Raw genomic sequence first — 55,101 nt, 5'->3', positions numbered from 1 at the left:
ACATCGCCAGGGGAGACTACTACCTGAACTTCGACTCCGACGATATGCTCTCGGAGAGGTTCCTGGAAATCGGCGCGACCTACCTCGACGAGCACCCCGAAACGGACGTCGTCTACTTCCCCTACCAGAACTTCGAGGGCGACACCTCTTTCTTCATGCCGCCGGAATTCGACCCCGACATGCTGAAGTACTGGAATTTCGTGCTCAACCAGTCGTTGTACAGAAAGAAGATGTTCCATATCCTGGGAGGCTACCTGGTCGGAAAAACGGTATACGACGACTGGTACTTCTGGCTCAGGGCGGCGCGCCACGGCTTCTCCTTCAAGAGACTCACCGGCGCCTACATGCTCTACCGCAGGCACGTGGCAAGTATCACGGCGAGGGCGAGGTCCCATGGTGAGAACGCCGCTCCCGTGTGGTTCGCGAACCGCGAGTCCTACGACCCCTACGACCTGGAGTGGGCGAGGAAGGTGCTGGGCGAGGAGCAGCCGCGCCTCGCGGGGGTGGACGAGGTGCTCATCATAGCAGATGCCTTCTTCCCCGAGGAGGGGGAGGGGGCGCGCTTCCCGGCGCGGCTCTCGCAGGAGTTGGCCCTGCGCGGGTTCTTCGTGGAGGTGGCGGTCCCCTTCCGTTTCAGGGAATACGATTACTGGAACGGAGCCTACCTCCACGAGCTGGGGGGGCAGGTGGAGGGGGCCATTAAGCTCGCGGACTATGAGGAGAAGCTCGCAAGACTCATGTCGTTGTCCGATTACAGGGCCGTCCTGGTCTGCGGGAGGATCGGGGGATGGGCCCTGCGCGCCGCGGGCAGTCTTTCCCCGCAGAAGGCCGTCTTTCTCCCTTTCCTGGACGGGAAACAGTACCGTGCACTCTCCCGGAACGCTGTCCTGAAAAAGGAGGCCGAGACCTCCCTGGCATGCGCGGGCAAGGTGCTCTACATGCGTGGACGGCCTTACGCGAAGGAATTCCTCCGGGAGAGCGGGGTGCCCTTCCTGCCGCTTCCCCCGGGCGTGGATTACGTCCCCGCCGCCTGTGACCTGCGGCGGCGGCTCATGATCCCCTGGACCAGGACGCTCATCCTTTCCTTCTACGAACGGGAGGAGTACGAGCGGCTCGCGGATGCCGTGCGCGCCATCCTTTCCGTGCCCGGCGACTGGGCTCTCCTGGTCCTGGGGTGGGGGATGGACGGGAAGCACCGCGAGGAGCTCGTTTCCTTGTGCGGGGAAGAAGGGCGCATGCTGGTGCTGCCGTGGGCCGACGAGGCGGTGGAGAAAGCGGCCCTGGAGGCCGCGGACCTCCTCCTCGTCTACCAGGACCTGGAGCGGGCCTACGTGAGGATGGCCGAAGCTGCGGCGCACCGCCTGCCCTACCTCTACGCAGGGCCGGGAGCGGAGGACCTTCCTCCCGGCGGCGTAGGCGTGGAGTGGTCCGCCTCTGGCGATCTCTCTATATGTGCAGGAGAGGGGAGCAAGGCGCAGGGCCCGCATTTCCTCGCTCCCCTATGGAAGATCCTGGGCAAGCCCGGCGGAAGAGGCGTTTCCTGCCGTGAAATCCCCTCTGGAGAAGCCGCGCGGGAAAACGGCGAGGGATCCCCCCCTCACCGTGCCGGGAAAGACGGCCCCCTTGCCCGCGCGCTTGCCGCGCTCCTTGATGACGCTCCCCGCAGGCAGGCGCTGGGGGAGGAGGCATACCGCCACTGGCGGGACCGCCTCACGTGGGAGAAAGCTACGTCCGGGATCATGGAGGCGTGCGGCCTCCACCCCCGTTCGCCGGTCGAGATCTCGTACCGCAAGAACCGCACCCGGCCGCGCCCGGAATTCCTCCATTACCTCCGCTCGCGGGAGAAGGAACCGCTGGTGAGCGTGATCATCCCCACCAAGGACCGCCCTCACATGCTCGGGGAGGCCGTGCGGAGCGTGCTCGACCAGACATACGAAAACCTGGAGGTCATCGTGGTCAACGACGCGGGGGAAGACGTGGCCCGGGTCCTCGAGGGTTTCCGCGACTCCAGGATAACCCACCACCGCAACGAGGAGAACCGCGGCCTGGCGGGGGCGAGGAACGTGGGGCTCTCCCTGGCGCACGGAGATTACATCTGTTACCTGGATGATGACGACATCTTTTACCCCTGTCACGTCGAGGTGCTTGTCGATGCCCTGGAGGGAGAGGGGGCACCGGCGGGCTACACGGACAGCCACCTCGCGGTGATGGAGAGGAAGGGACGACAGTGGGTGCGCGCGCTCAAGAAAGTCCTCTTCGACTTCGATTTCCAGCGTGAACTCCTCCACGCCAACAACTTCATTCATGGAGTCACCTTCATGCATTCCCGCAAACTCCTGGAGGGCACGGAGGGCTTCGACGAGAGCCTTACCGTCCTCGAGGACTGGGAATTCTTTCTCCGCCTCTCCTCCGCCTGCGATTTCCTTCACGTGGAGAGGATAACCGCCGAGTTCCGCCACAGGAACGACCTGAGCAACATGCGTTCCTACCGCTGGGATGAGTTCCCGGCGGTGGTGGAGAGGATCGACCGCAAGCACGGGGGGCGGGTGGCGGAAGCCCGGAAATGTCTTACGGCGCAGCTTTACCGGGACGGGTTGCCTCCCCTGCGCGGCGAGGACACGGAGGACATAAAGCGCCAACTCGTGGAGGCCTGGGAAAGGCGGTTGGTTGAATCCTACGAGGCGCACTTGCGGGACGGGGACATCTACGGTCGGGCGCTGAGCCACCTCAGGCGCGGTATGCTCGGAAAACCGGTGAACGCGCCTCTCTATCATTACGCGGCCCGGGCGGCTGTTGAGGCCGGGGAGTTCATCATGGCCCTGGATTTCCTGGACGGAGCGCTGTTCGCCGATCCCTCGTATACCCCCGCCCTGCAGGACCTGTGCATCGTGGAGCGCCGCGTGCGGGGCGGCCTCAAGTGGGCGGAGACTCACATGGAAAGGCTCCGGGGAAAGGCGGGATAGATCCCGGGAAGCGGTCGTAATGTTAAGGCGGGATGGGCTGTCGGGAACGCGTAGCCCTGTCCGGTGCCGGGCATGAGTATGTTCGGTTGATGTCATCGTGTAATAGCCCCATGTCGGGTCAGTCGATCATTGCAGAAAGGCAGGTAGGAAGAGGGTGTGCGATTCTGCTGGCGCTCGCGCGACGGCGGGTGCCGGAGCGAGAAGAGGATTGGTCCGGAGAAGGCGGGCGATAAGCATACTCGTGGCCGTCTTCCTGCTCTTCACCTTCACCTTCACCGTCTTTTCCTACACCCTGGAGGCAAGGCGTCCCTGGTTCGGGAAGCTCTCCCCCGGACATCACCAGTGGCTCACCGGAAGCACCGTGAAGTTCGCGAAGAACTGGTGGCGCGAAGGCGCCCTGAAGCTGAAGTTCACCATGTTCGAGAACCCCGCGTCGGCCGAGTTCCCCACCCTGGAGAGCCGAGATGCCTATATCTCCTACCCGCCCGGGACCATCATCCCCATATACATAGCCGCCAAACTCGCCGGGAGGGAGCCCGGCCCATCACTGGTCATGTCCTACAACCTGCTGAACCATTTCCTCATAGCTCTTTTTCTCGGCCTTATAGTTCTTGTCGTCCTTCTCGACGCGGGATTCGGCGTTCCGTGCTCCTTCGTCTTCGCCCTCATTCCCATCACCCTGGAATTGTTGATGCCCGCACCCCTTTACTGGCACCAGAACGTCTTCTTTTCCGACCAGGCGGTCATACTGCCCATCGTGCTCTTCCTGTTCTGCGAGGCCTTGAGGGATTCTTCGCCCGGGGAAAAGGTGTTCTTGAAAGGTTGCGCAAGGCGTTCCGTCAACGCCTTGCAGGTCCTGGTTTTCTTCTACGGTGTCCTCACCGACTGGCTTTTCCTCTTCATCGCGGCTGCCGTTTTCATCAAGAGGGTATTTTGCGGGGAATACGGCAAAAGGGTAAAGGGCTTGCTTGCACGGACCGCGGTCTTCTGGTTGCCCGCGGCGGCGGCGATGTCCGTGTTCGCGCTGCAACTGAGCTTTTTCCACTACGATATAGTGGGCAAGTTTCTCTTCCGCTCCGGCATATCGACCGAGGGCTCTTCGTACGCCGCCGGTTTTTTCCGCACCTTCTGGAATGGACACGTGGCCGAAGGGTATGGACGCCCGGCGGTATACCTGCTCTGGTTCTCCTGCGGCGTTTGCGTACTCTTGTTGATGCGTTCCCTTTACGGGTATTTTTCGAAAAAGGGAGATGATGAGCGCAACAGGAAGATCATGTACATGGCGGCCGTCTTTACCCTGCCTTTCTTTGTCCAGGTCTATGCGTTCAGGAACCATGCGACGATTCACGATTTCTCCGCGCTGAAATTCTCCCTGACGCTGGCCGTGGTGCCCTTCGTCCTCCTGCCCTGCGCGCTGCTTTTATACCTGGAAAAGGTTATCCGCGCGAGGGGAAGGAAAAGCAAGGAAACGGGCGGCAGGAGAAGCGGTCGGTGGAGCGAAGAATCACCCGCGCAGCCCCTGCAGATCTTGGCCGCCGTCACCCTGCTGGTCGTCGTGGCGGTATACGCGGGGTTGGAGTTTCCGAGACACAGGGAGTTCTTTCCGGAACCGGGAGACTATGCGACGGAGATGTTCGTCGCCAAGAACACGGGCTATTACGACGTCGTTTTCTCGACGGAATTCGAGATCCCGGATAACCCGCCGCAGCAATTGTCCTACGCGATGAAAAGGGTGTACAGGGTGGCGTCGCTTTCCGAGATATACGAGAAGGTGAGCGGCATCGAGGGGGATTATCTCGTGGACGTCCTTTCCTTCGACGGGGCGCGGGAAGAAGAAGGCGGCATCGGGGGGCTTCTGGAACTCGCGACGACGGTTATCAGGGAGAACGGCCGCTTCCTGTACAGGGTGGACAAGCCCACCTTCCTCGAATACTGCACCAGGCGCGAGAAAGAGGACGCGGAGAGCGTTTTACGCCGGGAAAAGTCGCCCGCCGGCGCCCTCGGGGAAGAGGTATGGCCGGCGGCGCTTCAGCCGCCGGCGGCGTAGGGTATGACGTCCGCGAAGACCAGGGTCAGGGTGCCCACGAGGAGAACCCCCTGTGACAGGCGGTCCCATTTCCGCAGGCAGAGGAAGGGGAAGACCCAGAGCAGGTACCAGGAGAGGTAATAGGGCCGCGTCAGGAGGAACACCAGGGCCAGCAGGAACCAGGTGTCGGGCATGTCGGAGACGCGGCGGCACTTCAGGGAGCGGCGGGCGAGAAAGATGAGGAACCCTCCCGAAAGCACCAGGGAACACAGGGCGTTGCCCACGGTGGATGCCGCTCCGGATGGCAGGCGCAGGGCCGCGTGCAGGAACCAGATGACCCCCGCGAACAGCCACCCGGCGGGCAGGGTGACGTTCCTCAGTTTCAGGTTGTTCAGGAGCGGCGAGAAGGTGCTCATGCCGCTCCAGAAGGGAAGGTAGAAAGCGAAAAAGAGCACCAGGAAGATAAGCGCGAAGGCGAGCATGTCCCTGATCCACTCCCGCGTGCTCTCGCGGTTCACGTATAGGTAGATGGCGTAGGAGAGCATGAATATCACCGTCACGTACTTGACCAGGAAGGAGAGGGAGAGGAAGGCGAACCCCGAATACTTCCGCCCCTTCATCACGAGGGCCAGGGCCGCCAGGGCAAGCAGGGCCATGACGATGTCGTTGTGCGCGCCCCCGGCGGTATGTATTAGGACCAGGGGATTCCACGCATAGAGCATGGTGCCGAAGCGCTGCCGCCGCGGCGCGTACTGCCCCAGCAGGCGCCAGATGAGAAGGACGCAGGCCAGGTTGCAGAGGATGAGCACGAACTTGAAGAGGTAGATGTTCAAGGTGATGTTCTCCCCGGCCAGCCAGGTCAGCAGCATGGAGAGCAGGGTGAAGAAGGGGCCGTATACCGCAGGCGTGTTCTTCCAGAAGAGGCTGGTGAACGAGAAGAGGGGGTCCGAGAGGAACTTCTGGGGGGTCACCAGGTAGGGGTTGTTCTGGTAAACCACCGCGATCCTGCCGTAGTAGATGTAGGAGAACAGGTCACGGCTGAGGAGGGGCGGGGTGAAGAGCAGCAACAGGCTCAGGACGACCGTGATGGAGAGGATGGAGAAAAGGCCCTTGTCCCTGCGCCGGGAGAAGATGAGGATGGCCCACAGGTAACACAGCCAGGTGAGGACGATGATCAGGTAGAGCAGGATCCTCAGCTTCATGGGGCTCGCGGCGTAGAACCCGAAGCTTTCCAGCAGTTTCCTGAGAAACTGGTTGTTCTGCACCGAGAAATGGATGGTGCACATCTTCCCCACCACGCCGCTCGGCGCAAGGGAGATGAAGGCCAGCATGATGTAGAGGAAGAGGGTGGCGCTGAGCATCCCCAGGTAGGCGAGCTCGGAGGACATGGTTTCCCGCCAGGATCTCTCCGCCTTCTTTTGGGGACCCCCGCGGGATTTCATCGCCTTCCTCGCGCTCACGGGGTGGAAACGGGGATGAACGGCACGCCGTCCTCCGTTTTGTAAGCCCTGATCATGCCGTCCGGGGAGACGGCGAAGACCCGGCCGTCGTGGATGAGGGGTGCGCCCGCGAAAGGGAAGGGGGCGAGGAGAACCCCCCGTCGCTTTCCGCTCGACGGTTCGATCCAGTATATGACGCCTTTCGCGGAGAAGGCGAAAAGGGACCCTTTCGGCGGGGTCGTGGCGTCGACCAGCATCCCGGCATCGGGCAGGGTCCACCGCAGGTTGCCGTCTTCCAGGGCGAGCGCGGTGAGCTTGTCCTGGTAGGAATTGATGTACAGGCTGTCGCCTACTGCCAGGGGTGAAGTGGGGGTGAAAGCGGAGATGTTGCGCTGCCAGAGCGGCTCGCCCGTCGCCTCGTCCAGGGAATAAAGCCAACCGTTGGCCGTGGAAAAGAGCACGCCGGTGCCGTTGATGCACGGGGAGGAGAAGACCACGCTGTCCAGCTGGCGTGACCAGATGACTTTCCCGGTATATTTTTCCAGGGCCATGGCCTCCGACTTGGAGCCGCCGATGAAGACGGCGTTGCCGCCCACGGCGGGAGGCGAAGGGGTCCAGCTCTTGGTGTCGTAGGACCAGAGCAGCGTCCCGCCGCGCGCGTCCAGGGCGTAGAGGCGGTTGACGAGGTCGAACACCGAGTCGTTATCGGCGAAGAAAAAGACGACGCCCTCGCTCTCCACGGGCGTGGAGATTATCTCCCCCTGCGCCTGGAAGAACCAGAGCAGCGCCCCGGTCTGCGCGTCCAGGGCGTAGAGGAAACGGTTCGCCGACCCCACGTACACGACTCCCTTGCTCACCAGGGGGCGGGTCGAGATCCAGCTCCCCAGGTTGTAACTCCACCTGACCGACCCCGTTGTCGCGTCGATGCAGTAAAGCGAGCCCGAAGAGGAGGAAGCGTAGAGGGTGCCGTCGTCCGCCGCCAGGTAGACCTTGCCGGGGACGCCGAGTTCCCACACCTGCCTGAGGTGGCGCACGCTGAAACCATCCAGCTCCTTGAGGGCGTCCAGCCATGCTCGTTGGTTCACGCCGCCGGCATCACCGTTGCCTCCCCCGTTTTCCTCCGCCGTGACCGGCGGCTGCCGGAACCCGGATACGGTCATGACGGTGAAGAAGAGGGCGACGGCGAGGAAGAATAGAAAGACAAGGACCTTGAGCGGAACAACAAGCCGGTCGTTCATACTTCTACCTGCCGTTGATAGAATCCTGCGACCGCGCGAGATCTCGCGTAGTAATGCATGCATGTAAGGCCGACGGTGACGGCTCGCCTGTCCATAGCAAGCCCGCCGCCGCATCCCAGATAAATGTAATCGTTGTGTCGGCGAGGTTCAACCGCAAGCTATCCGCTGCCCGGTAAGCGGTCTTACCCTTGAGGCCCGTCAGCCCGGTATATGATCACTTCCACGTCGGCAAGGGTGACCAGGCCGTCACTCACCATCTCCTCGATGAGGGGAAGAACGGATCTGATCCTCTCCTCGCTGTCCACCACGTTGATGACCACGGGGAGGTCCTCTGAGAGGCGGAGAATGGAGGCGGTATGGATGCGGCTCGCCTTCCCGAAGCCCTCGATGCCGCGGAGAGCGGTGGCCCCGGCGAGGCCCCTTTCCCTTAACGTCTCCACCAGCACCTGGTACAGCGGCCGGTGGTGGTAGTGGTCGCTTTCCCCGACGTAGATGGTCAGGGATTTCGCCTTACCCTGGATTTTCATTGCCCAGCCTCCCATCATCGCTAGCGGGCGTTCCTTTAGCCGAAGACCGCCCTGGCCGTCGCGACACCGATCATCGCGGCGGCCAGGCACCCGAAGAGGTTGCCGGCCGCGTTGAGCGACGCCAACAACCAGGAACCCTCCTGCATGAGCATCACCGTCTCATAACTGAAGGTGGAAAACGTCGTATAGGCGCCCAGAAAACCCACGGCTAGGAAAAGGCGCGGCGAAGGGCCCCAGGCCATTTTCTCCAGGGCAAGGGAGAGAAAGAAACCGAGGGCGAAAGAGCCACTGACGTTTATCGCGAGAGTGGCGTAGGGGAAACGACCCGACGTCAGGTTGGAGATCCATCCCCCGACGAGATAGCGCGTGATCGCCCCTATCATCCCTCCCGCTCCCACCAGGACGAGGTTTTTCATCTCCTGTAGCCTCCTTGCTGCGATCGATCTGCATTTCCGTCCGCGGGCAACGTGGCAAGGGAGCACGCGCGGGCGCACCCTCCCTTTCCCGCCCGCCCCCGGGCGGATCTCGCCTTGTTGCCGCCATGATATCACCGCCCGCATGGTTCGCTGCACCGCCTTGCGGAACGGTCCCGCCAGGGCCGTGCCGCAAACTCACCACGTACCCGGGTGCCGTGGGCGGTCCCGGGTGCCGGTTAACCCCGGGCGGTGTTGCAGGCTTTTCACCGTCACGGCACGTCGCGGGCCAGCCGGCACGCTTCCGGGGCTTGCACGAGCGATCATGGTGCAAGCCGCTAGGATACACCGCCGGGAATCCTCGCGGCGAGGTTCTGCAGTTTTAAGTCGACCTCGCGCAGTCTTTCCAGGTAAAGGTCCAGGGCCTGCAGCTCAGGACGTATGTCCTCCTCGCCCTGCCGCCTTTTTTCCACGGCCCGCTCTATGCTGCCCTCCACGGCGCCGATGGTCTCCTCCACCATGTCGAAAACGCGCACGCGCAGCGCGTTGAAGCTCTTCTGCAGGCGCAGGAAGAAGTCGTACCTCACGCGCCCGCAGTGCCGGTCAAAGAGCTCGAGGAGCCTTTCGCGGTTCTGCCTGGCCAGGATATGGTGGGACAGCCTGCGGGGAAGGGTCCTGGTGATGGCGCCGAAAAACATCTCGATGTCCGTGGGGCGGTCCTCGAGCTTGAACCAGAACTCGCCTTCCTCCTCGAGGGCCAGGTCCGCCTCCATGGCGGACAGTTCTATCTCGAAGATGTCCCCGGCCTTTTCCAGGACGCGGCGGGCGATGGCGTTGGCCTTGTCGCGGTAGATGTCCTTCAGCTCGTTGAACCGCGAGGAGAGGGCCTCCTCCTCTTCCAGCCTCCATTCCGTGAAGGAATCGAGGATGAGGTCCTGCACGAAGTCTTTCAGCGCTTTCTGGAAGGAGGACCCGTCCAGGTGCGCGTTCCGCGCGCAGAAGTCGTTGTAGCGCTGCAGCAGTGCGGGGGCGACCTCCCTCTTGAACTCCTCCACGTGGAGGTCCAGCATGTCCTGCACCATGGCCTTGAAATCCCCGTCGACGAGGTACATCATCTCGTCCCTCTCCCTGCGCAGGAGCGCCATCTCGCCCTCGAAGGCGGCCAGGCGGGATTCCAAGTCCTCCCAAGGGCGGGTGAGAAGGCTCTTCTCCAGTTCCTGGCCGGAAACCTCGTCGTTCACCAGCTTGAGCAGGTTACGGAGGGCGGATTGCAGCAGGACGGCGCCTTTCTCCCGCAGCAGGAAATCTTCGAGTCGGCGCGTGAAGGCGGGCAGCCCGCTCTTCTCCAGGGAAGACGGGTCGTTCTCCAGGGCGGCCCTGAGGGCCGTCTTGGCCGAGAGGGGGAAGATCTCGACCCCCTTTCCTCCCAGGGCCTCCGAGATAACGGACGCGTTGAAGGCCAGGGACTCCTCCCTCTCCTCCGGGTCGAGGTAGTCGATCTTGTTCTGCACGAAGAAGACCTTGCCCACGAAAGCCCTTATATCGTGGAGGAAGTCGAGCTCGGAACGGCTGACGGGAGGGTCGGCCGAGATCATGAAGATGACCGCGTCGGCGTGTGCCAGGTAAGAGTAGGCCGTCTGGTCGTTGTGCAGGAAGGTGGACCCGACGCCGGGGGTATCCACGAAACACACGCCGTCCCTGAGGTAAGGGGAGGGAACGAGCACCTCGGCCGCCTTCACGCCCAGGCGGTTTTCAGGGTTCTCCTTCTCCGTGACGAAGGAGGCGATGTCCCGCACCTGGATGCGCTCGCTCCTGCCGTCGAGGTAGTGGATCTCCGCCATGGGCGCTTCGCCGTAACGCAGCAGGGTGTTGACGGAGGTGAGGGGTATCACTGAACTGGGAAGGATCTCCTCTCCCAGCAGGCTGTTGATGAAGGTGGTCTTCCCCCGCTTGAACTGGCCCATTACCACTATGTGGAAGTGGTCCGCGCGCAGCTTCCTCTCCAGGTCCTCCAGCCGGAGCACCATGGATTGCGATCCCCTCTCCCCGGCGCTGCGGGCGAGGAGGGCGATGCTTTCCAGTATCTCCTGCGTGATCTCCTTGAAGGTCTCCATCTTCATGTCCTTTCCGGGGCCTTCCCGGAAGACGGAAAAGTCCCCGCGACAAGGAAAAAGCTTCCACCGCGTTCACGGTAGAAGCTATCAGCCACTTCACGGCGCCTGGTGAGCTTCATCACCGAGTCGGCTTCGAAGCGCCTCCTCGCAGATGAGTATAACATACGGAGATTGTAAGGTGGACAACCGTCAATACCCTGGGGGTCGGTTCTCGTTTGTTGGCGGCAACACCCCGGGGTCATGCACCACTTGTTGCGTATGGCATGCGGGATTTCCGGTGGGCGACGACGTTGCCACAAGGACAAGCGCGCTTACCGGCTTGGACGTGCTATCATACGGTGAAGGGGGTGATGGCCGTGCCTTCGAGACACCGGGACTGGTTGCGGCAGGCGGAGCGGGATCTGGAGCATGCGCGTCACGCGTTGCGGGACGGCGAATACGAGTGGGCGTGTTTCGCTTCGCAGCAGGCCGCGGAAAAGGCGGTGAAGGCACTGTTCATGAAGCTGGGCGCGGACGCCTGGGGGCATTCGGTGAGTGCTTTGCTGTCGCAACTTCCCGGCGAGATGAAGGTATCCGAGGAGTTAATAGAAAGAGGCAAGGAACTGGACAAGCATTATATTCCCCCTCGCTATCCGAACTCTCATCCCCAGGGAGCGCCTCTCGACTATTACACGAGACCGGAGGCAGAAAGGGCGATTGAGAATGCGGGAAAGATCATCGGCTTCTGTGAGGATCACGTACCTGGATCGTGAAGGCGTGAAAAACGCCCTGAAGGAACACATCGCGTACCTCGCCCGGAGATTCCCTGAACTGGAAAAGGCGATACTCTTCGGCTCCTTCGTGAGAGGCGATGCCGTGCCGGGTAGCGACATCGACCTGCTTCTCGTGCTCGCGGGATCGGATAAACCCTTTCTCCATCGTATACAGGACTACCTGCCTTCCTCTTTCCCGGTAGCCATGGAGGTGTTCCCTTATACCTCCGAAGAGATAGGCAAGATGCTCGAAGACGGCAACCACTTCCTGGCCTCCGCGCTCAAAGAAGGCCTGGTGCTGTTCTCCAGGGAGGAGCAAGGCGCATGAGCGGGTTCCCCTCGCGGGTGCCCGCGAGCCTTGCCGCGCGACCGGTTCTCAACCTCGCGAGGGGATGTCAATGGGCCGTGCCCACGGGTAGGGTAACATGTAAGGCTGCCGGCATGTCACGGCAGGATGGGAGGGCCCGTTCGTCGGGAAAGCAGGGGGTTTGGGCGTGGGATCCCTTGTTGCACGACATCCGGCATCGAAAGAAGCCCCTCTGACGCGCTGAAGGATCGACGATCACGCGGTATCGGTGGGTTGACGCGTTTCCCCGTGGAGCTTATCCAGCTTGGGAGCGATGACCAGCCTGCAGTAGGGTTGCGACGGGTTCCTCTCGAAATAGCGGTGGTGATGATCCTCCGCGGGATAGAAACGCTCGAGCTTTTTCACCTCGGTGACGATAGGCTTTCGGTGACGTGGGGCGGCTTCCCGAAGGAGTTCTTTCACCTCCTGCCCCTGTTCCTCCGTGGTGTAAAGCACGATGGAGCGGTACTGGGTACCCACGTCGGCCCCCTGCCGGTTGAGGGAGGTGGGGTCGTGGCAGGACAGGAACACCTCCAGCAGGTCGCGCAGGGAGATCCGGTCGGGGTCGTAGGCGACCAGCACCACCTCGGCATGGCCGGTGGTCCCCTCGCATACGTCGCGGTAGGTGGGGTCGTGCACGTGGCCGCCTGCGTAACCGGGAGTCACGTCGACCACCCCGGGAACGCGCCGGAAGACCGCCTCCGTGCACCAGAAGCAGCCGCCCCCGAAGGCTATGGCCCCGGTTTTCACGGCTGAAACCCGCCCCGGTCGCCCTCTCCGTCATCCCCGGGGATGAAGGAGAGGGAGATGGAATTCACGCAGTGTCGGACGTTCCTGGGAGTGAAGCCCTCGCCGTGAAAGACGTGTCCCAGGTGGGCGCCGCAGGAGGCGCATACTATCTCCGTCCGCCTCCCGTCGGCGTCGGGCCTCCTCCTCACCGCCCCCTCGATCTCGTCGTCGAAGGAGGGCCAGCCGCAGCCGGAATGGAACTTGTCCCCGGAGCGGTAGAGGGGCGCCCCGCACCTGCGGCAAGCGTAGGTGCCGGGATCGAAATGGTCGGCGTATTCTCCGGTGAACGGCGGCTCCGTCCCCCCGTGGACGATCACCCTCTCTTCCTCAGGCGTTAGCTTTCTCCACTCCATCGAGTCAACACTCCCTTCCCCGCGAAAACGGGTCCCGCCCGGTCACGATCAAGGGCTAAGAGCCGGTGTTTTCGCGCCTCATGGACGTGTCCCGCTCTGCTACCCGGGTGGCGATCGTGCGTTAGGCGATGTACTGTTGCCGCCGGCATCACGAGGTCAGAGTATTGCTTTCCCGCGCATCGCGCCATGTCGGGGGTCAACCGCGCGCGGTACCCGAGGCTGTTGCCGTCATGATGATGTGGTAACGAGATTTGGGCATGTAGCGGCGGCGGTAAGCGAAAACCGCGAGGAAGCTCCGGGTTCCGACCGCCGGAAACGAGGTTCCGGAGAGACAGCGCGATTTTGCAAAATGGAAAGCCGTGCCGCAAAAAAAGATCCCGTAAAAACCACAGGCCTGTTGACGATGTCGGCGGTCGGTTGGTTGTTGGTGCCGGCTTACCGGGGAGAGCTTTTCATCGCCGAAGAAAGCCGCCTGCGACGGCACATGCTCGAGCTCTACGCCCGCTTCCATGAAGTTGTGGCGGGATCTGGGCGCTACCGTTAGAATTGAAAAGGCATTGCCTTTATATGCTCGAAACCCGGCATTCGTGCGGGTGGCGCAAGGTGAGGGAGCCGCAGTGAGGAGAAGCGCGCGGACGGCAGCAAGCAAGCGCGGGAGCATGGAACTTCCCGCGTCCGCACAGGTGGTTATCGTGGGAGGCGGGATCACCGGCTGCGCCATCGCGCGGGAAATCACCCGCTATACCCCCGACGTGGTGGTCCTGGAGAAGGAATCCGACGTGGCCTGCGGGGCGAGCAAGGCCAACAACGCGGAGGTCCATTCCGGAATCGGCGAGGACGCCGGCACCCTCAAGCAGAAGCTGAACGTGCGCGGCAACTACCTGTACGACGAGTTCGTGAGGGGCCTGGGGGTTGACTTCAAGAGGCAGGGACTGATCATAGTGGTCACCCCGCGCTCGGTGCCGGAGGAGGCGGCCAGGCAGCTGTCCGATGAGGAGCTGCGGGAGCTCCTCGAGAGGAAGATACCCGAGGGCATCGTCGCCTATGGGGAGAAAGCCGGTATCAAGGGGTTACGCGTTCTCTCCCGCTCGGAGGTCCTGCAGAGGGAGCCCAACGTGACCCCCGAGGCGGTTGCGGGGGTCTTCGATCCCAATTACGGCCTGGTATGTCCCTACAAGCTGACCATCGCCCTGGCGGAGAGCGCGGTGATAAACGGTGCAAGGGTTTTCACGAATACGGAGGTGACGGGGATACGGGTGGAGGACGGCCGGGTAAGGGGGGTGGTCACCGGACGCGGGGAGATCTCCACCGGCCTGGTGGTCAACGCGGCGGGTGTCTTCGCCGACGAGGTGGCCGAAATGGCCGGCGCCGGCGGCTTCAGGATCCATCCGCGCAAGGGGGCCACGCTCCTCTTCGACCGCGAGGTGACCTCCGAGTACGTGCGTTCCAGCGTGGCGCTCTTCAGGATGCCGGGCATGAAGAAGGAGCACTCCAAGGGCGGAGGCGCCATGCCCACCATCGAGGGGAACCTGCAGCTGGGGCCCACGGCGGTGGAGGTGGAGGACAAGTACGACACCTCCATCTCGGCGGAGGAGATCGAGGAGATCTTCGAGCGTTTCCATTACTTGCTGCCGGAATTTCCCAGGGAAGCGGTGATCTCCGCCTTCAGCGGCGTGCGCGCACCCACCCTGGAGGAGGACTTCGTCATAGAGGCCTCGGACAGGGTTCACGGTTTTATCAACGTGGCCGGGATCCAATCCCCAGGGCTGGCCTCGGCGCCGGCCATCGTGGAGATGGTCATGGGCTTCCTGCATGAAATGGGGATACCGCGCAATCCGCGGCCGGACTTCGACCCCGTGCGCCCGGCGGTGCCGCGTTTCGCAGAGTTGAGCGACGACGAGCGCGACCGCCTGATAAGGGAGGATCCGCGCTGGGGTCACATCGTGTGCCGCTGCGAGTACGTGAGCGAGGCGGAGGTGGTGAGGGCCATCCATTCCCTCATCCCCGCCCGTGACCTGGATGCCGTGAAGCGCCGCACGCGCGTGGGGATGGGGCGCTGCCAGGGTGGGTTCTGCACCCACCGCGTGGCCGCCATCCTGGCGCGCGAGCTGGGCATACCCGTGACAGAGGTGACCAAGAGCGGGGAGGGTTCGGCGGTTTTCATGGGTGAGACCAAGGATATCCTGGCGCGGGGCCGAGGCGAGGCAGACCGGAGCTGAGGCACGATGAAGGCCAGGAAACCGGATTGCGTGGTCATAGGGGCGGGCCCCGCGGGGCTGGGGGCGGCGCTGGCAGCGCACGAGGCCGGCCTCAAGGACGTCCTGCTCATCGAGCGCGACGTGGAGCTGGGAGGGATCCTGCCCCAGTGCATCCACGACGGCTTCGGTTCCATCATCTTCAAGGAAACCCTCACGGGTCCGCAGTACGCGCAGCGCTTCATCGACAGGGTGGAGAAGACGGACATCGAGGTGAAGCTGAACACCATGGTGCTCGACCTGAAACCCGACCGCACCATCACGGCCGTCAACGCCCGGGAGGGCATCATGGAGATAAGGCCCAGGTCGCTGGTCCTGGCCATGGGCTGCCGGGAGAGGACGCGGCACCAGATCCTCATCCCCGGCTACCGACCGGCGGGGGTCATCTGCGCGGGGGCGGCGCAGCGGGACATCAACATCGAGGGGCTCCTGCCCGGAAGGCGAGTGGTCATCCTGGGCTCGGGGGACATCGGCCTCATCATGGCGCGTCGCTTCACCCTGGAGGGGGCTGAGGTGGAGGGGGTCTACGAGATCATGGACCACCCCGGGGGACTCACGCGCAACGTGGTGCAATGCCTGCACGATTACGACATCCCCCTGCACCTTTCACACACGGTGACCTTCATCCACGGCAGGAAGAGGGTGGAGGCGGTCACCGTCTCGCGGGTGGGCGATGACCTGAAACCCCTGCCGGGCACGGAACGGCTGGTGCCCTGCGACACCCTTGTGCTGTCCGTGGGCCTCATCCCCGAGAACGAGCTCTCCAAGAAGGCGGGGGTGGTCCTTGATCCCGCCACGGGCGGGCCGCTGGTGGACGAGCGCATGGAGACCACGGTGGAGGGTATCTTCGCCTGCGGCAACGTGATGAACGTCTTCGACCTCGTGGATTACGTGACGCATACCGCGGAGGTTGCGGGCAGGGCGGCGGCGGAGTACGTGCTCGCAAAGGGGAGGAGAAGGAGGGAGGCCCCCCTGCGGGTGGAGCCCGGGCGCAACGTGAAGTTCGTGGTCCCGCAGCTGCTGCGGGGTTTCGAGCGCGAGGTCTCCTTCTATTTCCGGGTACAGCACCCGGAAAAAGCCGTGCGTTCGCGCCTGGTGGCGGGGGGAGAGGTCCTGGCGGGGCGCAGGGCGAAGATGGTGCGCCCTCCGGAGATGGTCAGGGTGAAGGCAGGTCCGGAGGAGCTCAAGTCCGTACGGGAGATGGGAGAGGTGAGGATAGAGGTCCTGCCCGAAGCCGGGGCCGGCGGCAACGGTGCCGGCGAGGAGACCGGAGACGATGTGGCATGAGGAAAACGCACAAGTTTACGTGCATCAACTGCCCCCTGAGCTGCTCCCTGGAGCTGGTCGAGGAGGACGGGGAGATCCTCGAGGTAAGGGGGAACGACTGCGAGATAGGGAGGCGTTACGCGGAGGAGGAGTTCCGCGACCCGCGCCGCATGGTGACCACCACGGTCAGGGTGCGTAACGGCATCCTACCCTTGCTCCCCGTGGTGTCGACGGGGCCTATCCCCAAGGCCCTGGTAAAGGAAGCGGTGAGGATACTTGCGGGAGTGACGGTGGAAGCGCCGGTCGAGGACGGCCAGTTGATACATGCAGATATCCTGGGTACTGGCGCGGATATAGTCGCCTCCCGCCGCCTCGACCGCGCATATTCCACGGGCAATGCCTGAAGCCGGTCGGAAGGCCGGCGCACACAAGAACAGCATCCTGTCCGGCAAGGGGCAGCCAACCTTTTTAACTATTTACAATTTACATATATATGTTAATATACATATAGTAAGTTCATTCGGTTTATGCGGGAGAGAGCCATGAAGGAAAAGGATGTCCCTGTCGCGGGACGGCAAGGCGGGGCAGATCTCCGCGACCACGAGCGGTTCGTGCGCGAGGGACCCCGGAAGGGTTTCGTGGAACCGCGCCTGCTCTATCTCATCAAGGGGCGGGAGAGCTACGGGTACCGGCTCAGCGAGGAGATAGGCCGCATACCCTTTCCCGGACCTTCTCCGGACGCGGCGGCCGTTTACCGCGCGCTGCGGGAGATGGAGAGGTCGCAACTGCTTCGCTCGCGGTGGGAGGAGGGGGAGGAGGGCCCCGCCAGGCGCATCTATTCCATCACGCCGCGGGGCGAGGAGCGCCTGGAAGCCTGGCTGGACGCGCTCAGGGAGAGAGTGGACATGCTCAGCGGCTTCATCTCTCTCTGCGATAGTGCTGGCGGTGGGCGCAAGGGAAGAAGGAAGGGAGGGTGACGGCCATGTCTCCGACGGCAATAGCCATAGACTCGCTGGTGGCAGCGTGTCTGCTGGCCTCGTTTCTGAAGGACAGGGGGAAAACGAAGCAGGCGCTCCTGATAGCCTGGAATGCCGTGAAGCGCATGGGTCCGAGCGTCCTGGCCATCATCGCGGCGATCGGCCTCATCGTGGGGTTTATCCCGCCCCGCTGGATCGCCTCCAGCATCGGCGGCGACAAGGGCTTGCTGGGCCTCGCCGTCGCCGCCCTCTTGGGCGCGGTGCTCTTCATCCCGGCCATCATCGCCTTTCCTCTGGCCAAGTCCCTCCTGGAGATGGGGGCCGGGGTTATGTCCATGGCTGCCTTCATCACCACCCTGACCATGATCGGGTTCGTTTTCCTTCCCCTGGAGATCAGGGAGCTGGACCGTCGGTTCGCCCTGCTGCGCAACGGATTGAGTTTCCTGGCGGCCTTGGTGATCGCCGTCCTCATGGGCCTGATCCTGAACTGAGCTACGCGACCCCGAGGGGAAGGAGATGATGAACATGATGTCGGGTAAAGGGAAACGCAAGGATGAGGCGGCCCCGAAGCCACCCCTGCGCAAACGGATCAAGTGGGACTTGTTCTTCCTCGTGTTGTCAGTCGCGGCCTTCGCAGCGCTGTCCCTCGCCTACCGGGACAAGGGATCGCGGGCCCTCCGCGTCTCCTGGGAGTATTTCCAGGAGATGGTGTTCATACTTCCCGCGGTGATGATCATGATGGGCCTCTTCGCCGTATGGGTCCGCCGCGAGTCGGTGGTGAGGTACCTCGGCCAGGGGTCGGGGTTGACCGGCCTGCTCCTGGCCATCCTCCTGGGCACCCTTCCCACGGGACCCCTGTACGTGGCCTTTCCCCTCGCGGCCATGCTTCTCGGGAAGGGGGCCAGGGTGGCCGTCGTCATGGTCTTTCTCTCCGCTTGGGCCTGCATAAAGCTTCCCTTGGAACTCGTGGAGCTGCAGTTCCTGGGCTGGAAGTTCACCCTGCTGCGGCTGGGGCTCACGGTGGCACTGGTGATACCGATGAGCTTGCTGGCGGAGGTCTTGTATAACCGAAAGGGCGAGGGGATGGCGCACGAGTCGCAGGAGCTGGCTTGAGTCACGGGCCGGGATACCGGAAACACGGCATTGAGGGCGAGGTTTTCCTGTTCGCCGGAAAGACGGATATCCGCCACGGGTCGGCAATCCTCGGCATTGGCGGAAGAACGGCGGCTTTATCAGCGCAGGTCTCAGGAACGGGATGACGGCTGACTTGCGAGCACCCGCACGGAGGGGATGAGCATGGTGGGGTTCTCACGCACCTCCGTTCGCTGCTTGCAGTCATCAGGCGGAGGAGGCGAGGAGGGCGGCGCCCAGCGTCCCCCCGTCCTCCCCCAGGGTGCTGGTGAGGATGCGAGCGTGTTTCCTGCTGATGGGGATGGCCATGCCGTCAACGGTCATGCGCATCTCATCTTCCATAAATTGGAAACATCCAAGCAGCCCCCCGCTCAGGGTCACGGCGTCCGGGTTAAAGATGTTGATGAGGGAGGCTATCCCCACCCCCAGGTGCTTTCCGGCGGCGCGCAGGATGGAGAGGGCGAACTCGTCGCCGTCGGAAGCGTGCCTCTCCACCGCCTCGGCCCGGAAGGCCAACGGGTCGGCGCGGAACTCGTCCAGCATGGGCGAGCGCTTCTTGGTCCAGGAGAGCTCCTCCACGCGCTTGTAGATGGCCACCCCGGAGACCAGCGCCTCCAGGCAGCCGCGCGCCCCGCAGTTGCAGATGGGGCCGTTCTCGTCGATGATCATGTGGCCCAGCTCGGCACCGGCGCCCTGCGCCCCCCTGTATACCTTTCCGTCCACGATGATGCCGCCGCCGATGCCCGTCCCCAGGGTGAGGTGGACGAGGTAACGACAGCCTTTCCCCGCGCCCAGGCGGGCTTCCGCCAGGGCGGCCACGTTGGCGTCGTTATCCACGATGGTCGGGAGGTGGAAGGCGTCCTGGAGCACGTCCCGCACCGGCGCGTCGTGCAGGGGGTGGTTGGGAGCGTCGGTGACCACCCCGCGCTCGAAGTCTATGAACCCGGCGATGCCCAGCCCTATGGATGATACTTCCAACCCCCGGGAGCTCGCCGCTTCCAGGAGGCGCGAACACGCCTCGACGATGCCCGCCATGACCGTCTCGGAGGAGGTGATGTCCGTGGTCGCCCGGTACCTCTCCACCACCTCTCCGGCGTGGTAGACGATACCGGCGGTCTTGGTGCCCCCCAGGTCTATGCCCACTACCGCCAAGGCCCGACCTTCCTTCCCTTGCTTGCTTTCGTGGCGCGCCGACGAGATCCTTTACGTTGAAGGGCGCTTACGCGGAACACCCTTTTTATATCATCACCACGGCGAGGGAAACAACTTCGCGGGGGCCTGGCGGGCGGGACGCACGGAAGGCGCCCCCGCGGAGGGGAGACCTTCCCGGAGCGGGGCAAACAGGATGGGCGACGGGAGCAGCATAGGTCCCGCGGCGCGAGGGATACCGGAGGTCGCCTGGCGGTTGCCTTCAAGGGATGCGCGAAGGTGACCGGTTGTCGTCGGGGGTCTAAAATGGCCCAGGAGGCTCGCCTTGAAAGGAGGTTGCGGAGATGGCGCACGGCGGCGGAACTGACATGGTGGAGGAGGCTTACCGCCTGGCCAGGGATTACGAGCGCACGTGTACGGGATGCGCGCAGTCCGTGGTGGCAGGGCTGCTGGATGCCCTGGGCGTGGAGGAGGAGGGCGTGTTCAGGGCGGCCAGCGGGCTGGCCGACGGCATCGGACTCACCACGGACGGGACCTGCGGCGCCCTGACGGGAGGCTGCATGGTGCTGGGGCTGCTCTTCGGTCGGGGGCGAGAGGACCACCGGGACATGATGAAGCCCATGAAGTCCTACCTCCTGTGCAAGGAACTGCACGGGGATTTCGTCGCGCGCTACGGGAGCTGCCGTTGCCACGATATCCAGGTGAAGCTCATGGGACGCACCTACGACATGTACGATCCCCAGCAGCTGCGGGAGGCCTTCGAGTCGGGCATGCTCGAGCACTGCTCGGAGCTGGTGGGGCAGGCCGCGCGCAGGACGGCGGAGATCATCGCCAGGGAGCGCGCGAAGGAGGGCTAGGGGAAGGGCCCTGCGCTGGCTTGACCTGGTCGGCCGGGGAAGATGCCGTCCATGAACATGAGCCTGGTGGTAAGCGGCGGACGACCCCTCTATAATATCTTTGCGCTCGCGAATATCCTTGCGCTCGCGAGTGGCGCCTGTTACGGAAGGGTGTCCGAGTCTGGCCTAAGGAGCACGACTGGAAATCGTGTGGGTGGGGAAACCCGCCTCGAGGGTTCGAATCCCTCCCCTTCCGCCACGATAGCCACCCCGGGGTCAACTCCCCGGGGCCACAAACGGGTCTGGGGATCAGGCCGTGTTCGTGTCCGGGTGACATGTGGATGGCCGACACAAGGGGTCGATCTTCGGACATCGCCTGAAACCACAGGACCGGGTTGATGGTACCGGCTCAACCCGGACGGGATCGCTCCGTCGCTCCCCTCCTCGCGATGACGTTGGGAGCAGCGACCCGGGGCCGGGTTTAAGAGCGCGCCCTCGACGGCACTGCGGTGATCGGCCCATTCGTCGGCCCCGTTTCCGCGGGCAGGGGCTTCACGGCGCGGTTCGTGTCCTGCCCCGGATGCGGAAGCGCAGGCGAAAAGGGGAAGCGGCGGAAAGGGCGCCACCCGTTCCAGCGGGGGGTGAAGGGAATGGCGAAGAAGACGTGGGCGCAGAAGATCGAGGACAGGGACGACTTTCCAAAGATCCAGAAACTCGAGAGAGGCCTTCCCTGCTATAACGCCGTGCGCAGGATGGGAGCCGGGGACGGCGATCCCATCGTCCTGGTGAACCCCTCCGAGATAATCCCCCACATGGCGGGGGTTCCCAGGGGGAAGCTGGTGACCATCCGCGAGATCTGCGGCCGCATCGCACGGGATCACAAGGTCAAGGGCTGCTGTTCCCTCACCACGGGGATATTCATCATGTCCATCGCGAATGCCGCGGAAGAAGCGAAATCGAGGGGTGAAAGAACCGCCATCGCGGAGGTGCCCTACTGGCGCACGCTGAAAGCGGACGGGTTCCTGAACGGGAAGTTCCCGGGAGGGCTCGAAGCCCACAGGGAGCTCCTCGAAAAAGAGGGTTTCAGGGTGATCCGGCGCGGCAGCAGATACCAGGTAGCCGATTTTGAGAGGTATCTGGCCAGGTTATAGCAAAAGGCGGCCGTCAGCCGCTCGCATGGATAGGCCGCTGCACCGCTGAGGTCAACACCTCGAGGTCGGGCCTTGAGACCTTTCCTGGTCAAAACGGCGGCACGCGGACCTCGTGTTGGTCCGGGCAACACGCAGGTGCCCGTTCTGAAAGCAGGGACGGCTTGGACCCGCGGCACCGCCGCACATCGACCTCTTTGGCAAGCGGCGTGACATTCTTCCGCGGGTGGCTGTTTCCACCCTCGGAGGACGCTGCCTCCGCTCGAGGTGGGTGAATGACCACGAAGGTCGCGGCTATTTCTTCGCCCTGATGATGGTGTAGCCGAAGAGCCCCATGCGGAAGAACTCGTCCAGGATCTCGCAGCCCGCGATGAAGGTTTCCACGTCCTCGCGGGGAAAGGCGCCTTCCCCTTCGTCGCGCACGCGGACGGCGTTCTCGCGCCAGCGCCTGGCGGTGGGAAGGACATGGGGCGTTATGTCCAGGATGTTGATATCGCGGAAGCCGGCGTGGACCATGGCGTCCGCGTAATTGCCCATGGTGGGCAACTGCCCGGGGCCGAAAGCCCGCAGGAGCCGGTAGTACTTCTTCATGTGGGTGAAGAAGAAGGCAAGGCCGCGGGGGAGCGAGAGCAGCTTGTGCTGTACCAGGTCGCACATGACCAGCGTCCCCTCGTCCTTCAGCACGCGGTGACATTCCCGGAAGAGCTTCTTCTTGTCCAGGATGAGGTGCGCGGCCTCCATGATCCACACCAGGTCGAAGGACCGGTCGGGGAAGCCGTTGTCCATGCCGTCTGCCACCCGGAAGCGCACGTCCTGGAAACCCTTCTGCTCCGCGCCCTCATTCGCGAGCTTGATGCCCCTTTCACTGGTTGAGATGCCCTCTATGGGGCATCCGTACTTCTCGTGCAGGTAGAAGGCGGGAGTGCCGATGCCGCATCCCACGTCCAGTATCCTGGTGTCCCTGCTTATGTCGCAAAGGCCGGCCATCTTCTCTATCATGATGTCGGTAGCCCGGGACAGCTCCGTGTCCTCGGTGGGGAAATAGCCGAAGTGGAAGTTGTCCCCCATGAATTCCTTCCAGGAATCGGTAACGTGGTCGTAGTGGCTTTTAGCGTCGACGCGCATGCTCGTCACTCCCTTTCTGGCCGTTTCTCGGTGGAAGCCCCCAGGTTCGGCGCCGTTTGCGATGTAAACGCCCCCAACACCATAATCGTTCATGTAAATCTACCACCTTCGTCGCCGCCGCTCAACCGGCATCCCACGGCACTATGTGGGTACCAGTCGCTTTCGCCTTACGATGGCGCGGGGCGGTTTAAGAGGAAGAAGGCTCCCGTGCCGCGGCGTGTTGACACCCCGGGGGACATAACGTGGATAATAAAGGCCGGGCAGGAAGGACACGATGTCGATGCGGGTGCCCGGCGCTTCACGGGCCGACGGCCGGCTTGGCGGAAAGGAGCTGCGCATGGGACATCCATATTCCTTCGAGGAGATCCCGGGGGTCACCTGGATACCGGTGCCCGAGCCCTTCATCTCCGTGGACGCTTCCAGGTGCACCGGGTGCGGCGACTGCGTCAGGGTATGTCTCGGCGACGTCTTCAGGTTGAGGAACGAGAAGGCGGAGGTCGCAAGCCTGGATCGCTGCATGGAGTGCGCCGCCTGCCTCTTCATCTGCGAGGCGGGGGCCATCCATTTTTCCTGGCCCGCGCGGGGCAGCGGCTACCGGAGCGAGTGGGGGTGAGATGATGGCCGGCGCGGAATACGACGTGATCGTGGTGGGGGCGGGCTTCGGGGGACCCGTCGCCGCCAGGGAATGCGCGCAGGCGGGCCTTTCCACGCTGTTGCTGGAAAGGGCTTCCACCCCGGGACAGAAGGTGATATCGAGCTGCACCATCCCCTTCTACGGCTTCCTCTTCGGGCCCGAGTGGATCAGGAACGGTGAACCACCGATCGAGAGGCCCATTTCCGGGATACGCAACATCTTCATAAGGGACGGGAAGACCTACAGGGTGGACAATTCGTTCAGGGTGCCCGCACCCCTGGGGCCCCGCATCGCCATCGGGTACACGGTGTACTGCCGCCCTTTCTGCACCTGGCTGGCGGAGAGGGCCGTGGAGGCAGGCGCCGAGCTCAGGACCTCGACGGCGGCGGTGGACGTCATCAAGGAAGGCGGCGCGGTTAGGGGCGTGATCACCGATGGCGGGGAGGAGCTGCGCTGCAGGATACTCATCGACGCGGAGGGCGTGCAGAACCTCGTGGCCACCAGGGCGGGGATCCGCAAGCCCTATCGCCCCGAGGTCATCGAGCTCTGCCTGCTCTACGATTTCGAGATGGGCAAGGAGGACATCGACCGGGTTTGCGGCTACAACCTGGAGTATTTCTGGGCCATGCCGGAAGAGGGCATGATAGCCCCCCTCGGCCGGGGATCGGCGGTGTACATCTTCCCTTACCGGGAGAGCATCCACATGACCATCGGGCAGTTCCTCAAGGCCGACGACGGGGAGGTGCTCAACGTGAAGCTCCTCGACCGGTACTACGAGAAATTCTTCCAGACGGATCGCTGGAGGGACCTTTACGAGCCGCGCGTCAAGCTGAGGGCCCGCATATGGGACACCTGTCCCATATATGCGGGGCTTTACCCGGACCAGAGGAACATGCCCACCTTCGGCGAGGGGATCCTGCTGCTGGGGGACGCGGCGGGCCTGGAGGCAGCGGCCATAGCGGACGGGGTGCCCACGGCGTGGTTCTCCGCCCAGATCGCCGCGCAGACCGCCATCGAATCCCTGAGGGCGGGCGACACCAGCGCGTCCTTCCTCAGCCGCTATGACAGGAGATTGCGCGAACACCCCCTCATCACCGCCCTCATAAGCGATCCGCACCGCAGGGACCTGGCGCAGGCGGCGAAGAGCGGTGACGAGGCTGAGATGCGACGCAGGGTGAACAGGGGTTGGGGAATACGCCTCATGGGACACCTGGCGCCCCCCGTGATGAGGGCGGTGTACCGGGAGATACGCAGGGACGCGAGGGTGGTGAAGAGCTGGCTCGACATGTTCAACCGTTACTGGCGCCTGTATGCATAGGTTTATGCATAGGGCATCCCGGGACGGCCGGCGGATCGGTTGGCCGGGCCGCGGGGCGCCTCTCCGCCGCCGGCGGGATGGGGCGGAGTGCCCGGCTTTGCCTCCAGAGGGGATCCCGGTGGCCACCTTACGCGACCTGGAGCCGGTGGACCGATCAGGCGGGAGAGGGGCGGGGAGATGGAGAAGTGGCGCAACCTTGACGGAAGGGCGAGGAAGGGACTGCTGGCGCTGGGGATATTCGTCCTGGCCGTGGGCCTTTCCCTCCTCTGGGAAGGGCCGCGTACCGTTTATTCCCATGCAGTGATCGTCTGCCTGGACTGCCTCGGGCTGGTCTGAGCGATGCGCAAGAGGATGATATCACAGTTCGTAGCCCTTCTGGCGCTGAATCCCTACTTCGCCTATTTCTCCTCTCGCGTGGTATACGACGGCGGCCTCAAGGGCGTCTGCATACCCGGCTTGAACTGCTATGCCTGCCCCCTCACCGTCTTCTCGTGCCCCATAGGAAGCCTGCAGCACTCCTTCGCGCTGCTCTCTCCCCGGGTGAAGGGGTTTATCGCGGAGGGCCTGGGTGCGCTGCTCTACGTGCTGGGCTCGGTGGGACTGGTGGGCGCGCTGGTGGGCAGGATGCCCTGCGGTTGGATCTGCCCTTTCGGCTTCCTGCAGGACCTGCTTTATAAGATCCCCGTCCCCAAGTTGCGCCTACCCCGAAGGATTAGGTGGGGCAGGTACGCTTTCCTCGGCCTCCTCGCCGTGCTGGTGCCCTTCCTCACCGCGAGGAGCTGGTTCTCGCGCCTCTGCCCCATGGGCGCCCTGGAGGGAGGCGTGTTCCTCAAGCTGGTACCTCCCCTTGATCCCCTGCCTCCGGGCGCATGGTTCTTCTGGCTGAAGATAGCGATTCTCGTCGGGTTCCTTTTCTGGTTCACCGTCTCCAAGCGGCCCTTCTGCCGGGCCGTCTGCCCGCTGGGCGCCATGCTGGGCCTCTGCAACCGCTTCAGCCTCTACCGCGTGACCGTGGACGATACGATGTGCACGGAATGCGGCGTGTGCCGTGAGGTATGCCCCGTGGACATCGACATATTCGAGGACCCGGACTCGCCGGACTGCATCCGCTGCCTGGAGTGCAAGCGGGCGTGCCCGCAGGGCGCCATCTACAGCGGGTTCCGGGAAAGGCGGGAGGTGATTCGCTTGACCGGCGGCGGTTGACGAGGGAGCCAGGTTGGCGCGGGAGCCGGGAGGAGTGGTTCAGGATGAACGGGAAAAACGGAGATGCCTGGTGCCGGGTGGAAGGGAAACAAGATGATGCCAGGCCAGGCGGAAAACCGGCCCGGCCCGTTAATTCTTCCTAAAGGAAAATTAACAATTGCTTAAAACCGTGCCGCTAAGCTTATGGTCAGAGACGGACGTTTCGCGGCATGACACGCGAAGAGCGGAAAAGATGGGGAGGTGTCGGCGCATGAGGAGAGCATGCATGGTCGCGGGCGCGCTGGTCCTGGTCCTTGTGTTCATGACCGGCGCCGCGTGGGCCCAGGAGGGGCAGACCAGCCAGGAGGAAGGTCCGCTGCAGCAGAGGCTGCAGCAGCGCTGGGAAACGGTCCGGAAGCGCATAGAGCTCATCATCACCCGCTTCGAGAACAATCATGAGAGGCATGAGGAGGCGTACAACAAGGCCAAGGAAAAGGTTCAGAAACTGGTCGAGGAGCTGGGCACCAAGGGTTACGACGTCTCCAAGCTCTCGCAGGACCTGGCCACCTGGGACGGGATGTTCCAGGAATTCGCGCGCGACTACGCCGCCTTCATCGAAAAGCTGGAGGAGATCTCCGGGCTCACGCCCGAGCAGGCACGGGGGCAGTTCATGTCGCTTATACGGGAAGCCCGGGAGCTGCTCAGGGCGGTGCGCCAGGACGCCCTGGACATCAGGCTCTTCTACCAGCAGACCATAAGGGCGAACATCCAGGAATTGAGGAGCCAGCTCCCCGAGGCGACCTGATCGACGGTGGCGGCACGGGCACCCACTGCGGCTTGCATGCCTGGGTGGACACTATCGCTCGCGGGGTCCCGTCGGCCGGGGAGGATGTCCGGGGTGGAGCGGAGGATTCCCGCGCAACGTGCAAGGCATGAGCGCCCTTCACGGTAAAGACGTCCGAGGAATTAAACGGAGAGAACGGGGGGAGAGCCTGATGAGCGGAAGATACGTCATGCGACGTGTGCTCGCATTACTCGCAGCGTGCGTACTCCTGGCCGGCGCCGCATCCCTTCTTGCCTCGTGCGGCAAGGGCGGCGGCGGTAGCGGCGGGAGTGGCGGAAGTAAAGAGGAGGTCAGGATCGAAGACCGGGGCGACGTCGACGCCCTGCTGAAGGACCTCGACGCCACCATGGACTCGGTGGACGCCGAAGATTTCTCCGCTGACCAGTTGAGCGACGGCGAGCTCGGCCTGTAGGACATGGCCGCGGCCCCACGGCACGGGGCATCGAGGAGCATGCCCGGGGCCGCATGTATTGCGGCGTTGCCCTGCCGCGCTACCGGCGCAGGAAGAATGCATGAAGCGTGATGCTGGACGCGTTAGGATCTGCGAGCGGCGCCGAATCCCCTTGCCGTTGCCGACGAAACCCGCTCGGCGGGTTGTGTTAAAATATCTTGTGTGCGCCCGTAGCTCAACTGGATAGAGCGACGGACTACGGATCCGTAGGTTGGGGGTTCGACTCCCTCCGGGCGTGCCAGCAGAAGACCGGGCCGGGGGACATCCCCCGCCCGGTTTTGCTTCACCTGCTGGGTGGGGAGCCAGGAACCCGCACGGGACCACGTTCTCCAGAAAGCGGGGCAGTCGATGAAGGGGAGGATACCCGCACACACCGGCGCGGCTTCCCTCCCGCATCGTCCCCTCGCCCAGGCTTGCCCGTTGATCCTCATCTTCACTGCGAAGTGAGGTCATCCGGGAAGTTGAACAGGGTAGAAAGTGCAAGGCTTGCTCGCCTTTGGCGCGGCGCTTTTCGCCGCCGGCGATGGATCCCGGTCCGATCCCACGCTTGCGAGGAACCCGCCAGGTGGTATGTTCTCCTACCCGGGCGCCTCAGCGCTTCCTCTTGCCGTCCGATTTGCCGTGCCCACGCCAGCGGTCCTTCTCGCCCTTCTTCCAGTCCGAGATGAGGCTCTCGAGGCGGGGATCCTTCTGGCGGCCGCCCCTCGCACCCCTGTATTCCGAGCCGGGCGGGTCCTGTTTTCTCGTCCGGCGTCCCTCGTCCCTTTCCTGTCCCGTTCCTTCTCTCATGGCGCCCTGCTTCAGTCCAGGACTTCCTCGATGGTGACGTTGAAGCGCAGGGTCTTCCCCGCCAGGGGATGGTTGAGGTCGATCTCCACCGTCTGTTCGTCCATGCCCGTCACCGTGAAGTTGACCACGTTGCCGGCTTCCGTCCTGCCCGTGTAGGACATCCCGACCTCGAGCTCGGCGCCGCCGGCGAAGACCCCCTTGGGGACCTGCTGAATGAGGTTGGGGTTCCTCGGTCCGTAACCGTCCTCCGGCTGCACCACGATCTCCTTCTCCTCGCCGGGCTCCATGCCCTCCAGCTCCCTTTCCAGGCCCGGGATGATGCTTCCCTCCCCGAAGACGAAACTGAAGGGGTGCCCCTCGCTCGAGGAATCGATGAGTTCCCCCGTCTCGTCGAAGAGCTGGTAGTGGAGGACCACCGTCTTGAAGGGTCCGACCTTCATGAGCAATCTCCTTTCTCCTGTACCGAAGCAACGAGGACCCAGGCCGAAGAGGCTTGGGTCCTCGAAGATGCTTCTCTACAAACCCGATTGACCTGTTATTCAATAATATATCCTTTTGGGGATGATGCCAAACAGAGCGGGTAAGAACGGGTGGGGACGGGTGTGAGCCGGAAGAGACGGGTAGGACAAACGGCGCTTGCAAAAATGTGACACGAGTGCTATTTTATAGTAACTTCCTTGCGAAGTGCCGGTTGGGGGAATGACACGAAAGGGGGAAACATGAAAGGGGCGCTCAAGATTCTCTTCACCCTGTCCTTCGCCGTGCTGCTCGTCTGCGCGGGATGCTACCGGCCAGGGGGCCCGGTGCCGGAAGACGCGCACCCCGGCGCAGCGCGGGCCTGGACGGAGGAGGACGTCGACGCCGCGGTGGTGGTGGAGGAGCAGACGGTGTACTCTCCCGCGCCGCGGGACAACGGCACGCCGCCGCCGGAATGCGACTACATACACTTCCTGCGCTTCCGCCCGGCGGACGGGTCCACGCTGCACCCGGACGATACGAGCAGGGTCGACCCCGAGAACACCGACGCCATGCTGGTCATGCTGCCGGGCATCCTGGAGGGGGCCAACGGCTTCGAGTACCTGGGCCGCCAGATGGTATATATTGCCAAGTCGCAGCGGAGCCTCAACCTGGAGGTCTGGGCGGTGGAGCGCAGGCCCAACACCCTGGAGGACCTCTCGGTGGCCAACTACCTGGAGGGAGAGGTCGACGCGGGCAGGATGACGGTGGAAGAAGGCGCCCGCAGGGCCATCGACTACTACTACCTGGGCAAGGAGGTCAACGGGCGCACCTTCCGGGGATGGCTCAAGGACCCCGACGTCCCCTTCCTCTCCGAGTTCGGGCTCAAGCTGGACACCGAGGACGTCTTCAAGGTCATCGAGACCATGGTGCCCGACCCCGTGGTGCGCAGGGAGAAGGTCTTCGTGGGCGGGCACTCCCTGGGCGGCGTCATGACCTCCATGTTCGCCGGCTGGGACCTGGACGGCGACCCGGCCACCCTGGAGGACGCCGGCTTCAACAACTGCGCCGGGCTCTTCGGGTTCGACACCACCGTCACCCCGGTAAGCGAGGTCGTGGATCCCATCCTGCGGCTGCTGCCGGAGAGCCTGTACAAGGTGGTCAAGGACATCGGCGCGGGCACCTACAAGACCCTGGTGGACTCGCTGCGCAGCGACCCGCATTCCAACCGCATCCTCCCCTTCCCCCTGATCGACGCCGAGGCCATGGCGCTGCTGGAGGCGGTGGGGATGATGGCCTATTACGATCCCGATGCCGAGTGCCGCGTGATGCGCGAGGTGCCCTACTCCGGGTCGGCGCAGATGCTCCTGCGCTTCCTGCACTCCCGGGACCTGCAGACCTTCATGGACGGCGTGCCCAAGATCACCGACTTCCGCTTCACCAACGAGGCCATGCTGGGGGTGGTCTTCGACGATTCCTTCGTCCCCCTGGGGATGATCCAGAACAGCATGGGCTTTCTCGCCGGGGGCACGGTGGTGCAGAAGCAGTTCCCGGTGTCGGACCTGATAACGGGCATACCCCTGGTCGGCGACCTGGTGGGATCCATGCTGGGCGAGGGCCCTTACTTCATCGCCAACGACGCCGGCCCCAACGCCCTGAAGCTGGGCAAGGGGCCCCTCTACCGCTGGGTGAACTTCGACGAGGTGGGTGACGAGGCCGACCCGCTCTTCCAGGACAAGGGAGGCAAGACGACCTACACCTACGCGGAGAACGAGGTCAGCGACATCCACGACGTGGCCCGGGTCATCTTCAAGGGCCCCCTCAACCTCACCGAGTGGTACTTCACCACGCGGCTCATCGCGGACATCGCCGCCGCCCTCTTCCCCTTCTCGCGGGATTACGGGATCAACTTCCTGCATGGCGACCGGGTGGAAGAACTTCCCAAGATCGAGTTCATCGCCGAGCAGGGGGTGCTTTCCAGCGGCACCTTCATGTTCTTCCCCCTCCCGGGCGAGCGGGAGCTCATCAAGGGGTACAACCACATGGACGTGCTCACCGCCTGCGCCAACGCGCCGGAGAGGCGCAGGAACGAGGTCATCGAGCCGCTCATCGACTTCGTGATGGAGAACGTTAACGGCGGGGACTGAGGCGAGCGCCACCAGGTCCAGCCACCAATGGTGATATCCGGGAAATCCCGTGCCGCGCCGCAGGAGGTCGTTGGCGTAGGTCAGGGGGGAGACGGCCGCCAGGCCCCGCGCCCAGGCGGGCATGTCCGCCAGGGGGACGAAGATGCCGCTCATGAAGAACAGCGGCAGGCGCACAACGGGAGGGCGTAGACCGCCACCCCGAAGGCGAAACCGGCCAGGGTCTTGCCGAAGACCATCCAGGTGAGGGAAACGGGGGCCGAGAGGTGGCGGTTGAAGGTCTTGGTCATCCTCTCGAAGGGCATGCCCGCGGGGGCGATGTTCGAGGAGGCGAAGAAGACGGAGATGCAGACCAGCCCGGGAATCCCTTCCTCGATGTGGCCCCTTTTCCCCACGAAGAAGGCCAGGAAGAGGAAGAAGGGGAACACCAGCCCGAAGAGGAGCACCGGCGGCTTCAGGCAGTAGATCCTCATGTCCTTTCCGGCTATCACCAGGGCACGGCGCAGCTCCTTGCCCAACCTCTCGCGGTGAGGATCATCCCGCTCCCTCCCGGGGGCGGGATACCCCCCTGCGAAATGGCGTCGCATGTCATCTTCGCCGTCATCTCGGGCAAGGTTGCGGTGGAGGTGAACGGCGAGGAGGCGTTGCTCGAGGAGGGATGGTGCCTTACCACCGGGCCCGCGGTCCTTTCCATGCGCAGCGAGTAAGGCGCGAGGGTCCTCGGTATCCAGGTGCCGTACGGGCAAAGCGAACCGGGGGAAGTGGTTCCCGACCGGGGCCGGATATGGCCGGGCCGGCATTACCGTGTTGGAGGTCGTAGGATGAACCCGCCTCACCGGTAGGGGGTAAAAGCCGGTCCGGTCGCCGAGGCCGCGATGAACCGGGTCAACATGGGGCGCCCAGCTGTCCCGGAGGCCCTCCCGCGTCGAAGGTCCTCCGCAGTCCGGAAGGCCATTCCGCTTCCCTTGTTCTGGGCTTCAGGACCTCGTCGTTCAAGAATCTCGACGCTTCCTCGCCATCCTGGTCGGTGATCACGCGCTTGAGCCATATCAATGCGTCATCGTCAAGGATCAGGGAGATCCTTTTCATGCCGCTTCCTCCTCGACCATCAGGCGCGAGTACTTGACCGTAATATCACGCGGGAGAGGGCGATCACGCGGGAAAGGGCGCGGAGGGGAACGGAGAACATCCACATTGCGACATGCCGAAGAGCCTTCCCCGGCGGGCAGGTCATCAGGAATGGGCTTGGTCATTGACATGGGGGTGAGGCGGGATAAAATACAAATAGTTATAAGTACAAACCATTGTTGGTGAAGGTGGAGGCCATGGTTGGAAGGGAAACCCTGAGGTGCGTGGCCGATCCGGAGATAATCGAGCTGGCGGAGGAGCTGAAGATCCTCTCCGACCCCAACCGGCTGCGCATCATGTGCCTGCTCCTGCGGGGAGAGAGATGCGTTTGCGAGGTGGAAAAGGAGCTGGGCATCTCCCAGCAGCTCGCGTCCCACCACCTGAACGTGCTCAGGGAGGACGGGTTGCTGCGGGTGCGCAAGGAGGGCACCTCCTCCTACTACGCGGTGGCGGAGGATAAGCTGGACCGGGTCGTGGAAGCGTTCCTGCGCTACCTCGGCCATCGCGGGAGGCGTGAAGGGGAGAATGGCGATGCGTGCTGTACACCGGCTCCGGCTGCTCTTTCGCGAGGGGCGAAGAGCGTTTCGGGCAAGGGAGGAGCGAGGAGATGAGAAGGATAGCCGTGTCCCTGGGGGAGGAGGAGCTCATCTGGATAAAGCGCATCCTGGCCGACGACGACCGGGACGAGGCCTTGAAGTTCATCCGCGAGGTGCTGGAAAAGAGGGTCAAGGAGGCCGATCTGCCTCACTGCGTGCCGGTTTTCGAGGAGTCCTACCATCCCAACCAGGGTGAGATGGTCACAGGGAAGAAAGGTGACGGGGAGTGACCGGTTGGTGCGCGGGGCGAATGCCCGTGACGGCGGGAGAAGCGGAGCGGGGACCCTGCTTTCCCGACTTGATATGGAGCCCATGGCGAGGGTAGACGGACTGTCCCCCGGTACGGTGCTGACGGACCTGCCGAGGACGGCGCGGGTCATGGGCGGGCGCGCATTTGAGCGGCGTATCAAGGCGGATAAAGACGAAGGAGCGAAAGGAAGCCGGAGATGCTGATAAGCGACTGGGAGCTGGAGATGTTCTCGCCGCCCTGCGACCCCGGGTCGCCGATCTGGGTGGCCAGGGTGAAGACGGATGCCGACCTGGGGCCGGTGATGCCCTACGTCAACGCGGAGGTGAGGAACGCCTTCTACGACCCCAAGGTGCCCACCATCGTGTGGCGGGAGGGCGCTCACAAGTACGCCCTGCGGGAGAACGTCGTCAGTATCAACAACCTCAAGGATCGCGCTCACGCCGAGAGGATCGCGAAGAAGGCCGTGGAGCGGCTCAACGACATATGGGAGCGAAGAGAGGGTATAGAGCCCGACCATACCACGCGGGTCCCTCCCAAGCTGCTGGACGTCCTACGCTGCCTGCCCCGCACCAACTGCGGAAAGTGCGGACTGCCCTCGTGCATGGCCTTCGCCGCCCGGTTGATCGAAGGGGAAAGGTGCGTGGAGGACTGCCCTCCCCTCCTGGAGGCGGGCATGGAGGAGAGACTGGACAAGCTGCGCGAACTCGGATTGTAGGAGAAGAAGGCACGGAGGGAAGGAGATCCCAAGGGAAGGAGATAAGGAGGCGGCGTCAACGAGCGGCGGGGGTTGACGTGATGATCGACCGCGGTAAACAGGCCGGTTATGCTGCCGGTTGATGGGAGCCGGCGACATGGAAGTCATCGGGGACCAAGAACGGAGATTACCTGCAGACGATGGAGGTGAAAGACATGGAGATCAAGGTACTGGGACCGGGATGCAAGAAGTGCAAGGCCACCAAGGAGGCCATCCGCGAGGTGGTGGAGGAGCTGGGCCTGGACGCCCGGGTGGACGAGGTCACGGAGATGAGCGAGATCATGAAGTACAACGTCCTCACCACGCCAGGGGTGGTCGTAGACGGCAAGGTGGTCTGCAAGGGAAAGGTACCCTCCAAGAAGGAGATCGAGGGCTGGCTCAAGGCCTGAGGGCCGCAGGCACTCCCACTCCTATTCCGTAAGCCCTGCGGTCCGCCGCCCAGGTTCTCCAGGGCGGGGGCATCTGGCGAAGGGCCCCGGGGAAAGCGAAGCGGGAGCCGAGCCCGGGACTCGGAATCCCCTAAAGACCTAAAGGGTCAGCGGCGGGGAAGGGGAGTTTTCGTCGCCGGATCCGGGAGGTCGCAGGGAGAGACGTGGGTGACCCGTGGCGGTCGAGGGGGCAGCCGGTGCGCCGGCGGGAAGGCCCGCGGGAAGGAGCGTGGAGGGATGCCGGAATCGGAAGGCGCGAGCCGGCAGCCCGGTACGAATACCATGGTTTTACATGGAAGTGCGTTAGGTGAGGAAGTAAGGAAGTGGTGGAATTGGCAGCGATAACCTTCGGCGGCTTGATGATGGAGGGCCTGCGGACGCTCGTCGAGTACGTGGCCGAGCACACCCTCTTCTGCCTTATCCCGGCTTTCTTCATCGCAGGGGCCATCATCGCCTTCCTGAATACCGCCGCGGTCATGCGTTACTTCGGCCCCAGGACGAACAAGTTCCTTTCCTACTCCGTGGCCTCGGTCTCCGGGGCCATCCTGGCCGTGTGCTCCTGCACCGTGCTCCCACTGTTCACGGGCATACGCGAGAAGGGGGCGGGCCTGGGGCCGGCCGTCGCCTTCCTCTACTCCTCGCCGGCCATCAACATCCTGGCCATGACCTATTCCATGAACCTCCTGGGGTACGACCTGGGGGTGGCGCGCATCATCGGGGCGGTGGGCTTCGCCTTCTTCATCGGGCTCATCATGGCCGCCGTCTTCCACAAGGAGGAGGAGAGGCGCGTGCGGGCGGCGGAGGACGCGGAGGCCTTCGCCTACGACGACGGGAGCCGGGTAAGGCCGGGCTACCAGAACCTCATCTATTTCGGTGTCCTCATCGCCATCCTGGTCTACGGCACGGCGAAGATGCCCACCATCGTCAAGTACGCGGGCGAGGTGCTCCTGGTGGCCCTGCTCATCTACCTGGTGAAGCGCTGGTTCACGCGCGAGGAGGTAAAGACCTGGTTCCTTGAGACCTGGCGCATGGTGAAGTTGATCCTTCCCGTGCTGCTCGTCGGGGTCTTCCTGGTGGGCGTGGTCAAGGAGCTCATCCCCTCCGACGTCATCGCCCGCTACGTGGGCGGAAACACCATCGGAGGCAACGCCATCGCCTCGGTATCCGGGGCCCTGATGTACTTCGCCACCCTCACCGAGGTGCCCATCGTCAAGGGACTCCTGGAGCTGGGAATGGGCAAGGGGCCGGCCCTGGCCCTGATGCTGGCGGGGCCCGCGCTCTCCCTGCCCAGCATGATCGTGCTCATCCGCATCATGGGATTCAAGAAGGCCGGGACGTATATCCTGCTGGTGTGCCTCTTCGCCATGGGCACGGGGTACATCTTCGGGATGTTCGCGAAGTAAGGCCGTTTGGGACCTGAAAGGAGGAGATTCGCGATGGCCGAGTTCAGGGTAGTCATAGCCACCTGCTACGGGGCCGCCAATACCGGGCAGCTGGCGGGGGCGGTGGCCACGGAGCTGGTGAAGGAGAACGAGGACTACCACCTGGTATGCCTGCCCGCGGTGGCCATCGACAAGGACACCGGCTTGAACAAGATCGCGGGGGCGGAGCTCTTCGTGATCATCGAGGGTTGCCCGGTGATGTGCTGCTCCAAGATCGTGGAGGAGCACTCCGGCCGCAAGCCGGACATCCGGGTGGAGATGGTGGAGGACTACGGGGTTAAGAAGGCACCGGTGCTCGATTACGATGAGGCGGAGAAGGAGAGGATCAAGGCGGACGTCAAGCGGCGCATCGAGGAGGCCCTGGCGGCGAGGCATGAATAGCGCGCGGCAGGGCGGGAAGGGAAAAGGATGGCCATCGTATTCGTAAAAGGAGGGCAGTGCGGCAAGGAGACGGTGATCACGGCGCGGAAGAACACCCTCACCACCGTGTCCCTTTCCTTCGAGACCTCCTGCGAGCACATCGCGGAGATGGCGGAGGAGCTCAAGGAAGTCAACGCGGGGAGCGAGATGACCCTCCCCATGCGGGACACGGCGGTGTACCGCGCCGCATCCGAGCACTGCTGCCGCAACTCCTGCATCGTGCCGGCGGCGACGCTCAAGGCGGTGGAAGTGGCCGCGAGCATCTTCCCGCCCGAGGACGCCTGCGTCAACTTCCTGGAAGACGCGCTGTGAACGATCCGGGCGGCGGGAAAGGAAGGAAAGGGGTGGACTGAGTGGATCTCACAACCCTCGTCATCCTCGTCCTGACGGGCGTACTGCTGCTCCTGAGCGTGATCAAGGACCGGAAGAAAACGCTGGCCGCGTTGCGCGTCGCCTACAAGGGCTTCATGCGGCTGCTCCCCGGCATCCTGGCCATCATCCTGGTGGTGGGCCTGATGATCGGTTTCGTTCCCGCCAAGTGGATCGCCCAGGTGATCGGCAAGAACAGCGGTGCCCTGGGGGTGGCCATCGCTTCCCTGTTGGGTGCGGTGCTCTTCATCCCGGTCATCATCGCCTTCCCCCTGGCCAAGTCCATGCTGGACATGGGGGCCGGGATCATGGCCACGGCGGCGTTCATCACCACCCTGACCATGGTCGGCTTCGTGTTCCTGCCCCTGGAGATCAAGGAACTGGGAAAGAGGTTCGCCGTCGCCAGGAACGCCTTGAGCTTCCTCGCCGCCGTGGCCATCGCCGTGGTGATAGGGGTGATCATAAGGTGAACGAAAAGGCCGATGCCGTGGCAAACGGCAGGAAGAGAAGCATAAGGGAGAGAATACGGTGGGATTACGCCATCCTCTTCCTTCTTATTCCCGTCTTCATCGTCCTGGTCGTCGTGTTCCCCGAGAAAGGCGGTACGGCGCGCCATGTGGCCTGGGAATACTTCAAGGAGATGGCCATGATCCTTCCCGCGGTGTTCATCATCATGGGCTTGGTTAGCGTGTGGGTGGAAAGGGAGTTCATCGTCAGGTTTCTCGGCGAGGAATCCGGGGTCAAAGGAGTCGTCCTCTCGTTCATCCTGGGAAGCATTCCCATGGGGCCCCTCTACGTGGCGTTCCCGCTGGCGGCGGTATTGCTGAAAAAGGGCGCCAAGGTCGCCAATATCATCATCTTCCTCTCCGCCTGGGCGTGCATAAAACTCCCGGCGGAGTTGATGGAGTTCCAATTCCTGGGCTGGAAGTTCACCCTGGTGCGATACCTGGCCACCCTGGTGGTGGTAGTGGCCCTGAGCGAGGTCATCGGGAGGGTTTTTTTCAAGCAGGGCTACGAGGCGCCGGACGAAGCCCTCGGCGAGGTCGAGGGCTGATACCCGGGGAGAACAAGCGCGCGGGGTTCGGTGCGATAAAGATCGCTCCTTGATGAATGATAAATTATTGTTTATATTAACCTGGGTTTATATATGCGACTATATGGAGGTCGGAGATGAGCGCGAAGAAGCTGGCGGAGTGCGTGAGCAAGAGCGAGATCAACGAGCTTCATGACATGCTGAAGATCATCAGCGATGTGAACCGCTTGAAAATAATGTGCCTTCTCTTCCAGGGCGAGAAGTGCGTCTGCGATATCGAGGAGCAACTGGGCATATCGCAGCCGCTGGCCTCGCACCACCTTTCCGTGCTGCGGGAGGTGGGCCTGGTGAGGGCACGCAAGAGCGGCACCTGGTGTTATCACTCGCTGGTGCCGGAGGCGGTGGAGAGGCTGAACCGGCTTTTTCTGGAAATACTCGGAACCCACAAGATAGACCGGCCGTATCCCCGCAGGGAGGAATGCGAGAAAAGGCCGGCCCGGACATGAGACGCCCCTGTTCCCTGCTCCCGGAGGCGTAAACGCGATGCCGGCGAGCGTCGGGGACGCGTAGAAGTACGTGATGGCTGGGAGGAAAGGCACGGACCGCAAGCGAGCATGGTAGAACTTGCTCGGGAGGGCGGGCGCAGCGAGCCGCACTGGGGAGCTTGCCGCGCAGCCCGCAAGAGAAAAGCAGCAAAGGAGGAGCGAGGTTGGAGGAGCAGCCGAGGGTAGCCAGGCGGCTGGGTTTCTTCGAGAAGTATCTCACCATATGGGTCATCGCCTGCATAGGCGCGGGCATACTCCTGGGCAAGGCCTTCCCCGGTATGGGTGAGGCGCTGGACAAGGTGTCGGTGGCGCAGGTCTCCATCCCCATCGCCGTCTGCCTCTTCTTCATGATGTACCCCATCATGGTGAAGATCGATTTCGCCGAGGTCATAAAGGCGGGCAAGACCCCCAAGCCGGTGCTCCTCACCCTTTTCGTCAACTGGTGCATCAAGCCCTTCACCATGGTGGCTATCGCCACCTTCTTCCTGGCCTTCGTGTTCAAGAGGTGGATCCCGGGAGCCGACCTCGGCACCCACTACGTGCCCACCACCGGCGGCATCATGGTGGACGGAGTCCTGCGCCCGGAACTCTACCGCTCCTATATCTCCGGCTGTATCCTGCTGGGCATCGCTCCCTGCACGGCCATGGTGCTGGTCTGGTCCTACCTGGCGAAAGGGAACGACGGGCACACCCTGGTGATGGTGGCCATCAACTCCCTCACCATGCTGGTGCTCTACGCGCCGCTGGGAGGCTGGTTGCTGGGAGTGAACAGCATGCCCGTGCCCTGGCTGACCATCGTGCTCTCCGTGGGCATCTACGTGGCCCTGCCGCTGGTAGCGGGGTATTATTCCAGAAAATGGATATTGAAGCGCAAGGGCATGGAGTGGTTCCAGGAAAGGTTCATCCACTACCTGACCCCCGTCACCATCATCGCCCTCCTGGTGACCCTGGTCATCCTCTTCAGCCTCAAGGGGCAGCTCATCATCGACCAGCCCATGTCCATCGTCTACATCGCCGTTCCCCTCTTCATCCAGACCAACCTCATCTTCTGGATCGGCTACGGGCTGGCCAAGCTCATAAAGTTGGACTACCGGGACGCGGCGCCCTCGGCCATGATCGGCGCCTCCAACCACTTCGAGGTGGCCATCGCCACCGCCACCGTGCTCTACGGCATTGCCTCCGGAGCGGCGCTGGCAACGGTGGTGGGGGTGCTCATCGAGGTGCCGGTGATGCTCCTGCTGGTCAAGATATGCCTGCGTACGCAGCACTGGTTCCGGCCGGAAGAGGCTCCCGCCGCCGCGGAGCCCGCGGCCGCGGAAGGAACGGCGACGGTGAGGGAATGAAGTGAGTACGCGCCGGGCGGCGGAACGTTTCGCGGTATGAGAGGGCCTTATAAGCATGGCCGAGAAGAAGCGCAAGCGGAGAAAGGCCTGGAAGGCGGGGAAGAGATTACTGATAGCTTCCCTGGTCTTCGTGACCTGTATTTTTCTGGTAACCCTGGCCGACTGCGGGTGCGGGGAGGATGTCGAGGTAAAGGAGAACGCGCCGGCGCAGGCGGCGGAGAAGTCGGAGGATGCGGAGACGACGGATGCCGGTTTTTCGGCCGCCGGCAAGACCCCCTCCCAGGAACTTATCGAGGAGTCTCTGCGGCAGGGAAAACCCGTTTTCCTGAACTTCCACTCCAACCAGTGCATCCCCTGTATCGAGATGGAAAAGGTCATCGCAGAAGTGCAGCCGGATTACGCGGGACGCGTATCCTTCGTGGTGGTGGACGTCTACGACGAAGCCGAGCTTCCCCTCTGCGATTATTTCCAGGTGAGGGTCATCCCCACCAGTTTCTTTATCCAGACCGACGGCGTGGTGGTGGACGCGTACGAGGGGCTTATAGGGTCCGACCAGATGAGGACGTTGCTTGACAAGCTGATCTCGGGAGAAGGCCAAGCCTCTCCACCGTCGTGATGATAAACATGAAAAGGTCGACTTACTGCGTGGCTGCGGCCGCGATCGCCGTATTGCTGGTCATGCTCCCCGCCTTCCCGGGATACCATTCGGACATTTCCTCGGCGGACGATGGCGGGGACAAAGGTGCGGTGGAGCTGGTCTATTTCTACCCCCGTTTCCGCTGCGTCTCCTGCGAGCAGGTGGATTCCTTTGCCGAGGAGGCGGCTTCCAGCTACCGCGGGCATGGCCTGGAGGGCGTCCCCTATACCAGGCTGGCCATCGACGATCCCGCCAACCGGGAGCGGGTGGACGAGTACGGGGTCGTGGGCTCATCGCTTTTCCTGGTGCTCCGGGAGGGAGGCCGGGAAGAATTCCGGGAGCTCAAGGAGGTCTGGTTCAAGTGGGAGGACCGGGAGGGCTGTATCGCCTATATCCATGCCCAGCTGGACCGGGCATTGGAGGGAAGCCAGCCCGCCGAGGATTCCGGCATCCCGCTGGCGGGGATCCCCCTCCTGGCCGCCCTGGTGCTGGGGCTCCTCACCGCCGTCTCTCCCTGCCCCCTGGCCACCAACCTGGCCGCCGTCGCCTATATCGCCAGGGATCTGGAGCATCGCGGGAGGGCAGCGGTGGCAGGTGCGCTCTACACCATGGGCAGGGCCTTCACTTACGTGGCCCTGGGAGTCCTGCTGGTGTACCTGGGGGCCAACGTAGTGCGCATATCGGGGTTTCTGCGCAACTCCTCCGTCTATTACCTGGGGCCGCTTCTAATCCTCGTCTCGCTGGTCATGCTGGACGTGATAAACCTCTCCTTTTTCAGGGGAGGGCGCATAGCCGGCCTGGGGGAAAGGATATCCGGGCGGGGGGCGCTGGGGGCCTTGCCCCTGGGGGCGCTGTTCGCGCTCTCCTTCTGCCCCTACAGCGCGGTGCTCTTCTTCGGCATGCTCATCCCGCTGGCCCTGGGAACGCCGGGAGGGGGCGTGTTTCTCCCGGCCGTCTTTGCCCTGGGCACGGGCCTCCCGGTATTCGTTTTCGCCCTGGCCATCGCCTTCGGGGCGGGAGCGTGGGCGGAGCATGCGGAGAAGGTGCAGAGGTGGGAAAGGTATTTCCGCAAGGGAGCCGGGCTTGTCTTCCTGGGAGTGGGCCTGTATTACCTGGTGTTGCTGGTGAAGACGGTATGGTGACGGGGGTTGAGATGGGGACCAAAAGCTGGGGTGTCGTACAAGGTTGCGCGGGCGGTTATAGGTTCCTTGCGTCGTGGAACGGGTGGTAGGCGTTGGGTTCGTGCGGGCGGGAGCGCAGGCGGGAGGGTTGAACCGCGCGTTTCAGGAGCGGATGATCAACGGGGAGGCTTACCATGGAAGGAGGCGTGGATATGTCCGGGGAGGTCAAGAGGATCGAGTTCTTCATCCCCGCTCCGGCCTGTGCCTGTTCCGGGGCCGCCTTCCTGCGGGACACGGAGAAGCTCTCCCGGCTGGAGATGTTCATGGACGCGGTAACGGAGAAATATCCATCGGCGGAGATAATCCGCTATGCCATGGAGCAGTATGAAGCCTACGCCGAAGGCCTGCGCAGGCTGGCCGCTTACCTGCGCGAGGCGGGCGAGGAGGATTTCGCCTCGCGCATCGCCTTCTCCCTGCGTTATGTTCTCCCCGCCGTGGCCGTGGACGGGAAGCTGGTGGCCAACGGCAGGGTGCCCGACATGGAGGATGTGGTACAGGCCCTGCAGGCGGGAGAGGTCGGACCGGAAAGGTGAAGACTTGGCGGTTGACAGGGAGGCGGTGATCGTCTTTCCCTCCACCCATCACATGCTGCGCGCCGAGGCGTTGCTCAAGGAGGAGGGATTCCGCTTGCGGCTGGTTCCCGCGCCCCCGCAGGCGGGGGAGCTGTGCACGACCGCCATCGCCCTTCCCGGCGACGAAGGGGAGGCGGCGGCGGGATTCCTGGAGAAAAAAGGCGTGCTGATCAAGGCCGTGCTTCACCCGGAGAAGGCGGAAACGGACGCCGTTGCCGATATCCTGCGATCCTACGCCTCGGAAGCTTCCGCGTTCCCCGGCATCGGGAATGTATTGGTAAAGATTTCCACAAAAAACGAGCTGGAACGCGAGGACATCGCCGCTCTCGTCCGGCCAGGCCCCGGGGAGGAGCTGGTGCGGCGCGCGGCGGAGGACCTGGCCCGTACCCTCTCCGGAGGCTGGATGACCGCCGCGGCGGTCCTGAGGATCGCCGGCCGCCGGGACCGGTCCGGTCCGGACGGGGATACGGTCGGGCATTACGGGGATGTTGACGCGGACCTCGGGCGCATGGAGGAGACGGTGAGGGAGATGTCCTCCCTGGGGCTTGTCCACCTGGTCCTGGACCTGGGGGAGATGGACGGCCTTCCCTGGGAGGCGGGGGATTTCCGCCGCGTCCTGGGAGAGGGAATCGTGGTGGTGGTCTACGCCGACCGGCTGCCCGGTCTCGCGGGGGAGCTGGTGAGGGACTTCGGGGTGCGCCAGGTCCTCCTGCGGAGGGACGACCTTTTCCGGCTGGATTTGGGGGAGCTGGCCGACGAGATGGTCTTCCTACGGGACAACCGTCCGGGCCCGGTGGGCAGCGGGAACCTGGTTCCCCTGCTTCCCCGGGAGGAGGTCACGGAGGAGGAACGGGACCGCCTGTGCCTGGCCGTGGCCATCCTCCGGCTGGTCCTGGGAGACGCCTTCCTGCCCCTGCCGCGCGCGTTGTGGAGGGACGGGGATCTCTGCGGGGGTAATTTTCTTATCCTGGAAGGAACCACGGGCGGGCTGGAGGAGTCGGTGAGGGAGGCGGAAAGAGTCCTCTCCCCGAGAGGCTGGACCCTGAAGAGAGCAGGGAGGAAATAGCGGGGGGCGGCCCGGCACCTCGGCATCCGCGGCCGGTCACGTCAAGGCGGCAAGGCGGCAAGGCGGCAAGAGAGCAAGACAACAAGAGAGCAAGAGAGCAAGAGAGCAAGAGAGCAAGATAACAAGATAACAAGATAACAAGATAACAAGAGAACAAGGCAGCAAAGGCAGGAGGCATGTTCTTGGAAAGAATCGACATAGAACACGTGGAGCCATGCTTCGCCGACGAGACGAAGATAAGGCTCATCGCCCGCATCCCGGTGGACGTGAGCGAGCTCCTTCCCTACCTCAACGCACTGCTGGCCAACGCCACCTACGTGCCCGAGCGACCCGCCCTGACCTTCACCAAGGGGCCGCGCTTGGTGACCGTTTACCCGCGCAAGGTGACCATCGCCAAGGCGGACGATGTCCCCGACGCCGAGGAAACGCTGTCCTGGCTCGCGGAGCGGCTCAACTACGTGCAAGAACACCGTGAGGAGATCGAGCCCGTTTACGAGAAGAAGGTGAAGATCAAGCCCCTGGACATATACGGCCTGCTCCCCCGGACCAACTGCCGCGAGTGCGGCGAGCGGGGATGCCTGGCCTTCGCCCTCCTGCTGCTGCAGGAGAAACACGTACTCTCGGATTGCGGCCCGCTTAACCGCGAGGAGAGGTACGCGGACAGGCTGGGCCGCTTGCGAGATTTACTGGATGCCCTCGGCCTCTCCTAGCGCGAATGGTAAGGCAAAGAGGTCCGGGCACGGGGTCACAGGCACGCGGGGAATGGTTCATCCAAGGCAACAAGTGGGGTCAGGCACAAAGGTGTTGACGAAGGCAACGGATGAGGTGCGACCCCAGGGCGTTGCGCCCCGTTCCCGTCATTGCGAGGAGGCGCGTTCTCTTAATGTCATTGCGAGGAGGCGCGCCAGCGCCGACGAAGCAATCTCCCCGGGAGAAGGCAAAAGGCACGGGTACCGGGAGGGGTGGCAAGGCCCGGAGGAGATCGCTTCGCCGCTCCGCTCCTCGCGATGACGTTTAAGGGGACTCCTCGCCATGACGCTTCCAGTGAGATTGCTTCGCTTTGCTCGCAATGACGTTTAGGGGGGGTTGCTCGCAATGACGTTTAGGGGGGTTGCTCGCAATGACGTTTAGGGGGGACTGCTCGCAATGACGTTTAGGGGGGGTTGCTCGCGATGACCTTTAAAGGGGTTGCCCGCAGCCTCAGGCCTTGAGGGCCTTGATCTTCTCCGCCAGGGAGCCTCCCACGTCCTTCCCGGAGAAAAAGGAGACCGACTTGTTTATCTTTTCGGCCAGCTCGGGGAGATGCTCCACGGATACGGTATCCGGGGTGCACCCGATGAGCTCGCAGTTCTTCTTCACCGTGGCCTTGGCGATGAAGTCGCCCACCGCCTCGGAGAGTATCTTCTCTATCTCCTGCGCCAGCTTATTCGCCAATGTTCCCTCCTCTACCCTCCTCGCCCCGGCCCGGGCGCCTGCGAGGGCGCGATTCTTACCATATTATCGTTTAAAATCCTGCCAAACTTTATTGCCTTAGTCCGGTCGCTGCCGGTTGGCAGGCGATCATCCCTTCAACTCCTCGTCCATCCGGCTGAGCACCTTGTGGCCGCTGCGCAGCAGCCCCTGCAGGGGCGCGTAGGCGCTTCTCTCGTCCACCTCCACCTCGCCCCGGAAGGTCCCCTCCATGATCTCCCGGGCCTGGCGGTTGATCTTCTCGATGGGGTCCACCACGTACTTGCGCGTGAAGTGGCGCAGCCCGAAGGTGGTTAAAAGCAGGGAGGCGATGATCGCCACGGCGGCGGCGATGAACAGCCTTACCAACAGGCTGTTGCGCTGGTCGCGGAAGTAGGACTCGATCTCCTCCATCTCCTCGCTGCGGTCGACGATCATGTTTACGTATATCGGGCCCTCTTCCAATCCCAATATGCTCAAGTCCAAGGGCGTGAAGACGGAGATGAAGAAGCCCTCGCTCCCTCCCAGCCGGTCCAGCACCTGGTAGTCACCCTCGGGCGGCTCCGTGGGCAACTCCGTGGTATCGACGGAAACCCCCTTCCGGGTGCCGTATCTCATCAACTTGCCGTCGGCGATGAACCCCACGTAGTCGATGGGATACATGTTGAGGCCCACCGCTACCCCGGCCCTGTAAAGGGCCTCCAGGTCACCCCCCATCATCTCTTTTAAGAGGTCCTTGTTGAAGACCTCCATGAGCTCCGGGGAGATTCCGCGGCTGAGGACCATCAAGGAGTTCATGTCCTGCAGGCCGCGCACCGATTCCTGGATGACCTTCTCCCTGTTGTCCTCGATGTTGCGGTTGTAGGTGATGGTGATGTCGGTGATGAAGTAGGCGACGATGGCCAGCAGCAGTAGGAGCACCAGCAGGGAGATGGCCCATAACAGCCTGCGCATCTCTTGACCTGTAACTGCTTTCATCTCCGCCCCCTTCACGGATCTGACCTGATAAGACAATAAGCGTTTGCTTTATCGTCACCCCGCGCCTCCCCCTTTAGTAGCTTGCATAGTTGTGCGCAAGGCACGGACCCTTTTCCTCCTGCATCCCGTTTAGGACGTATCGCCTCACGCTGCGATCACCCCCGGTTTGCCGGCAGCGATGCGATGGAGGGTCGATCGCATTGGTTTCCAGAGGGTCGACCCTCGCGGACATCACTCCCGGAGCTCCTCGTCCATGCGGGCGAGCACCTTGTGGCCGCTGCGCAGCAGCCCCTGCAGGGGCGCGTAGGCGCTTCTCTCGTCCACCTCCACCTCGCCCCGGAAGGTCCCCTCCATGATCTCCCGGGCCTGGCGGTTGATCTTCTCGATGGGGTCCACCACGTACTTGCGCGTGAAGTGGCGCAGCCCGAAGGTGGTCACCAGCAGGGAGGCGATGATCGCCACGGCGGCGGCGATGAGGAGCCTCACCAGCAGGCTGTTGCGCTGGTCGCGGAAGTAGGTCTCGATCTCCTCCATCTCCTCGCTGCGGTCGATGATCATGTTGGCGTATATCTTGCCTTGCCCCAGTCCCATCGCGCCGAAGTCCGCAGGCAGGAAGACGGAGATGAAGAAGCCCTCGCTTCCTCCCAGCCGGTCCAGCACCTGGTAGTCATCCTCGGGCGGCTCCGTGGACAGCTCCGCGGGGTCGACGGAGAGCCCCTTCCGGGAGCCGTACTCCACCAGCTCGCCGTCGGCGATGAACCCCACGTAGTCGACGGGATAGAAGTTGAGGGTTATCAGCACCCCGACCCTGTACAGGGTATCAAGGTCGCCGCCTACTATCTTCTTGAAGAGGTCCTGGTTGAAGACCTCCATGAGTTCCGGGGAAAAACCGCCCGTGATCAGCGATGATTGCGTTTCCTGCAGGCCGCGCACCGATTCCTGGATGACCTTCTCCCTGTTGTCCTCGATGTTGCGGTTGTAGGTGATGGTGATGTCGGTGATGAAGTAGGCGATGATGGCCAGCACCAGGAGGAGCACCAGCAGGGAAATGGCCCATAACAGCCTGCGCATCTCTTGCCCGGTTGTAGGTCTCATCTTGCCTACCTCTCACCCTCTTACCAAAGCAGACACCACACGTTTTATCGACAAGGTATGACCCTGCCTTTAAAGGAAGGGTGACTCGACCAGGCTTCGTGAAGATAAGATATCTCATGTCCTGGCTCGCTTTTTGTTTGGAAAAAGAAATTCACGCTCGGACCAGGGGATCTCATGTCTTCCCTCCTCCATTCCCGTGGAGCCAGGCAGACGATGAGAAAGGAAAAGTCGACAGCAAGGGGTTGCAAGATAGGAAAAAGCCGTCGCCGTGACGGCCCGTGGCCATAATGGAGACGGTTCACGGGTTACCGGACCTGCGATTGAGGACAGGGCCGCCCCGCCGGAGACCGCAGTCGCGGAAAAGAAGTAGAATAGGGGCAGGAAGAAGAGGCAGCGACATGGAGGGTAGATGATCCATCACGCGGAGTCGTGCGCGGGGTGCAGGAACTGCCAGCTGGTCTGCTCCCTTTTCCACGAGGGGGAATGCGGACCTTCCCTGAGCCGGATAAGGCTCGACGTGAAGGGCGTAGCGGTGAGCGCCGTCTTCCTCCCGGAGTGCGACGAGTGCGCGCGCTGCGCCGCCTACTGCCCCTACGGTGCACTGGAGGACTCGAGCGAGGAGCGGGGGAGGAGGGGATAGTGGAAGGCGGATACACGGGGCGACTGCTCGCCGTCGAACTGGAGAGCGGGGAGACGAGCGCAGTCGAATACCCGCGTTCCTTCGCGGAGGACTACCTGGGGGGCTTCGGGGTCAACAACCGGCTGTGCATGGAGCTCTGCCGGCCCGGCACGGACCCCTTCTCGCCGGACAACCCGGTGGTCCTGGGGGCGGGGCCGCTGGTGGGCACGGCGGTGCCGGGAGCCTCCCGGGTGATGGCCAACGCGCGCTTTCCCCTCACCGGGGCCGTGGCCTCCGCCTCGGGGAGCATGGGGCTGGGGGCCAACCTGAAGTGGGCGGGATGGGATCACCTGGTGATAAGGGGCGCCGCGCCGTCCCCCACCGTGCTGTTGATAGAGGGCGAAAAAGTGGAGCTGGTGCCCGCCTCCGGCCTGTGGGGAAAGGGAATCCTGGATACCACCCGGGCCCTCTGGGAAGGATACCCCGGCTTTTCGGTCCTGGCCATCGGTCCCGCGGGTGAGAACCTCGTGCATTCCTCCCTGGCCATGGTCGACGCCTGCGCCACCCTGGGGCGCGGCGGGCTGGCGGCGGTGCTGGGAGCCAAGAACCTCAAGGCGGTGCTGGTCAGGGGAAATGGGTCGGTAAAAGTGGCGGACCCCGCCCGTCTGCGCGAACTGCTTGCGGGCCTCTACCAGCGCCTGGAAAAATATGACATGAGGGAGGCGGCGGCCGAGCTGGGCATGATCGGCGCCTGGCCCATGTACGCCGCCCAACTCCTGCCACACGGCGCCACGGAAAAGGACCTGGAGGAGGCGACCGGGAGGTTCGGCCCCGCCGCTTATCTCAAGCTGAAGAAGCGCCGCATATCCTGCCCCTCGTGTTTCCTGGCGGACAAGGACGAGCTGTTCCTGCCCTCCACGGGGGAGACCGTCTATTCCACCTCCTTCCTAAACGCCGCCATCATCGGCTGCGCCCTGGGGATGCGGGACGCGGAGGAGGCGGCTTCCGCGCTGGCTCTCCTGGACGACCTGGGCCTTGACTTCATGACCCTGAGCTGGCAGGCGGCCTACCTCCTGGAGCTGCGCGAGCACGGCATCCTGCGCGAGGAGGACGCGGAGGGCATACCCCTGGTGCGGGGAGCGGGCATCCTGCGCGAACTGGCCCTGCGGGTCACGGAGCGCCGGGGAGATATCGGGGCGGCCCTGGCCGACGGCTGGAGGGGAGCCCTGGACTACTTCGGCGAGGACACCCGGCGCTACACGGTGCTGGTTCGCGGCCAGGACTGCCTGTATGACCCCCGGGTGAGCGGCCTGGGCACCATGGAGTTCGAGCAGCTCGTCTCGCCGCGCGGTCCCACCTCGGCCAGCGCCGGCTCGGCCACCTACGTGCCGGGCCTCCCGGAGGAGAGGCTGCGCCGCCTCACGGAGAGGATGGGGGTGGGGAAGGAGGCGCTGGAGCGCATCTTCTCGCCGCCCTGGGGGCTGAACGTAGGCCGGCTCACCCGCTACGCCGAGGACTGGTTCAGCCTCTTCAGTTCCCTGGGGATCTGCAATCGCTACCAGGTAAACCGCTTCTACCACGCCGGGCTGGTGAGGGACCTGCTGGCCGCGGTGACGGGGGTGGAGCTCTCCGTGGAGGAGATGATGCGGAAGGCCGCAGCGGCCTGGGAGCTCTACCTGGACCTCAACGCGCGCGAAGGTTTGGGGCCGGAGGAGGACCGCCCGCCCGAGGCCTGGTTCGGCGAGGAGCCCCTGTGGGGAAGGGGAGGACGCCTGCACGACTACTTCGGGAATACTCTCGACAGGGAGGACGTTTACCAGTTACTGGAAGACTACCGCGATGAAAGGAGCCGTTAGGCGCGCCGTGCCGCGGTGCCGGCCTCCGTGACCCGATGCCCGGGCATTATCCTGAATCCGGGTCGGCACCGGCAGCGGCGTTTGCCGACGTGGCATGGAGAGGGTGCGGCGAGAATACGCCGGGAGGGCGCGCGAGCGGAAGGACCGGGGCGGGGACAAGGGAAGGCAGGGGCAGGGATAACCGGAACGGGAGTGCGTTGGAGATAGCCGGAGCGGACGATGCGCGACAGGGACTTCATGCTCATGGCCCTGGAGGAGGCCCGCCTGGCGGCGGGTGAGGGCGAGGTGCCGGTGGGCGCGGTGCTGGTGAAGGACGGGGAGGTGATCGCCCGCGCCCGTAACCGGCGCGAGGCCACGGGAAACCCCCTGGACCACGCGGAGATGCTTGCCCTGTCGGAGGGGGCGGCTCACCTGGGAGCATGGCGGCTGGAAGGGACCACCATGTACGTGACCCTGGAGCCCTGCCCCATGTGCGCCGGGGCGATGGTGCAGGCGCGGGTGGCGAGGCTCGTCTTCGGCGCCCGCGACCTCAAGCTGGGGGCGGCGGGCAGCCGCTACAACCTGGTGAGTGACGAGACCGTCCACCACCGCCTGGTGGTCATCGACGGCATCCTGGAGCGGGAATGCCTCTCCCTCCTGCGGGACTTCTTCCGGGCGCGGCGTTCCTCGGACGATTGACGGGTTATCCTCCCCATGCGGGAAGACGCCTTCTGTGGCGCGCCTTTGGGCCTATAGGGGCAGGTTATCCTCCCCGTGCGGGGAGATGCCCCTTTGGCGGCGTTGAACGCCCACCGGCTTTCGCCGCATGTCCGGGAGAGGGAGAAACTAAGGGTATGAGCGGCGGGCAAAGCGGCGGTGATTGATGATAAACACATGGAGATCTTGCATATGCCGAGCGGGAAGCCGGTTTCGGGATCACGGCAACGGGGACGGTGACGGGATGGCAGGATCCGCCGCGGGAAGGAAGGCCTCGGCTTTCCTGTCCGCCCTCCTTCTCTTCGGCCTGGCGGCCGGCGCATACGCGACGTCATGCGTAAGGAAAGAGCCCGCGGTCCCCGGCGACGCCGGGGGCGGATCACCGGAAGCGATCACGGTGAAAAGCCTGCGGGCGATAGGGGAGGGGGCGTTTCCGAAGTGGTCCCCGGACGGAGAGGCCGTCGCCTTCACCAGGGAGAGGGAGGACCCCGGCGACCCGCAGGGCATCACCTACGACGTGTACGTCAGCAGGCCGGACGGGTCGGGTGCCAGGTGCCTGACCGCCGGAAATCCCGCCCTGGCCGGTACCGGCTGGAAAGGCCAGCCCTCCTGGCACCCCTGCGGCGAGTACCTGGTCTTCACCGCCGAGAACGCGGGGTATCCCAGGAAGGGCACGGGGGCCACGGCGCGGCCGGGCATCGGACGCAATCACAATGTCTGGATAATGACCAGAGACGGCAGCCGCTTCTGGCGCATCACCGATTACCCGGAGAACTGGGGCGTCATCAGGCCCAGCTTTTCACACGACGGGAGGACGCTCTACTGGAACGAGGAATTCTCCATGGAGAAATATCCGCACGGCAAGCCCTCCGATCCCGACGAGGACCCGCGGGCGCCCGGCCTGCAGGGACATCCGGGTTCCTACTGGGGCTGGGAGAACGTGTGGTACCGGCAGGGAGAGGAGCTGGGAGCCTGGAGGGTGAAGCTGGCGGACATCTCCTTCGAGGGCGGGGAGCCGAAGATATCCAACATCCGTGCCGTGGACCCGCCCGAGGGTTTCACCCTTATCGAGGGAACGGGTTTCATCCCCGGAGACGGCGCTCTCGCCGGCAGTTTTACCGACCTGGAAGAAAATGGAGGACAGGGATTCTGGGGCGACATCTACGTATGCGACCTCGGGGGATCCTTGCTGCGCCGCCTGACGGACACGCCGTTCGTCCACGACGAAAACCCGGAGTTTTCGCCGGACGGCGGGAAGATCGCCTGGTGCGCGGCGCAGGGGTACCCGGGAGACGGCGAGGAGCTGTGGATGATGGACGCGGACGGCGGGAACAAGACGAGGCTGACCTTCTTCACGGACCCGGAGCACGAGGAATACGACCCGCATGCCCGGCAGATAACCGAGGCGACGTGGAGTCCCGACGGGAAAAGGGTGATCTTCGGCCACGTGAGCCAGGAAGAAAGGGGCGGCATACACGTGCCCTCCACCCTTTACCTGCTCGTCCTGGACTGACCTCCGTATCCGGCGCAGCTTCCTGCCGGTTGCCCAAGCCGTCGCTTATAATACGGGTTGCGAGGGAAGATGCAGGCCGGAACGGTGCGCAGGGGGGTGCTTTGCATGGCCCGGGATCCAGCCGTCCATTACGACCGCGTCACCGACGCGTGGCTGGAATTCATGGGGGATAACCTGCACTTCGGTTATTTCGCGACCCCGGACATGGAGCTTGCCGAGGCGGCCCGCGCCATGATCGACAGGATGCTCGCCCTGTGCGATCTTTCCGGGGAGAGCCGGGTCCTTGACGTGGGCTGCGGCGTGGGCGCACCCGCCCTCTACATCCACGGGAAGTACGGCTGCGCCGTGGAAGGCATCTCCACCAGCGAGCGGGGGGTGCGCCTTGCCGCCGAGAGCGCGCGACAGAAGGGGATCGACAAGGTGCGCTTCACGGTGGCCGACGGAATGGACAACGGTTTTCCCGACAGCTCTTTCGACCTGGTGTGGATCATGGAGGCCGTGCATCCCGTTCAGGACAAGAGGGCCCTTTTCCGCGAATGTCACAGGGTATTGAGGGGCGGCGGCCGGCTGGTGCTCTGCGACCTGGCGCAGTTGGGGTCCCTGCCTTTCCTGCGGGGGCTGCGGCACTTCCTCGCCGAGGCCAGGGCGAACCTATTCGCTCCCGACGTCTGGGGGCCCGCACGGGTGCTCAGTATGGGTTCTCTCTGCGACCTCCTGGTGGAGGCGGGCTTCGCGCGCATACGGGTGGTGAACATCACGGAGAAAGTGCTTCCCACCCTACCCCGCTGGAGAGAGAACGCCCTGCGCTTCCGGGACAGGGCGACGGAAGCGCAAGCCGCAAGGTATGCGGACGCCTTCGCCCGTGCCTGCACAGGCCTGGAGAAGGCCTTCAACGAAGGGCTGATGGGATACGGGATGATCCGGGCGGAGAAGGAAATCTGAGCGAAAACAGGCCCGATCGATCCCGCGGACACCCCTCCCCCTGCGAGCCCCGTGCACGTCGTTCCTCCGTGCCGGCCCTTTACTTCCCGCGCTGCTTCCCGCGGGCGCCCTTCTCCCTGCGAGCCCCCGACGGCGTGTACCCGCGTCCGGCGGGGGGCCGGGAGCCGGCCGGGATTTGCCGCAATGACGCACCGCCCTATAATAGGGATACGCGGAGAGGTGCCAGAGCGGACGAATGGGGCGGTCTCGAAAACCGTTGAGCCCTTCGCGGGGCTCCGTGGGTTCGAATCCCACCCTCTCCGCCAGATTTTCCGTAAAAACGACCAGATACCAGGCGTTGATCAGGCGGTGCTCGCCTTCACGTTTCTTTTTCGTCACCGTCAGCCCCGCCCACTTCTTTATCCGCCTGATCCAGGCCGAAGGCTACGTCCCCGCCCTTTATTTCCCGGAAGGGGACACCGATAAAGGCAGCGATGTCCCTTCCCAGGGCTCGCTCTCTTTTCACGTGATCATGCAGAGGCACCGCAGGCGCCAGGGGCATGGCGAGAAGAACGTCGCTGCTCAATATGACCTCCTGGCCACCGCTCAGGAGTATGCTCAGTTTCGGGAAGTAGTAAGGATTCCCGTGATGGCGGAGCCTCACTTCGCTTACAGCATCGAGAGGATATGAGCCGGCCATTTCGCGATCGGCAGGGCGCCTGATCACCAGGATGCCCTTTGCCTTATCGATGATGATCAGGCTTCTCTCGCGATAGAGAACGGTGACTGTCCCCACCAGGGCTACCGCCGGGAAGACCAGTTTTGCGGAGAGATCGGACGCGCTGTTGATGTCGACCCCGTCCTTGATGGCGAACACGATGGCCGGGACGATGAAGAACATGACAAGGAAAAGCCCGTATATGGTGATCCTCCTAACCCGTTTCGCGTCGCACCTTATGACCATCCTGCTCTTGGACTGCCTCGCTGTAATCATTTGCCTGCTCCAGGGGGTTCCCTGATCAACTCTCCAACCATGGATATGATTCGGCGGTCAGAGCCGCTGCAAGGTTCCCAGCCCGGAAAACCCGCCCGGAAAAGGGTCCGACCATTCCGAGGGCCAGCTCTGGCGCCGGTGGTGGCAGCTCTTCCGGAAGCCCAGCGGCCGCCTCTCCCTCGTTCTTGCCTGCGGGCATTCCTGATAGCGCTACCGCTCTGTCCCAGCCCATAATATCAAATCTTATTGAAAATCCTATTGGTGTTAAATCTTATTAATTTTCCTCGAGGGGTCATGGATAGCGTCAAGTTTATTGTGTCCGCATGTCAACCTTCCTCCCAGACCAGATCTTTAAAACCCCTGAGCTTCCTTCGGGAGAGCTTTTCGTTCTCCGATTTCAACACAAGATAGAGTACGGTCAAGAGGCTCTCCTCCGACGAGAAGACCTCGATGGCCTTACACCTCCTCTTCACTTCCTTGTTGATCCTCTCCAGCTGGTTGGTGGTGTATATATGGGGCCTGAGTTGCTGCGGGTAGGAGAGGAAGGTGAGAAGGTGAGGCAGGTTCTCCCTCCAATAGCGCACCAGGTGCGGATAGCGCTTCTTCCAGGCCTCCGAGAAGGCGCCGAAGGCGGCTTCGGCCTCGGCCCTGCAGCTCGCCCCGTAGACGGCCTTGAGGCCACCTGAGACCTTCTCCCAGTCCAGCCTTCTCGCCTTTCTCTGGGAGGCACGAATGGCGTGTACCAAGCAGAGCTGATGGTCGGCGGAGGGGAAGACCGAGGCCACGGCCTCCTCTATCCCGGAAAGGTCGTCGGAAACAACGATATCTATGTGCTCCACGCCCCTCTCCTTGAGCTCGGCGAAGATCTCGCGCCAAGCGCGGGCGCTTTCCCCCTCACTCCCCATGAGGAAGAAGCACAGGATCTCCCTTGAGCCTTCGTGGTCGGTGCCCTGGACGATATAGACGGGCTCCTTCTTGTAGGATCCCCTCTTCAAGGAGAGGAAGCAGGCGTCCATGTGGAGGGAGAAATACCTTCTCTTCAAGGGACGCATCCTCCAGACCTCGATCTTCTCCAGGGTCACGCTGGCGAGCCTGGCGATGCTGGCGTGGGAGTAGTAGGTGCCGTAGTAGAGCTCCAGCACCTGCTGGACCTTGCGGGTGCTGACACCGCACTCGAAGAGCAGAAGCACAAGGTCTCCCATATCTATGGAGGCCCTTCTCCTTCCCGGAAGCAGGGCTGGGTAGAATTCCCCCGAGCGCGTTCTGGGCACCCTCAAGTCCTCGATGAGCCCGCTTGAGGTGAGCAGGGAGCGCTCGTAGAAACCATTGCCCTTGTCTTCTGAGTGCTCTTCCAGGAAGAGCTCTCTTTCCTCGGCCATGAGACGCTGCATGATGGCCTTCTCTCTCTGCTTGACCTCTTCCCTTACCTGTGTGACCATTTCCCTTGAAGCATGTTCTTCACGTTTAGCCATAGCCTTTCTCCTTGTTTGGTTGCTTGCCTTGCAAGAGGAAGGCTATTTATTATGGCTCTAGTAATCCAGACACAAATTTTTATACATTACCGCCCTCATCGCGAGGATAAGATTCTCGGCCTGGTGGATATTGGTAAGAATAACCTGTGCAGGAAAAGACGGCTAAACCGAATTCTTGTCTATATCTGAACATAGGGCACGAGAAAAAGAATTGCTTCCATTGCTCGAATAAGAAACGGCCTTAATCTTGCTCTCAGGCGAGCGGCGAATCGCAAGAGTAAATACCCCTTAAACACTGTGACTCACGAGGCTCATTCTTGTTATGTACCGCTCACCAGTAAGGGGGTAACAGAAAAAAATACCCACAGGGATATCCCGATTCGAGGCCTGACACCTTGTTTCTCCTATCCAGCAAGGATCGAGGAGGGTGATCGACTTACCCTTACCCCTTTTCTTATCCCGGCTACCCCCTTTGAGGGTTGACCTGGAAGGATGAGGTAAGGCGGATGTCAGGGCGGGGGATGATAGTTCCCATCGGCACAGCCGTCGTTTCGATGCCGATTCTCATATATTGTGAAAACTTAAACATGCAAACACGTTGTGCCCAGGTTCAGAAACATGGTGGACACCCCCTATACTTGCTTTGTGATAAACGAAGCAGAGCAAGGAGGTGTCCAAATGAAGGGTTCAGTTGGAACCACTACTAGTATCTACCACACCAGGCTTCCCCATCAATGGGAGTTGGAGAGAATGATGGGCGAGGTCCTCTCCAAGGAGGCCAGAAGGAGGCTGCGCTGGATAGAGCACTTTCGCAGCTGCGGAAATGCCAGGATGACCTGCCGCCACTTCGCCATCTCCCCCACCACCTTCTACAAGTGGCTGAAGAGGTACCTGAAACGGGGGCTCAGGGGACTGGAGGACCTCCCCCGCACCCCGAAAAGGAAAAGGGTCTCGGAGATCCCCTGGCAGACGATCCAGCTCATCTGCGACTTAAGGAGAGAGCACCCCGCCTGGTCCAAGCACAAGATAGCGGTGATCCTCAAGAGGGACTACGGCATCCGCCTTTCTTCCTCCAGCGT

61 protein-coding genes, 3 tRNA genes and 1 pseudogene (1 of these 65 only partly in view) are annotated in these 55,101 nt (G+C 63.3%); 45 read left to right on the top strand and 20 right to left on the bottom strand.

Going from position 1 to position 55,101, the window contains the following annotated elements:
* Window positions 1–2,963: the 3' portion of a glycosyltransferase gene (locus tag H5T73_03140; protein MBC7246761.1), read on the top strand. It extends 277 nt beyond the left edge of the window; only the last 2,963 of its 3,240 coding nucleotides appear in the window; its start codon lies off the left edge, out of view; its stop codon occupies window positions 2,961–2,963.
* Window positions 2,964–3,171: 208 nt separating this feature from the next.
* The gene (locus H5T73_03135) at window positions 3,172–5,010 is read left to right on the top strand and encodes a hypothetical protein (GenBank protein ID MBC7246760.1); all 1,839 of its coding nucleotides are present in this window, start codon (window positions 3,172–3,174) and stop codon (window positions 5,008–5,010) included.
* On the opposite strand, the gene mptB is transcribed toward H5T73_03135, so the two are convergent.
* From mptB to H5T73_03110, 5 genes are all read right to left on the bottom strand, one after another.
* Window positions 4,992–6,377 carry a polyprenol phosphomannose-dependent alpha 1,6 mannosyltransferase MptB gene (gene mptB, locus H5T73_03130; protein MBC7246759.1) on the bottom strand — a complete coding sequence of 462 codons (1,386 nt, stop codon included), beginning with the start codon at window positions 6,375–6,377 and terminating at the stop codon, window positions 4,992–4,994. The genes H5T73_03135 and mptB overlap by 19 nt on opposite strands.
* 68 nt (window positions 6,378–6,445) lie before the next feature.
* A complete protein-coding gene (locus tag H5T73_03125; GenBank protein MBC7246758.1) occupies window positions 6,446–7,666 on the bottom strand; it encodes a PQQ-binding-like beta-propeller repeat protein in 1,221 nt (406 codons plus the stop codon).
* 182 nt (window positions 7,667–7,848) lie between these two features.
* Entirely contained in the window at window positions 7,849–8,193 is a 345-nt protein-coding gene (locus H5T73_03120) for a DUF190 domain-containing protein (protein ID MBC7246757.1), read from the bottom strand.
* 35 nt (window positions 8,194–8,228) lie between these two features.
* Window positions 8,229–8,609, bottom strand: a complete 381-nt coding sequence (crcB, locus tag H5T73_03115; protein ID MBC7246756.1) for a fluoride efflux transporter CrcB — start codon at window positions 8,607–8,609, stop codon at window positions 8,229–8,231.
* A gap of 335 nt (window positions 8,610–8,944) precedes the next feature.
* Entirely contained in the window at window positions 8,945–10,726 is a 1,782-nt protein-coding gene (locus tag H5T73_03110; protein ID MBC7246755.1) for a dynamin family protein, read from the bottom strand.
* Window positions 10,727–11,076: 350 nt separating this feature from the next.
* Between H5T73_03110 and H5T73_03105 the strand changes: the two genes are divergently transcribed.
* Both H5T73_03105 and H5T73_03100 read left to right on the top strand, forming a co-directional pair.
* Complete coding sequence (locus H5T73_03105) at window positions 11,077–11,472, top strand: HEPN domain-containing protein (GenBank protein MBC7246754.1); 396 nt, start codon at window positions 11,077–11,079, stop codon at window positions 11,470–11,472.
* Window positions 11,423–11,800: a nucleotidyltransferase domain-containing protein gene (locus H5T73_03100; protein ID MBC7246753.1), complete on the top strand. Its 378-nt coding sequence runs from the start codon at window positions 11,423–11,425 to the stop codon at window positions 11,798–11,800. The genes H5T73_03105 and H5T73_03100 overlap by 50 nt, the downstream gene beginning before the upstream one ends.
* Window positions 11,801–12,034: 234 nt before the next feature.
* Here the strand turns inward: H5T73_03100 and msrA are convergent, their stop codons facing one another.
* The 3 genes from msrA to H5T73_03085 all read right to left on the bottom strand — a co-directional run bounded on the left by msrA (window position 12,035) and on the right by H5T73_03085 (window position 13,471).
* Entirely contained in the window at window positions 12,035–12,568 is a 534-nt protein-coding gene (gene msrA, locus H5T73_03095) for a peptide-methionine (S)-S-oxide reductase MsrA (protein ID MBC7246752.1), read from the bottom strand.
* The gene (locus H5T73_03090) at window positions 12,565–12,960 is read right to left on the bottom strand and encodes a methionine-R-sulfoxide reductase (protein MBC7246751.1); all 396 of its coding nucleotides are present in this window, start codon (window positions 12,958–12,960) and stop codon (window positions 12,565–12,567) included. Before H5T73_03090 ends, msrA begins: the two co-directional genes overlap by 4 nt.
* A 196-nt stretch (window positions 12,961–13,156) precedes the next feature.
* Window positions 13,157–13,471 (bottom strand): hypothetical protein, encoded by a 315-nt coding sequence (locus H5T73_03085; GenBank protein ID MBC7246750.1) that lies wholly within the window; start codon window positions 13,469–13,471, stop codon window positions 13,157–13,159.
* Window positions 13,472–13,643: 172 nt separating this feature from the next.
* On the opposite strand from H5T73_03085, the gene H5T73_03080 reads away from it, so the two are divergent.
* From H5T73_03080 to H5T73_03055, 6 genes are all read left to right on the top strand, one after another.
* On the top strand, window positions 13,644–15,179 hold the full coding sequence (locus H5T73_03080; protein MBC7246749.1) for an NAD(P)/FAD-dependent oxidoreductase: 1,536 nt from the start codon (window positions 13,644–13,646) through the stop codon (window positions 15,177–15,179).
* Window positions 15,180–15,185: 6 nt separating this feature from the next.
* Window positions 15,186–16,502, top strand: a complete 1,317-nt coding sequence (locus tag H5T73_03075) for an FAD-dependent oxidoreductase (GenBank protein MBC7246748.1) — start codon at window positions 15,186–15,188, stop codon at window positions 16,500–16,502.
* On the top strand, window positions 16,499–16,885 hold the full coding sequence (locus H5T73_03070; GenBank protein MBC7246747.1) for a DUF1667 domain-containing protein: 387 nt from the start codon (window positions 16,499–16,501) through the stop codon (window positions 16,883–16,885). The genes H5T73_03075 and H5T73_03070 overlap by 4 nt, the downstream gene beginning before the upstream one ends.
* A gap of 138 nt (window positions 16,886–17,023) precedes the next feature.
* Window positions 17,024–17,458, top strand: coding sequence for a helix-turn-helix transcriptional regulator (locus tag H5T73_03065; GenBank protein MBC7246746.1), 435 nt, complete (start codon window positions 17,024–17,026; stop codon window positions 17,456–17,458).
* Window positions 17,459–17,463: 5 nt separating this feature from the next.
* A complete protein-coding gene (locus H5T73_03060) occupies window positions 17,464–17,949 on the top strand; it encodes a permease (protein MBC7246745.1) in 486 nt (161 codons plus the stop codon).
* Window positions 17,950–17,986: 37 nt separating this feature from the next.
* Window positions 17,987–18,571: a permease gene (locus H5T73_03055; protein ID MBC7246744.1), complete on the top strand. Its 585-nt coding sequence runs from the start codon at window positions 17,987–17,989 to the stop codon at window positions 18,569–18,571.
* 225 nt (window positions 18,572–18,796) lie between these two features.
* On the opposite strand, the gene H5T73_03050 is transcribed toward H5T73_03055, so the two are convergent.
* Window positions 18,797–19,741 carry an ROK family protein gene (locus H5T73_03050; protein ID MBC7246743.1) on the bottom strand — a complete coding sequence of 315 codons (945 nt, stop codon included), beginning with the start codon at window positions 19,739–19,741 and terminating at the stop codon, window positions 18,797–18,799.
* A gap of 341 nt (window positions 19,742–20,082) precedes the next feature.
* Between H5T73_03050 and H5T73_03045 the strand changes: the two genes are divergently transcribed.
* The 3 genes from H5T73_03045 to H5T73_03035 all read left to right on the top strand — a co-directional run bounded on the left by H5T73_03045 (window position 20,083) and on the right by H5T73_03035 (window position 21,725).
* Window positions 20,083–20,595, top strand: coding sequence for a C_GCAxxG_C_C family protein (locus H5T73_03045; protein ID MBC7246742.1), 513 nt, complete (start codon window positions 20,083–20,085; stop codon window positions 20,593–20,595).
* Window positions 20,596–20,739: 144 nt separating this feature from the next.
* Window positions 20,740–20,833 (top strand) — tRNA-Ser (locus H5T73_03040).
* A gap of 391 nt (window positions 20,834–21,224) precedes the next feature.
* A complete protein-coding gene (locus H5T73_03035) occupies window positions 21,225–21,725 on the top strand; it encodes an MGMT family protein (GenBank protein MBC7246741.1) in 501 nt (166 codons plus the stop codon).
* A 291-nt stretch (window positions 21,726–22,016) separates the two neighbouring features.
* On the opposite strand, the gene H5T73_03030 is transcribed toward H5T73_03035, so the two are convergent.
* Window positions 22,017–22,847, bottom strand: coding sequence for a methyltransferase domain-containing protein (locus tag H5T73_03030; GenBank protein MBC7246740.1), 831 nt, complete (start codon window positions 22,845–22,847; stop codon window positions 22,017–22,019).
* 337 nt (window positions 22,848–23,184) lie between these two features.
* Here H5T73_03030 and H5T73_03025 point away from each other — a divergent pair, with 337 nt between their 5' ends.
* From H5T73_03025 to H5T73_02995, 7 genes are all read left to right on the top strand, one after another.
* A complete protein-coding gene (locus H5T73_03025; protein ID MBC7246739.1) occupies window positions 23,185–23,460 on the top strand; it encodes a 4Fe-4S binding protein in 276 nt (91 codons plus the stop codon).
* A 1-nt stretch (window position 23,461) separates the two neighbouring features.
* Window positions 23,462–24,799 carry an NAD(P)/FAD-dependent oxidoreductase gene (locus H5T73_03020; protein ID MBC7246738.1) on the top strand — a complete coding sequence of 446 codons (1,338 nt, stop codon included), beginning with the start codon at window positions 23,462–23,464 and terminating at the stop codon, window positions 24,797–24,799.
* A 177-nt stretch (window positions 24,800–24,976) separates the two neighbouring features.
* On the top strand, window positions 24,977–25,135 hold the full coding sequence (locus H5T73_03015) for a hypothetical protein (GenBank protein MBC7246737.1): 159 nt from the start codon (window positions 24,977–24,979) through the stop codon (window positions 25,133–25,135).
* 15 nt (window positions 25,136–25,150) lie between these two features.
* The gene (locus tag H5T73_03010) at window positions 25,151–26,002 is read left to right on the top strand and encodes a 4Fe-4S binding protein (protein ID MBC7246736.1); all 852 of its coding nucleotides are present in this window, start codon (window positions 25,151–25,153) and stop codon (window positions 26,000–26,002) included.
* A gap of 250 nt (window positions 26,003–26,252) precedes the next feature.
* Complete coding sequence (locus tag H5T73_03005) at window positions 26,253–26,786, top strand: hypothetical protein (protein ID MBC7246735.1); 534 nt, start codon at window positions 26,253–26,255, stop codon at window positions 26,784–26,786.
* 190 nt (window positions 26,787–26,976) lie between these two features.
* On the top strand, window positions 26,977–27,237 hold the full coding sequence (locus H5T73_03000) for a hypothetical protein (protein ID MBC7246734.1): 261 nt from the start codon (window positions 26,977–26,979) through the stop codon (window positions 27,235–27,237).
* Window positions 27,238–27,440: 203 nt separating this feature from the next.
* A tRNA-Arg gene (locus H5T73_02995) sits at window positions 27,441–27,517 on the top strand.
* A 350-nt stretch (window positions 27,518–27,867) separates the two neighbouring features.
* On the opposite strand, the gene H5T73_02990 is transcribed toward H5T73_02995, so the two are convergent.
* Together H5T73_02990 and H5T73_02985 are read right to left on the bottom strand one after the other, a co-directional pair.
* Complete coding sequence (locus tag H5T73_02990; GenBank protein ID MBC7246733.1) at window positions 27,868–28,065, bottom strand: hypothetical protein; 198 nt, start codon at window positions 28,063–28,065, stop codon at window positions 27,868–27,870.
* 11 nt (window positions 28,066–28,076) lie between these two features.
* A complete protein-coding gene (locus tag H5T73_02985; protein ID MBC7246732.1) occupies window positions 28,077–28,505 on the bottom strand; it encodes a peptidylprolyl isomerase in 429 nt (142 codons plus the stop codon).
* 279 nt (window positions 28,506–28,784) lie between these two features.
* Between H5T73_02985 and H5T73_02980 the strand changes: the two genes are divergently transcribed.
* Window positions 28,785–30,668 (top strand): hypothetical protein, encoded by a 1,884-nt coding sequence (locus tag H5T73_02980; GenBank protein MBC7246731.1) that lies wholly within the window; start codon window positions 28,785–28,787, stop codon window positions 30,666–30,668.
* A gap of 57 nt (window positions 30,669–30,725) precedes the next feature.
* Here the strand turns inward: H5T73_02980 and H5T73_02975 are convergent.
* Window positions 30,726–30,821, bottom strand: a pseudogene (locus H5T73_02975) (ABC transporter permease).
* Window positions 30,818–31,183 (bottom strand): ABC transporter permease, encoded by a 366-nt coding sequence (locus tag H5T73_02970; GenBank protein ID MBC7246730.1) that lies wholly within the window; start codon window positions 31,181–31,183, stop codon window positions 30,818–30,820. Before H5T73_02970 ends, H5T73_02975 begins: the two are co-directional and overlap by 4 nt.
* Window positions 31,184–31,192: 9 nt before the next feature.
* Here H5T73_02970 and H5T73_02965 point away from each other — a divergent pair, with 9 nt between their 5' ends.
* Entirely contained in the window at window positions 31,193–31,372 is a 180-nt protein-coding gene (locus tag H5T73_02965) for a hypothetical protein (protein MBC7246729.1), read from the top strand.
* Window positions 31,373–31,550: 178 nt separating this feature from the next.
* Here the strand turns inward: H5T73_02965 and H5T73_02960 are convergent, their stop codons facing one another.
* Window positions 31,551–31,754: a hypothetical protein gene (locus H5T73_02960; GenBank protein MBC7246728.1), complete on the bottom strand. Its 204-nt coding sequence runs from the start codon at window positions 31,752–31,754 to the stop codon at window positions 31,551–31,553.
* 236 nt (window positions 31,755–31,990) lie between these two features.
* Here H5T73_02960 and H5T73_02955 point away from each other — a divergent pair, with 236 nt between their 5' ends.
* The 16 genes from H5T73_02955 (at window position 31,991) to H5T73_02880 (ending at window position 43,139) form a co-directional block, all read left to right on the top strand.
* On the top strand, window positions 31,991–32,404 hold the full coding sequence (locus H5T73_02955) for a helix-turn-helix transcriptional regulator (GenBank protein ID MBC7246727.1): 414 nt from the start codon (window positions 31,991–31,993) through the stop codon (window positions 32,402–32,404).
* The gene (locus tag H5T73_02950) at window positions 32,401–32,619 is read left to right on the top strand and encodes a hypothetical protein (GenBank protein ID MBC7246726.1); all 219 of its coding nucleotides are present in this window, start codon (window positions 32,401–32,403) and stop codon (window positions 32,617–32,619) included. Before H5T73_02955 ends, H5T73_02950 begins: the two co-directional genes overlap by 4 nt.
* 216 nt (window positions 32,620–32,835) lie before the next feature.
* Window positions 32,836–33,354 (top strand): hypothetical protein, encoded by a 519-nt coding sequence (locus H5T73_02945; GenBank protein ID MBC7246725.1) that lies wholly within the window; start codon window positions 32,836–32,838, stop codon window positions 33,352–33,354.
* Window positions 33,355–33,548: 194 nt separating this feature from the next.
* Window positions 33,549–33,782, top strand: a complete 234-nt coding sequence (locus H5T73_02940; protein MBC7246724.1) for a TM0996/MTH895 family glutaredoxin-like protein — start codon at window positions 33,549–33,551, stop codon at window positions 33,780–33,782.
* A 401-nt stretch (window positions 33,783–34,183) separates the two neighbouring features.
* Entirely contained in the window at window positions 34,184–35,224 is a 1,041-nt protein-coding gene (locus H5T73_02935; GenBank protein MBC7246723.1) for a permease, read from the top strand.
* 33 nt (window positions 35,225–35,257) lie between these two features.
* Window positions 35,258–35,644, top strand: coding sequence for a putative zinc-binding protein (locus tag H5T73_02930; protein MBC7246722.1), 387 nt, complete (start codon window positions 35,258–35,260; stop codon window positions 35,642–35,644).
* A 27-nt stretch (window positions 35,645–35,671) separates the two neighbouring features.
* Window positions 35,672–35,995 carry a hypothetical protein gene (locus tag H5T73_02925; protein ID MBC7246721.1) on the top strand — a complete coding sequence of 108 codons (324 nt, stop codon included), beginning with the start codon at window positions 35,672–35,674 and terminating at the stop codon, window positions 35,993–35,995.
* Between the two features lie 41 nt (window positions 35,996–36,036).
* Window positions 36,037–36,522 (top strand): permease, encoded by a 486-nt coding sequence (locus H5T73_02920; GenBank protein MBC7246720.1) that lies wholly within the window; start codon window positions 36,037–36,039, stop codon window positions 36,520–36,522.
* Between the two features lie 17 nt (window positions 36,523–36,539).
* Complete coding sequence (locus tag H5T73_02915) at window positions 36,540–37,106, top strand: permease (GenBank protein MBC7246719.1); 567 nt, start codon at window positions 36,540–36,542, stop codon at window positions 37,104–37,106.
* A gap of 116 nt (window positions 37,107–37,222) precedes the next feature.
* Entirely contained in the window at window positions 37,223–37,591 is a 369-nt protein-coding gene (locus H5T73_02910) for a helix-turn-helix transcriptional regulator (protein MBC7246718.1), read from the top strand.
* Window positions 37,592–37,794: 203 nt separating this feature from the next.
* Window positions 37,795–38,973: an ACR3 family arsenite efflux transporter gene (gene arsB, locus H5T73_02905; GenBank protein ID MBC7246717.1), complete on the top strand. Its 1,179-nt coding sequence runs from the start codon at window positions 37,795–37,797 to the stop codon at window positions 38,971–38,973.
* 55 nt (window positions 38,974–39,028) lie between these two features.
* Complete coding sequence (locus H5T73_02900) at window positions 39,029–39,589, top strand: thioredoxin fold domain-containing protein (protein ID MBC7246716.1); 561 nt, start codon at window positions 39,029–39,031, stop codon at window positions 39,587–39,589.
* 8 nt (window positions 39,590–39,597) lie between these two features.
* The gene (locus H5T73_02895) at window positions 39,598–40,752 is read left to right on the top strand and encodes a sulfite exporter TauE/SafE family protein (GenBank protein MBC7246715.1); all 1,155 of its coding nucleotides are present in this window, start codon (window positions 39,598–39,600) and stop codon (window positions 40,750–40,752) included.
* Window positions 40,753–40,925: 173 nt separating this feature from the next.
* Entirely contained in the window at window positions 40,926–41,324 is a 399-nt protein-coding gene (locus H5T73_02890) for a hypothetical protein (GenBank protein MBC7246714.1), read from the top strand.
* Window positions 41,325–41,328: 4 nt separating this feature from the next.
* Window positions 41,329–42,429: a DUF3343 domain-containing protein gene (locus H5T73_02885; GenBank protein MBC7246713.1), complete on the top strand. Its 1,101-nt coding sequence runs from the start codon at window positions 41,329–41,331 to the stop codon at window positions 42,427–42,429.
* Window positions 42,430–42,611: 182 nt separating this feature from the next.
* Window positions 42,612–43,139, top strand: a complete 528-nt coding sequence (locus tag H5T73_02880; protein ID MBC7246712.1) for a Fe-S cluster protein — start codon at window positions 42,612–42,614, stop codon at window positions 43,137–43,139.
* Window positions 43,140–43,629: 490 nt separating this feature from the next.
* On the opposite strand, the gene H5T73_02875 is transcribed toward H5T73_02880, so the two are convergent.
* The 3 genes from H5T73_02875 to H5T73_02865 form a co-directional block, all read right to left on the bottom strand.
* Complete coding sequence (locus H5T73_02875; protein ID MBC7246711.1) at window positions 43,630–43,863, bottom strand: hypothetical protein; 234 nt, start codon at window positions 43,861–43,863, stop codon at window positions 43,630–43,632.
* Between the two features lie 126 nt (window positions 43,864–43,989).
* A complete protein-coding gene (locus H5T73_02870) occupies window positions 43,990–44,832 on the bottom strand; it encodes a hypothetical protein (GenBank protein ID MBC7246710.1) in 843 nt (280 codons plus the stop codon).
* A 255-nt stretch (window positions 44,833–45,087) separates the two neighbouring features.
* Window positions 45,088–45,951: a hypothetical protein gene (locus H5T73_02865; protein ID MBC7246709.1), complete on the bottom strand. Its 864-nt coding sequence runs from the start codon at window positions 45,949–45,951 to the stop codon at window positions 45,088–45,090.
* 409 nt (window positions 45,952–46,360) lie between these two features.
* On the opposite strand from H5T73_02865, the gene H5T73_02860 reads away from it, so the two are divergent.
* The 6 genes from H5T73_02860 (at window position 46,361) to H5T73_02835 (ending at window position 51,882) form a co-directional block, all read left to right on the top strand.
* The gene (locus H5T73_02860) at window positions 46,361–46,591 is read left to right on the top strand and encodes a hypothetical protein (GenBank protein MBC7246708.1); all 231 of its coding nucleotides are present in this window, start codon (window positions 46,361–46,363) and stop codon (window positions 46,589–46,591) included.
* Window positions 46,591–48,426 carry a hypothetical protein gene (locus H5T73_02855; protein ID MBC7246707.1) on the top strand — a complete coding sequence of 612 codons (1,836 nt, stop codon included), beginning with the start codon at window positions 46,591–46,593 and terminating at the stop codon, window positions 48,424–48,426. The genes H5T73_02860 and H5T73_02855 overlap by 1 nt, the downstream gene beginning before the upstream one ends.
* A gap of 219 nt (window positions 48,427–48,645) precedes the next feature.
* A complete protein-coding gene (locus H5T73_02850; protein ID MBC7246706.1) occupies window positions 48,646–49,104 on the top strand; it encodes a nucleoside deaminase in 459 nt (152 codons plus the stop codon).
* A 262-nt stretch (window positions 49,105–49,366) separates the two neighbouring features.
* Entirely contained in the window at window positions 49,367–50,635 is a 1,269-nt protein-coding gene (locus H5T73_02845; GenBank protein MBC7246705.1) for a PD40 domain-containing protein, read from the top strand.
* 105 nt (window positions 50,636–50,740) lie between these two features.
* Window positions 50,741–51,577, top strand: coding sequence for a methyltransferase domain-containing protein (locus H5T73_02840; GenBank protein ID MBC7246704.1), 837 nt, complete (start codon window positions 50,741–50,743; stop codon window positions 51,575–51,577).
* 213 nt (window positions 51,578–51,790) lie between these two features.
* Window positions 51,791–51,882 (top strand) — tRNA-Ser (locus H5T73_02835).
* A gap of 53 nt (window positions 51,883–51,935) precedes the next feature.
* Here the strand turns inward: H5T73_02835 and H5T73_02830 are convergent.
* Entirely contained in the window at window positions 51,936–52,550 is a 615-nt protein-coding gene (locus tag H5T73_02830; GenBank protein ID MBC7246703.1) for a hypothetical protein, read from the bottom strand.
* A 326-nt stretch (window positions 52,551–52,876) separates the two neighbouring features.
* Window positions 52,877–54,022, bottom strand: a complete 1,146-nt coding sequence (locus tag H5T73_02825) for an IS256 family transposase (GenBank protein MBC7246702.1) — start codon at window positions 54,020–54,022, stop codon at window positions 52,877–52,879.
* 678 nt (window positions 54,023–54,700) lie between these two features.
* Between H5T73_02825 and H5T73_02820 the strand changes: the two genes are divergently transcribed.
* On the top strand, window positions 54,701–55,101 hold a 401-nt coding region (locus H5T73_02820), incomplete at its 3' end, for a helix-turn-helix domain containing protein (GenBank protein MBC7246701.1).

Source organism: Actinomycetota bacterium (genome assembly GCA_014360655.1).
GTDB lineage: Bacteria > Actinomycetota > Geothermincolia > Geothermincolales > RBG-13-55-18 > JACIXC01.
The sequence above is the reverse complement of the archived record's forward strand: the minus strand, read 5'-3'. Positions and strand labels throughout refer to the sequence as shown.

What these genes read in the sequence shown, in the direction of transcription:
- mptB (MBC7246759.1), bottom strand. Translation starts at nt 6,377, where the DNA reads ATGTCCTCCGAGCTCGCCTACCTGGGGATGCTCAGCGCCACCCTCTTC.
- H5T73_03125 (MBC7246758.1), bottom strand. Translation starts at nt 7,666, where the DNA reads ATGAACGACCGGCTTGTTGTTCCGCTCAAGGTCCTTGTCTTTCTATTC.
- H5T73_03120 (MBC7246757.1), bottom strand. Translation starts at nt 8,193, where the DNA reads ATGAAAATCCAGGGTAAGGCGAAATCCCTGACCATCTACGTCGGGGAA.
- crcB (MBC7246756.1), bottom strand. Translation starts at nt 8,609, where the DNA reads ATGAAAAACCTCGTCCTGGTGGGAGCGGGAGGGATGATAGGGGCGATC.
- H5T73_03110 (MBC7246755.1), bottom strand. Translation starts at nt 10,726, where the DNA reads ATGAAGATGGAGACCTTCAAGGAGATCACGCAGGAGATACTGGAAAGC.
- H5T73_03100 (MBC7246753.1), top strand. Translation starts at nt 11,423, where the DNA reads ATGCGGGAAAGATCATCGGCTTCTGTGAGGATCACGTACCTGGATCGT.
- H5T73_03090 (MBC7246751.1), bottom strand. Translation starts at nt 12,960, where the DNA reads ATGGAGTGGAGAAAGCTAACGCCTGAGGAAGAGAGGGTGATCGTCCAC.
- H5T73_03085 (MBC7246750.1), bottom strand. Translation starts at nt 13,471, where the DNA reads ATGGAAGCGGGCGTAGAGCTCGAGCATGTGCCGTCGCAGGCGGCTTTC.
- H5T73_03075 (MBC7246748.1), top strand. Translation starts at nt 15,186, where the DNA reads ATGAAGGCCAGGAAACCGGATTGCGTGGTCATAGGGGCGGGCCCCGCG.
- H5T73_03070 (MBC7246747.1), top strand. Translation starts at nt 16,499, where the DNA reads ATGAGGAAAACGCACAAGTTTACGTGCATCAACTGCCCCCTGAGCTGC.
- H5T73_03065 (MBC7246746.1), top strand. Translation starts at nt 17,024, where the DNA reads ATGAAGGAAAAGGATGTCCCTGTCGCGGGACGGCAAGGCGGGGCAGAT.
- H5T73_03060 (MBC7246745.1), top strand. Translation starts at nt 17,464, where the DNA reads ATGTCTCCGACGGCAATAGCCATAGACTCGCTGGTGGCAGCGTGTCTG.
- H5T73_03055 (MBC7246744.1), top strand. Translation starts at nt 17,987, where the DNA reads ATGTCGGGTAAAGGGAAACGCAAGGATGAGGCGGCCCCGAAGCCACCC.
- H5T73_03045 (MBC7246742.1), top strand. Translation starts at nt 20,083, where the DNA reads ATGGCGCACGGCGGCGGAACTGACATGGTGGAGGAGGCTTACCGCCTG.
- H5T73_03035 (MBC7246741.1), top strand. Translation starts at nt 21,225, where the DNA reads ATGGCGAAGAAGACGTGGGCGCAGAAGATCGAGGACAGGGACGACTTT.
- H5T73_03030 (MBC7246740.1), bottom strand. Translation starts at nt 22,847, where the DNA reads ATGCGCGTCGACGCTAAAAGCCACTACGACCACGTTACCGATTCCTGG.
- H5T73_03025 (MBC7246739.1), top strand. Translation starts at nt 23,185, where the DNA reads ATGGGACATCCATATTCCTTCGAGGAGATCCCGGGGGTCACCTGGATA.
- H5T73_03020 (MBC7246738.1), top strand. Translation starts at nt 23,462, where the DNA reads ATGATGGCCGGCGCGGAATACGACGTGATCGTGGTGGGGGCGGGCTTC.
- H5T73_03015 (MBC7246737.1), top strand. Translation starts at nt 24,977, where the DNA reads ATGGAGAAGTGGCGCAACCTTGACGGAAGGGCGAGGAAGGGACTGCTG.
- H5T73_03010 (MBC7246736.1), top strand. Translation starts at nt 25,151, where the DNA reads ATGATATCACAGTTCGTAGCCCTTCTGGCGCTGAATCCCTACTTCGCC.
- H5T73_03005 (MBC7246735.1), top strand. Translation starts at nt 26,253, where the DNA reads ATGAGGAGAGCATGCATGGTCGCGGGCGCGCTGGTCCTGGTCCTTGTG.
- H5T73_03000 (MBC7246734.1), top strand. Translation starts at nt 26,977, where the DNA reads ATGAGCGGAAGATACGTCATGCGACGTGTGCTCGCATTACTCGCAGCG.
- H5T73_02990 (MBC7246733.1), bottom strand. Translation starts at nt 28,065, where the DNA reads ATGAGAGAAGGAACGGGACAGGAAAGGGACGAGGGACGCCGGACGAGA.
- H5T73_02985 (MBC7246732.1), bottom strand. Translation starts at nt 28,505, where the DNA reads ATGAAGGTCGGACCCTTCAAGACGGTGGTCCTCCACTACCAGCTCTTC.
- H5T73_02980 (MBC7246731.1), top strand. Translation starts at nt 28,785, where the DNA reads ATGAAAGGGGCGCTCAAGATTCTCTTCACCCTGTCCTTCGCCGTGCTG.
- H5T73_02960 (MBC7246728.1), bottom strand. Translation starts at nt 31,754, where the DNA reads ATGAAAAGGATCTCCCTGATCCTTGACGATGACGCATTGATATGGCTC.
- H5T73_02955 (MBC7246727.1), top strand. Translation starts at nt 31,991, where the DNA reads ATGGTTGGAAGGGAAACCCTGAGGTGCGTGGCCGATCCGGAGATAATC.
- H5T73_02950 (MBC7246726.1), top strand. Translation starts at nt 32,401, where the DNA reads ATGAGAAGGATAGCCGTGTCCCTGGGGGAGGAGGAGCTCATCTGGATA.
- H5T73_02945 (MBC7246725.1), top strand. Translation starts at nt 32,836, where the DNA reads ATGCTGATAAGCGACTGGGAGCTGGAGATGTTCTCGCCGCCCTGCGAC.
- H5T73_02940 (MBC7246724.1), top strand. Translation starts at nt 33,549, where the DNA reads ATGGAGATCAAGGTACTGGGACCGGGATGCAAGAAGTGCAAGGCCACC.
- H5T73_02935 (MBC7246723.1), top strand. Translation starts at nt 34,184, where the DNA reads ATGGAGGGCCTGCGGACGCTCGTCGAGTACGTGGCCGAGCACACCCTC.
- H5T73_02930 (MBC7246722.1), top strand. Translation starts at nt 35,258, where the DNA reads ATGGCCGAGTTCAGGGTAGTCATAGCCACCTGCTACGGGGCCGCCAAT.
- H5T73_02925 (MBC7246721.1), top strand. Translation starts at nt 35,672, where the DNA reads ATGGCCATCGTATTCGTAAAAGGAGGGCAGTGCGGCAAGGAGACGGTG.
- H5T73_02910 (MBC7246718.1), top strand. Translation starts at nt 37,223, where the DNA reads ATGAGCGCGAAGAAGCTGGCGGAGTGCGTGAGCAAGAGCGAGATCAAC.
- H5T73_02900 (MBC7246716.1), top strand. Translation starts at nt 39,029, where the DNA reads ATGGCCGAGAAGAAGCGCAAGCGGAGAAAGGCCTGGAAGGCGGGGAAG.
- H5T73_02895 (MBC7246715.1), top strand. Translation starts at nt 39,598, where the DNA reads ATGAAAAGGTCGACTTACTGCGTGGCTGCGGCCGCGATCGCCGTATTG.
- H5T73_02890 (MBC7246714.1), top strand. Translation starts at nt 40,926, where the DNA reads ATGGAAGGAGGCGTGGATATGTCCGGGGAGGTCAAGAGGATCGAGTTC.
- H5T73_02870 (MBC7246710.1), bottom strand. Translation starts at nt 44,832, where the DNA reads ATGCGCAGGCTGTTATGGGCCATCTCCCTGCTGGTGCTCCTACTGCTG.
- H5T73_02865 (MBC7246709.1), bottom strand. Translation starts at nt 45,951, where the DNA reads ATGAGACCTACAACCGGGCAAGAGATGCGCAGGCTGTTATGGGCCATT.
- H5T73_02860 (MBC7246708.1), top strand. Translation starts at nt 46,361, where the DNA reads ATGATCCATCACGCGGAGTCGTGCGCGGGGTGCAGGAACTGCCAGCTG.
- H5T73_02850 (MBC7246706.1), top strand. Translation starts at nt 48,646, where the DNA reads ATGCGCGACAGGGACTTCATGCTCATGGCCCTGGAGGAGGCCCGCCTG.
- H5T73_02845 (MBC7246705.1), top strand. Translation starts at nt 49,367, where the DNA reads ATGGCAGGATCCGCCGCGGGAAGGAAGGCCTCGGCTTTCCTGTCCGCC.
- H5T73_02840 (MBC7246704.1), top strand. Translation starts at nt 50,741, where the DNA reads ATGGCCCGGGATCCAGCCGTCCATTACGACCGCGTCACCGACGCGTGG.
- H5T73_02830 (MBC7246703.1), bottom strand. Translation starts at nt 52,550, where the DNA reads ATGATTACAGCGAGGCAGTCCAAGAGCAGGATGGTCATAAGGTGCGAC.
- H5T73_02825 (MBC7246702.1), bottom strand. Translation starts at nt 54,022, where the DNA reads ATGGCTAAACGTGAAGAACATGCTTCAAGGGAAATGGTCACACAGGTA.